Annotated in this window: 52 protein-coding genes (2 of these 52 running past the window's edge); 20 read left to right on the top strand and 32 right to left on the bottom strand. The window is 47.0% G+C overall.

Annotation, left to right across the window (positions count from 1 at the left end; all coding sequences use genetic code 11):
• Both CLV42_RS01215 and CLV42_RS01210 read right to left on the bottom strand, forming a co-directional pair.
• A protein-coding gene (locus tag CLV42_RS01215; RefSeq protein WP_106600080.1) for an aspartyl protease family protein crosses the window boundary here: on the bottom strand, positions 1-297 show its 5' portion. It extends 636 nt beyond the left edge of the window; 297 of the gene's 933 nt are visible here — the first part of the coding sequence; its start codon is at positions 295-297; the stop codon falls past the left edge of the window.
• A gap of 83 nt (positions 298-380) precedes the next feature.
• Complete coding sequence (locus CLV42_RS01210; RefSeq protein ID WP_245901396.1) at positions 381-1,595, bottom strand: aspartyl protease family protein; 1,215 nt, start codon at positions 1,593-1,595, stop codon at positions 381-383.
• A gap of 79 nt (positions 1,596-1,674) precedes the next feature.
• Here CLV42_RS01210 and mqnC point away from each other — a divergent pair, with 79 nt between their 5' ends.
• The 3 genes from mqnC to CLV42_RS01195 all read left to right on the top strand — a co-directional run bounded on the left by mqnC (position 1,675) and on the right by CLV42_RS01195 (position 4,263).
• Positions 1,675-2,799 carry a cyclic dehypoxanthinyl futalosine synthase gene (gene mqnC / locus CLV42_RS01205; protein ID WP_106600079.1) on the top strand — a complete coding sequence of 375 codons (1,125 nt, stop codon included), beginning with the start codon at positions 1,675-1,677 and terminating at the stop codon, positions 2,797-2,799.
• Between the two features lie 234 nt (positions 2,800-3,033).
• Complete coding sequence (locus CLV42_RS01200) at positions 3,034-3,672, top strand: hypothetical protein (protein WP_106600078.1); 639 nt, start codon at positions 3,034-3,036, stop codon at positions 3,670-3,672.
• Between the two features lie 48 nt (positions 3,673-3,720).
• Positions 3,721-4,263, top strand: a complete 543-nt coding sequence (locus CLV42_RS01195; RefSeq protein ID WP_106600077.1) for a GNAT family N-acetyltransferase — start codon at positions 3,721-3,723, stop codon at positions 4,261-4,263.
• Here the strand turns inward: CLV42_RS01195 and CLV42_RS01190 are convergent.
• Positions 4,260-5,153 (bottom strand): hydroxypyruvate isomerase family protein, encoded by an 894-nt coding sequence (locus tag CLV42_RS01190; RefSeq protein ID WP_106600076.1) that lies wholly within the window; start codon positions 5,151-5,153, stop codon positions 4,260-4,262. The genes CLV42_RS01195 and CLV42_RS01190 overlap by 4 nt on opposite strands.
• Positions 5,154-5,461: 308 nt before the next feature.
• On the opposite strand from CLV42_RS01190, the gene CLV42_RS01185 reads away from it, so the two are divergent.
• Positions 5,462-5,779: a hypothetical protein gene (locus CLV42_RS01185; RefSeq protein ID WP_106600075.1), complete on the top strand. Its 318-nt coding sequence runs from the start codon at positions 5,462-5,464 to the stop codon at positions 5,777-5,779.
• Between the two features lie 192 nt (positions 5,780-5,971).
• Here the strand turns inward: CLV42_RS01185 and CLV42_RS01180 are convergent, their stop codons facing one another.
• Together CLV42_RS01180 and CLV42_RS33785 are read right to left on the bottom strand one after the other, a co-directional pair.
• On the bottom strand, positions 5,972-8,845 hold the full coding sequence (locus CLV42_RS01180; protein ID WP_106600074.1) for a TonB-dependent receptor: 2,874 nt from the start codon (positions 8,843-8,845) through the stop codon (positions 5,972-5,974).
• A gap of 46 nt (positions 8,846-8,891) precedes the next feature.
• Positions 8,892-9,665 (bottom strand): GLPGLI family protein, encoded by a 774-nt coding sequence (locus CLV42_RS33785; protein WP_170117353.1) that lies wholly within the window; start codon positions 9,663-9,665, stop codon positions 8,892-8,894.
• A 174-nt stretch (positions 9,666-9,839) separates the two neighbouring features.
• Here CLV42_RS33785 and CLV42_RS01170 point away from each other — a divergent pair, with 174 nt between their 5' ends.
• The 5 genes from CLV42_RS01170 to CLV42_RS01150 all read left to right on the top strand — a co-directional run bounded on the left by CLV42_RS01170 (position 9,840) and on the right by CLV42_RS01150 (position 14,963).
• Positions 9,840-11,261 (top strand): sensor histidine kinase, encoded by a 1,422-nt coding sequence (locus tag CLV42_RS01170; RefSeq protein ID WP_106600073.1) that lies wholly within the window; start codon positions 9,840-9,842, stop codon positions 11,259-11,261.
• 11 nt (positions 11,262-11,272) lie between these two features.
• Positions 11,273-11,962, top strand: a complete 690-nt coding sequence (locus CLV42_RS01165; protein WP_106600072.1) for a response regulator transcription factor — start codon at positions 11,273-11,275, stop codon at positions 11,960-11,962.
• A 15-nt stretch (positions 11,963-11,977) separates the two neighbouring features.
• The gene (pheS, locus tag CLV42_RS01160) at positions 11,978-13,006 is read left to right on the top strand and encodes a phenylalanine--tRNA ligase subunit alpha (RefSeq protein WP_106600071.1); all 1,029 of its coding nucleotides are present in this window, start codon (positions 11,978-11,980) and stop codon (positions 13,004-13,006) included.
• A 90-nt stretch (positions 13,007-13,096) separates the two neighbouring features.
• A complete protein-coding gene (locus tag CLV42_RS01155; RefSeq protein ID WP_106600070.1) occupies positions 13,097-13,957 on the top strand; it encodes a 3-hydroxyacyl-CoA dehydrogenase NAD-binding domain-containing protein in 861 nt (286 codons plus the stop codon).
• A 19-nt stretch (positions 13,958-13,976) separates the two neighbouring features.
• On the top strand, positions 13,977-14,963 hold the full coding sequence (locus CLV42_RS01150) for an NAD-dependent epimerase/dehydratase family protein (protein WP_106600069.1): 987 nt from the start codon (positions 13,977-13,979) through the stop codon (positions 14,961-14,963).
• Between the two features lie 3 nt (positions 14,964-14,966).
• Here the strand turns inward: CLV42_RS01150 and CLV42_RS01145 are convergent, their stop codons facing one another.
• From CLV42_RS01145 to CLV42_RS01090, 12 genes are all read right to left on the bottom strand, one after another.
• Positions 14,967-15,641 (bottom strand): hypothetical protein, encoded by a 675-nt coding sequence (locus CLV42_RS01145; protein ID WP_106600068.1) that lies wholly within the window; start codon positions 15,639-15,641, stop codon positions 14,967-14,969.
• A gap of 59 nt (positions 15,642-15,700) precedes the next feature.
• Positions 15,701-16,645 (bottom strand): UDP-3-O-(3-hydroxymyristoyl)glucosamine N-acyltransferase, encoded by a 945-nt coding sequence (locus tag CLV42_RS01140; protein WP_106600067.1) that lies wholly within the window; start codon positions 16,643-16,645, stop codon positions 15,701-15,703.
• Between the two features lie 483 nt (positions 16,646-17,128).
• A complete protein-coding gene (hemN, locus tag CLV42_RS01135; protein ID WP_106600066.1) occupies positions 17,129-18,487 on the bottom strand; it encodes an oxygen-independent coproporphyrinogen III oxidase in 1,359 nt (452 codons plus the stop codon).
• Position 18,488: 1 nt separating this feature from the next.
• Positions 18,489-19,205, bottom strand: coding sequence for a sulfite exporter TauE/SafE family protein (locus CLV42_RS01130; protein ID WP_106600065.1), 717 nt, complete (start codon positions 19,203-19,205; stop codon positions 18,489-18,491).
• An 8-nt stretch (positions 19,206-19,213) separates the two neighbouring features.
• Positions 19,214-19,651: a FixH family protein gene (locus CLV42_RS01125; protein WP_170117352.1), complete on the bottom strand. Its 438-nt coding sequence runs from the start codon at positions 19,649-19,651 to the stop codon at positions 19,214-19,216.
• Positions 19,652-19,681: 30 nt separating this feature from the next.
• Entirely contained in the window at positions 19,682-21,067 is a 1,386-nt protein-coding gene (gene ccoG, locus CLV42_RS01120; RefSeq protein ID WP_106600063.1) for a cytochrome c oxidase accessory protein CcoG, read from the bottom strand.
• Positions 21,068-21,095: 28 nt separating this feature from the next.
• The gene (locus CLV42_RS01115; RefSeq protein WP_170117351.1) at positions 21,096-22,199 is read right to left on the bottom strand and encodes a cbb3-type cytochrome c oxidase N-terminal domain-containing protein; all 1,104 of its coding nucleotides are present in this window, start codon (positions 22,197-22,199) and stop codon (positions 21,096-21,098) included.
• 40 nt (positions 22,200-22,239) lie between these two features.
• A complete protein-coding gene (locus CLV42_RS01110; RefSeq protein ID WP_106600061.1) occupies positions 22,240-22,404 on the bottom strand; it encodes a CcoQ/FixQ family Cbb3-type cytochrome c oxidase assembly chaperone in 165 nt (54 codons plus the stop codon).
• 28 nt (positions 22,405-22,432) lie between these two features.
• Positions 22,433-24,559, bottom strand: a complete 2,127-nt coding sequence (ccoN, locus tag CLV42_RS01105; protein ID WP_106600060.1) for a cytochrome-c oxidase, cbb3-type subunit I — start codon at positions 24,557-24,559, stop codon at positions 22,433-22,435.
• A 53-nt stretch (positions 24,560-24,612) separates the two neighbouring features.
• A complete protein-coding gene (gene ccoS, locus CLV42_RS01100; RefSeq protein ID WP_106600059.1) occupies positions 24,613-24,828 on the bottom strand; it encodes a cbb3-type cytochrome oxidase assembly protein CcoS in 216 nt (71 codons plus the stop codon).
• Between the two features lie 87 nt (positions 24,829-24,915).
• The gene (locus CLV42_RS01095; protein WP_106600058.1) at positions 24,916-27,309 is read right to left on the bottom strand and encodes a heavy metal translocating P-type ATPase; all 2,394 of its coding nucleotides are present in this window, start codon (positions 27,307-27,309) and stop codon (positions 24,916-24,918) included.
• Between the two features lie 527 nt (positions 27,310-27,836).
• Positions 27,837-28,547 carry a Crp/Fnr family transcriptional regulator gene (locus tag CLV42_RS01090; RefSeq protein WP_106600057.1) on the bottom strand — a complete coding sequence of 237 codons (711 nt, stop codon included), beginning with the start codon at positions 28,545-28,547 and terminating at the stop codon, positions 27,837-27,839.
• 65 nt (positions 28,548-28,612) lie between these two features.
• Here CLV42_RS01090 and CLV42_RS01085 point away from each other — a divergent pair, with 65 nt between their 5' ends.
• From CLV42_RS01085 to CLV42_RS01055, 7 genes are all read left to right on the top strand, one after another.
• On the top strand, positions 28,613-29,200 hold the full coding sequence (locus CLV42_RS01085; protein WP_106600056.1) for a pseudouridine synthase: 588 nt from the start codon (positions 28,613-28,615) through the stop codon (positions 29,198-29,200).
• 125 nt (positions 29,201-29,325) lie between these two features.
• On the top strand, positions 29,326-30,201 hold the full coding sequence (locus CLV42_RS01080) for a YicC/YloC family endoribonuclease (protein WP_106600055.1): 876 nt from the start codon (positions 29,326-29,328) through the stop codon (positions 30,199-30,201).
• Positions 30,202-30,250: 49 nt separating this feature from the next.
• Positions 30,251-30,760: a gliding motility lipoprotein GldH gene (locus tag CLV42_RS01075; RefSeq protein ID WP_106600054.1), complete on the top strand. Its 510-nt coding sequence runs from the start codon at positions 30,251-30,253 to the stop codon at positions 30,758-30,760.
• Positions 30,741-31,760, top strand: coding sequence for a sensor histidine kinase (locus CLV42_RS01070; RefSeq protein WP_106600053.1), 1,020 nt, complete (start codon positions 30,741-30,743; stop codon positions 31,758-31,760). The genes CLV42_RS01075 and CLV42_RS01070 overlap by 20 nt, the downstream gene beginning before the upstream one ends.
• Before the next feature lie 23 nt (positions 31,761-31,783).
• Positions 31,784-32,491, top strand: coding sequence for a response regulator transcription factor (locus CLV42_RS01065; RefSeq protein WP_106600052.1), 708 nt, complete (start codon positions 31,784-31,786; stop codon positions 32,489-32,491).
• 279 nt (positions 32,492-32,770) lie between these two features.
• Positions 32,771-33,484, top strand: a complete 714-nt coding sequence (locus CLV42_RS01060) for a sensor histidine kinase (protein WP_170117350.1) — start codon at positions 32,771-32,773, stop codon at positions 33,482-33,484.
• 135 nt (positions 33,485-33,619) lie between these two features.
• On the top strand, positions 33,620-34,363 hold the full coding sequence (locus tag CLV42_RS01055; RefSeq protein ID WP_106600050.1) for a LytR/AlgR family response regulator transcription factor: 744 nt from the start codon (positions 33,620-33,622) through the stop codon (positions 34,361-34,363).
• Between the two features lie 70 nt (positions 34,364-34,433).
• On the opposite strand, the gene CLV42_RS01050 is transcribed toward CLV42_RS01055, so the two are convergent.
• The 3 genes from CLV42_RS01050 to CLV42_RS01040 form a co-directional block, all read right to left on the bottom strand.
• Positions 34,434-35,195: an SH3 domain-containing protein gene (locus CLV42_RS01050; RefSeq protein WP_106600049.1), complete on the bottom strand. Its 762-nt coding sequence runs from the start codon at positions 35,193-35,195 to the stop codon at positions 34,434-34,436.
• Positions 35,196-35,207: 12 nt separating this feature from the next.
• Positions 35,208-37,190, bottom strand: coding sequence for a BatD family protein (locus tag CLV42_RS01045; protein ID WP_106600048.1), 1,983 nt, complete (start codon positions 37,188-37,190; stop codon positions 35,208-35,210).
• Positions 37,191-37,300: 110 nt separating this feature from the next.
• Entirely contained in the window at positions 37,301-38,005 is a 705-nt protein-coding gene (locus CLV42_RS01040; protein WP_106600047.1) for an SDR family oxidoreductase, read from the bottom strand.
• Between the two features lie 91 nt (positions 38,006-38,096).
• On the opposite strand from CLV42_RS01040, the gene CLV42_RS01035 reads away from it, so the two are divergent.
• Positions 38,097-38,795 carry a YjjG family noncanonical pyrimidine nucleotidase gene (locus tag CLV42_RS01035; protein ID WP_106600046.1) on the top strand — a complete coding sequence of 233 codons (699 nt, stop codon included), beginning with the start codon at positions 38,097-38,099 and terminating at the stop codon, positions 38,793-38,795.
• 84 nt (positions 38,796-38,879) lie between these two features.
• On the opposite strand, the gene CLV42_RS01030 is transcribed toward CLV42_RS01035, so the two are convergent.
• From CLV42_RS01030 to CLV42_RS01010, 5 genes are read right to left on the bottom strand one after another with little or no spacing between them, the layout of a single operon-like run.
• The gene (locus CLV42_RS01030) at positions 38,880-39,107 is read right to left on the bottom strand and encodes a hypothetical protein (protein WP_106600045.1); all 228 of its coding nucleotides are present in this window, start codon (positions 39,105-39,107) and stop codon (positions 38,880-38,882) included.
• Positions 39,108-39,141: 34 nt separating this feature from the next.
• Positions 39,142-39,795 (bottom strand): phosphatidylserine decarboxylase family protein, encoded by a 654-nt coding sequence (locus CLV42_RS01025; RefSeq protein ID WP_106600044.1) that lies wholly within the window; start codon positions 39,793-39,795, stop codon positions 39,142-39,144.
• A gap of 25 nt (positions 39,796-39,820) precedes the next feature.
• Entirely contained in the window at positions 39,821-40,708 is an 888-nt protein-coding gene (locus CLV42_RS01020; protein WP_106600043.1) for a phosphatidate cytidylyltransferase, read from the bottom strand.
• Positions 40,709-40,766: 58 nt separating this feature from the next.
• Positions 40,767-40,988, bottom strand: a complete 222-nt coding sequence (locus CLV42_RS01015) for a putative signal transducing protein (RefSeq protein ID WP_106600042.1) — start codon at positions 40,986-40,988, stop codon at positions 40,767-40,769.
• Positions 40,989-41,018: 30 nt separating this feature from the next.
• Positions 41,019-41,714: a CPBP family intramembrane glutamic endopeptidase gene (locus tag CLV42_RS01010; RefSeq protein ID WP_170117349.1), complete on the bottom strand. Its 696-nt coding sequence runs from the start codon at positions 41,712-41,714 to the stop codon at positions 41,019-41,021.
• A gap of 364 nt (positions 41,715-42,078) precedes the next feature.
• Between CLV42_RS01010 and dusB the strand changes: the two genes are divergently transcribed.
• Positions 42,079-43,143 carry a tRNA dihydrouridine synthase DusB gene (gene dusB / locus CLV42_RS01005; protein ID WP_106600690.1) on the top strand — a complete coding sequence of 355 codons (1,065 nt, stop codon included), beginning with the start codon at positions 42,079-42,081 and terminating at the stop codon, positions 43,141-43,143.
• Between the two features lie 31 nt (positions 43,144-43,174).
• Entirely contained in the window at positions 43,175-43,744 is a 570-nt protein-coding gene (locus CLV42_RS01000) for a helix-turn-helix domain-containing protein (protein WP_106600040.1), read from the top strand.
• Between the two features lie 75 nt (positions 43,745-43,819).
• Here CLV42_RS01000 and CLV42_RS00995 read toward each other — a convergent pair whose 3' ends face one another.
• Both CLV42_RS00995 and CLV42_RS00990 read right to left on the bottom strand, forming a co-directional pair.
• Positions 43,820-47,131, bottom strand: coding sequence for a DEAD/DEAH box helicase (locus CLV42_RS00995; RefSeq protein WP_106600039.1), 3,312 nt, complete (start codon positions 47,129-47,131; stop codon positions 43,820-43,822).
• Between the two features lie 70 nt (positions 47,132-47,201).
• Entirely contained in the window at positions 47,202-47,720 is a 519-nt protein-coding gene (locus tag CLV42_RS00990; RefSeq protein WP_106600038.1) for a thermonuclease family protein, read from the bottom strand.
• Positions 47,721-47,796: 76 nt separating this feature from the next.
• Here CLV42_RS00990 and proC point away from each other — a divergent pair, with 76 nt between their 5' ends.
• Positions 47,797-48,597: a pyrroline-5-carboxylate reductase gene (gene proC / locus CLV42_RS00985; protein ID WP_106600037.1), complete on the top strand. Its 801-nt coding sequence runs from the start codon at positions 47,797-47,799 to the stop codon at positions 48,595-48,597.
• Positions 48,598-48,599: 2 nt separating this feature from the next.
• Here proC and CLV42_RS00980 read toward each other — a convergent pair whose 3' ends face one another.
• The 5 genes from CLV42_RS00980 to nusA form a co-directional block, all read right to left on the bottom strand.
• A complete protein-coding gene (locus CLV42_RS00980; RefSeq protein WP_106600036.1) occupies positions 48,600-49,100 on the bottom strand; it encodes a SixA phosphatase family protein in 501 nt (166 codons plus the stop codon).
• Positions 49,101-49,307: 207 nt separating this feature from the next.
• Positions 49,308-51,155: an amidophosphoribosyltransferase gene (locus CLV42_RS00975; RefSeq protein ID WP_106600035.1), complete on the bottom strand. Its 1,848-nt coding sequence runs from the start codon at positions 51,153-51,155 to the stop codon at positions 49,308-49,310.
• 135 nt (positions 51,156-51,290) lie between these two features.
• Positions 51,291-52,676: a peptidylprolyl isomerase gene (locus CLV42_RS00970; protein ID WP_106600034.1), complete on the bottom strand. Its 1,386-nt coding sequence runs from the start codon at positions 52,674-52,676 to the stop codon at positions 51,291-51,293.
• Positions 52,677-52,766: 90 nt separating this feature from the next.
• Positions 52,767-56,351 (bottom strand): translation initiation factor IF-2, encoded by a 3,585-nt coding sequence (infB, locus tag CLV42_RS00965; protein WP_106600033.1) that lies wholly within the window; start codon positions 56,349-56,351, stop codon positions 52,767-52,769.
• A 124-nt stretch (positions 56,352-56,475) separates the two neighbouring features.
• Positions 56,476-57,671: the 3' portion of a transcription termination factor NusA gene (gene nusA / locus CLV42_RS00960; RefSeq protein ID WP_106600032.1), read on the bottom strand. The gene runs 52 nt beyond the window's last position; only the last 1,196 of its 1,248 coding nucleotides appear in the window; its start codon lies beyond the right edge, outside the window; the stop codon is at positions 56,476-56,478.

Here is a 57,671-nt window from a genome sequence, read left to right as displayed (position 1 = left end):
CACCACCGCATCTGTGCCACTTAAGCCGCCGTTATCTTTGGTTTCTAATCCCAGGTGGTCGGCAGTGTGTTGACTCAGGGTGGTGACTTCTGCCCCGGTATCAAAGATGAAATGGAGGCTGTCTGGCGGCAGGCCGGATGGCGTTGTACCGGAAAGGGTGGTACTGATGACCATATACCTGTCATACAGGCGATAGGGCAGCGTGGCAACCGCCTTCTGGCTGGCGGCATCCTGCGCGCGAAGAAAAGCCGGCAGGCAAATAAGTATGGCAAAAAGATACTGTCTCACGATAAACATTGTCTCCTTATAAAGTCTCGCTGAATGGAGGTACCCCCGTTCTGACTCTAACGGAGGATTATGCAATGTATTATTTCAGACAGTTATAATATGCTTTTGATCTGGATTTTTTTTACCATCAGTTCTTTATTACGCATTATCAGCAATGATGGGCGCGTCCCCACATTTTTGAGCATCTCGCGATACAGCTGAATATTGCCGGAGAAGGTATTGTTGACAGCAATGATGACATCTCCTTTTTGCAGACCCGCTTTTTCAGCGGGAGAACCTTTGATGATATCAGTGATCTCAATCCTGCCATCTATCAGGTAAATGATCAAGCCTGTGTAGGAATAGTCAAAGGGATCTTTATAATGGGAGTTAGGGATCATATAGATCTCCTTTTTACCATAATTCAGTATGAGGTTGAACCTGCGTAACAGATCGTTGCCCACCATGCCGCCGAGAAATGGGTAAGCCGTGACATTGGTAACATCGTCAAAGAGGTAGACAGGCACGTTTCTGAATGCGTAGTTGCCCAGCTTAAACTCCTGTATGGTCGTGATGTCCATCGTCATTTTTCCGCCCAGTCCCTGCGCTTCCGTCTGTATCACTTTGCGTTGCCTTTTCCGGGAAGAGAGGATGGCGCTGTCTTTTACAAACTGCTGGGAGAGCAGGAGGCACATGCCGGCACCGGTATCAAAATAATAACGGTTGTAATGCTGCGCTTTCCCGTTCTTGAGAAAGGCATTGATAATAGGGATCAGGGTCAGTGAAGGGCGCATCAGGTGACCTCCTTTCGGGTAGGTAAACGGTCCTTTTTCATAAATGGAGATTGTTTCTTCGTCGTAATCCACCGTTACGATGAACTTACTCAACAGGCTAAAGCCGATAATGCCGTCTACCTGCAATCCATACACCTGGCTGATCAACTCGTAGTCGTTGACATGGAAGTCGAGGCTATCTACCTGTAAACCAGGTAATAACAGCGTTCTGTGCATGGCAAAAGCGACTGTTTTGGACCCTCCTACCCCCCGTACGATCCTGTCGGTCGGTGTAAGTGGAATGCCCAGCTGCACACAGGTATTCGTATCAAGCGAAATGCCGGCGCTGCCGGTATCCAGGATGAACTGCAGGGTATCAGGAATGCCCGCCAGGCAGGCGCGTATCACAACGACGCCTCCATAGAACTGTTTGAACGGGAAACGGGTGATCAGCTCCCCTGGTTTCCGGGGACTGGCAGTGATAGGTAGCGTTTGCGCAGAGGCAACGTGGAATGAACAAGTAATGGCAATTAATACGAGCCAACAGTGCTTCAACAGCGTAGATTTTTGCATACAGTTATCATAACAGAATAACGATGCTATAAATTTAACATTATTCCTACCTTTGTCCATCATGGAACTGAAAGATCTATACAGGAAAGCATTAAACTTCGAGTGGCTTACACCGGAAGAAGGGATTTATCTATTTGAGAAGGCTCCACTTGCAGAACTGATGGACATTGCGAACGAGCTGCGTAAGCAACAGGTGCCACATGGAAAGGTGACCTGGCAGATAGACCGTAACGTGAACACAACCAACGTGTGTACGGCTAACTGTAAGTTCTGCAATTTCTACAGGATACCCGGTCACGCGGAAGCCTACATCACCACCATCGACGAATACAAAAAGAAAATAGAAGAAACGCTGAAGTTCGGTGGAGACCAGCTGCTCCTGCAGGGAGGTCACCATCCGGAACTGGGGCTGAAATTCTATGTAGATACCTTTAAACAGCTGAAACAGTTATACCCTACCGTTAAGCTGCATGCACTCGGGCCCCCCGAAGTAGCACATATCACCAAACTGGAAAAGAGTACGCACATTGAAGTGCTGACAGCCCTGAAGGAAGCTGGTATGGCCAGTTTGCCTGGCGCAGGTGCGGAAATACTGAATGACCGTGTGCGCAGGCTGATCTCCAAAGGTAAATGTGGTGCGCAGGAATGGCTGGATGTAATGAGAGCTGCCCATAAGCTGAATATTCCATCCTCAGCTACCATGATGTTTGGTCACGTTGAAACATTGATGGAACGTTTCCAGCACTTTGCCGATATCCGCCAGGTACAGAGTGAAAAACCTGAAGGTCACTACGGGTTCACTGCGTTCATTCCATGGACCTTCCAGGATGTAGATACCCTGTTATCCCGCATTCGTGGCGTTCACAATATGACCACTTCAGAAGAGTATATCCGTATGATTGCGATGAGCCGCATCATGCTGCCAAATATCAAGAACATCCAGGCTTCCTGGCTGACTGTAGGTAAACAGGTGGCACAAATCTGTCTGCATGCTGGGGCAAATGATTTTGGCTCTATCATGATCGAGGAAAACGTGGTAAGTGCTGCCGGTGCTCCCCACCGCTTTACCTACCGCTCCATGCAGGAGGCAATCAAAGAAGCAGGATTTGAACCACAGCTGCGTACCCAGCTATATGAGTTCCGCGAGATTCCGGCAGGAATCCAGGAACAGGTCATCAATTACTAATCTGACAGAACGATATAAATAAGGCCCGGAGATCTCATGATTTCCGGGCCTTATTTTTTATTCAGACAGTTCCGTAATCCGGGATGAAGAGGTGGAAAAATTCCAGAATCCGGAGAAAAATTCCAGCTACTGGAATTTTTCTACTTACCTGAGAATCAAAGAAATGTTAATTTATTCCTATCATGTAACTCTTCCCTCCTGTTGCCGTCTAACAGGTAGTTAAAAGGAGGAAATATGAAAAAGTTAGGATTATTTTTATTGGCCGTTGGGCTGTTGTCGGTGACAGCCTGTACCAGCACTAAACTGACTTCGTCCTGGAAAACGCCGGAAGCCCGGTTACAGCAGGAAAATAAGATCATGGTGATAGCGCTGGTGCCTGCGAAAGAACGTAATCTGCGTATACTGATGGAAAATAACCTGGTTTCCGAACTGAAGAAAGAAGGCTACAACGCGATCTCTGCTTATGCTACCTACGGCCCGGATGATGAATTGGCTAAGGGGGATGAAAAGGCTGCATTAAAGAAATTCCGGAACAGCGATGTAGACCAGGTGATGACAGTCGCTATGGTAGATAAGTCCCGCGAAAGATCATATGTACCTAACTATGGTCCATATGGATACGGGTATCCTTACTACGGCGGTTTCTGGCCTTATTACAGAGGATGGTATGGAAGTATGTACAATCCGGGTTATTACCAGGTGAAAACGAAATATCAGTGGGAAACCAACCTGTATGATCTGAAGGAAAAGAAACTGATCTATAATGCGCAGACAGATTCTGTAGATCCCCCAACGGCATATAGGCAAGCCTATCTGTTTGCAAAGCAGATCGTCAGGGATATGCAGAAGCAGCAGCTGATAGCAAAGAACTAAGATTTTGTTATTTTTGAGGTTTGGCAATTCGCCAAACCTCTTCTTTTTATGCTGGAATTACCTGTTAATGAAATGATTACCCTCAGGCAATTACAGCCTGAGAATGCGCCGACCCTCTTTAACCAACTGGATACTTCCCGCAGGAGCCTGCGCCGGTTCCTACCCTGGGTAGATTACAACACCAATGAGGAACATACACTACGTTTTATAGAAATGATGCTGAGGAAGGCAGAAGACCAGGAAGCTATTGCATTTGGCATCTGGTACGAGCAGCAGCTGTGTGGGGTAATAGACCTGCATTGCTGGGACCATCAACTGGATTGCGCGGAGATTGGGTACTGGTTGGGGGAACAATTCCGCGGTAAAGGTATTGCCGTAAATGCCTGTAAGGCATTGATCACCTTTGCGTTTCAGACGTTGAAACTGAATAAGTTAGAAGTGCGTTTTGCGCTGCAGAACGTGGAAAGTGCCCAGATCCCCATCCGCCTGGGCTTTGCCAAAGAGGGTATTCTCCGCCACAGCGCCAAACTACATGGTCAGTATGCAGACACAGTAGTGATGGGGATCCTGCGGCAGGATTGGAAACATTAAATATCGCAGATCTCCACGCCCTGTTTCAGAGACGCCAGCTTATCAGCACGTTTGGGCACAAATTCCTGCGCCACAAATCCTTTGAAACCTGTTTCGTGAATAGCCTTCATAATAGCGGGATAATACAGCTCCTGCGTCTCATCAATCTCATTTCTGCCCGGCACACCACCTGTGTGATAATGCGCGAAATATGGATGATTTTTACGAATGGTCGCGATTACGTCCCCTTCCATGATCTGCATATGGTAAATATCGTAGAGGAGTTTAAAACGCTCTGAGCCAATGGCTTTACATAGTTCTACCCCCCAGTTTGTATGATCGCACTGGTAATCTGGATGGTTCACTTTACTATTCAGCAATTCCATCACGATGGTCACTTTCTTCTTTTCTGCGTAGCTCATAATACGCTTCAGTCCTTTGGCGCAGTTCTCAATACCAGCTTGGTCGTCCAGTCCTTCCCTGTTGCCGGAAAAGCAGATCAGGTTTGTGAAACCGGCTTTTGATGTCTCATCTATCAGGTGCTCGTAGTAGGTAACGAGCTGATCGTGATGGGCTTCCCTGTTCCAGCCGCGGCCGATATTCCAGTCTTTATTGATAGATGCCACCATGGCGCAGGTAAGGTCATATTTTTTGGCAGTCGCAAAATCCTTCGGATCCAGGAGGTCTATCGACTGCAGGCCGATCCTGTTGGCAGCCTTGCAAAGCTCTTCCAGTGGAATGTCATTGTAGCACCAGGCGCAAACGGAGTGATTGATCTGCCCCTTCAGTTTTTCATCCATGGTCCCCTCGTGCGCCATCACACGGGTGGAAAGTGAGGCCAGTGAAGTAGACGCAAATGCCATAGCAGCGGCTTTCTTGATCATATCGCGGCGGGAATTTTGGTTAAGCATGTTGGTATGTGTTTACTGTTGACCGTGAAACTACGCAATTTAAAATTTGCGTACAGCTGTTACCTTAAATAGTTCGTAACTTTATGTAGCGCCAAAACGTTCTAATATTTAGATGCCAATTATGTTTTGATTGATAGAATTACGACTATTCAGACCAGTAAATCAGCATTTTTTAAGAGACTGTATTACAGACATTTATTTGAAAGAAACGCCACAGCACCGCATCGTAATTCCCATACCGCTCAACCGTAATTGAAATTGGTAAGCTATTTGATTATACATAGATAACATTTAAAGCGGAGGTCTGCATGGAAAGAAGATTTACCCCTGCATTATGGACTTGTATTTTGATGGACCTGATTGGATGTGCAAGTTATGCCGTGCCGGTTTTAGGAGAAGTAAGTGATGTGATCTGGGCCCCCATTTCTGCTATTATATTCTACAGGATGTTTGGCAGTAGTCTGGGCGCTTTCGGAAGTGTTTTCAACTTCATGGAAGAACTATTTCCTGGTCTGGATTTTATCCCAACATTTACACTGAGCTGGGTAGTGAGACGAGTGACACAGAGTATCAGGGAACGTAAGACGGCTCAGAAAGTACGCAGTTACAAAGTAGCCGGGCTATAGTGCCATAAGCAACAGCAAAAAATACTAAGGTTGTAAGGTTTCAAAGCTGGAGGCATGAAGGAGGAAGTACGTCTCCACCTTTGTTATCCTTTCAACCTTTCAAGGATTTATCAACTTAGGAGTCATTTTACATTTACCAAATAAAAAAGGTCTCACATATCGTGAGACCTTTTTGCATTATCAACTATCATATCAACCACCTCTTGGAAATCCTCCCATCCGCATGCCCGGAGGGCCCATCCTGCGACGATCTCCATTATTGTTGTTACTACCCGCAAATTTGTTGATGAAATAAGTGAAGCTGATCATAAAATACCGTTGCAATACCATGTTCGTCACGTCTTCAATATAGTTCTCTCCGGTATTACGCCCCACGCTTACATTCTGATGCAACAGATCATAGCCAGACAGCTTTATCAATCCTTTTTTATTTTTGAACAAACTCTTCGAAATAAACGCATTCAGCATCGTTACATCAACGTTGTAACCTTCTGCCCTGCCCGCATTCAGCGTATAGGTAATATCACTTCCGATGATAAAACCAACAGGCAGGTTGACATTATAATCAAATGAAAACGCGTAGTTGAAATAGTCTGTGTTATTGCTTGGCTGGATATCATACCGTGCACCACTGTAGTTTACACTGGCGTTGGCAGAAAAATCAAACAGCTCCTTGTAAGTGTAGTTGAAGCCAAGCCCCTGTGTGATACCAAAGTTCCTGGTATAGTTTTTCAGGATCTTTGAAAAGTCTTTTTGTGTGCCTGTAAAACTTACATCCCGGCTGTAGTTCAGATTGGTATTGATATTTATCGAAGTCTTCAACTTTTTGAGGGGAATGGTATTAACTGCAAACGCATTAAGATTGTATGCACCATTGGAGTTGAACGGTTTTGTAAACTGCTTGCCTGAAGTATCTACACGGTTTGCATTCACAATTTTATTGGTGGTAAAATTGGCATTCACATTAGTAAAGAAACCACGGAACGTACTGTTGTTAAATACGTTGTAGCCCATGTTGATGCTATGTGAAAAGGATGGTTTCAAATCAGGATTACCCTGTTGCACATACAATGAACTGGTCAGGTCTGGTAGTGGTTGTAACTGTGTAACTGTTGGTTGTGAAGTACTACCGTTGTAACGAAAACGGAGCCTTTTTCCTCTCTGGAAATTATAGTTGAATGACGCAGAAGGATAGAAATTGACGGTGTGCTGGTCAATTTGTGTTTTCCTGCTCACGTTGTCATTCAGCAGACTGCTGAACTGTACATTCAATCCAAACGTATAGTCATACTTTAATTTCTGCGTACGGATGTCCAGGCCTGCTTGTTGTGTTGTAAATGTATTCTCGAATATGTTACTCAGACTGTCATTCAGTTTATCATACTTGCCACTTGCACCGTCGATGTCGTAAGTAAGGTTCCTGGAATCGCTATAGTTATTATTCCATGCATAAGATAATTCCAGGAAGCGGTCTTTCATGAGCGGCTCGGTATAAGTCAGTCTTACACCCATATTGCGGCCCATATTATTCGCATTGGTCATCCTGTCATACCCGGTGCTGAAAGAATCGGTCGCCGCTGTTTCCAGGTGCGTGTCTGCTGTTTTGAAGAAATTCTGTCTGTCGGTCGTATTATAGCCAAAGCTGAAATTGGCGCTGAGGCTACGGCCGATCTTATGGAATTTCTTTCTGAACAACGCAGTAGTGGAGAAGTTGGGAGAAGTAGCATGACTGCTGTTCCGCGATTCCCCATCTATCGTTTGTACTTTGTGCTCATCCAGGGATTGATATGTATTCAGGGTGTTGGTAGTGCCATCAGAATAACTGAAACTGGGAGTAACAATCAATGAATGCATAGAATCTATCTGGTATTCAACCCGCATGTTCAGCCGGTGATTATCATTGTTGGTAAGGGAACCAGACTGCTGATTGTAATAGTAAGTGGTGTCGGTCAGAAAGGTTTGCTTATTACTACGCCTGTTTGTTTCTGTCCGCGTATCGTTGATAAAATAGCTGCCGTTGATTTTAAGCTTTGAGCCGAAGTCCTGGTTGTAGTTAAACCCCGCGTTCCAGTTACGGGTGATGCCCGTGGTATTGTTCCCGCCAAGACTACTGATGGTGGATTGTGCCGCACCGCGGCCGCCTCCGCCGGCGCGGCCACCACCACCTCCTCCCCCGCCGCCACCGGTATTACCGTTGAAGTTGAAGACGTCGTTGAAGGTATAACCAAGATTATTCACATTATTGCCACTTCCCAGGAAGGATAACTGCTTGGTGTCGCGGAAGCTGTTCAGGCTTGCATTGACAGCGAAGCGGTCATTATCCCCATAACCTGCAGAAGCTCTTCCGAAGAAGCCTTTTTTCTTATCTTTTTTAATCGTGATGTTGATCGCCTTTTCTGTATTGCCATCGTCTATGCCGGTGAACTGTGCCTGGTCAGATTTACGGTCTATCAGCTGGATCTTATCGATGATATCTGCCGGCAGGTTCTTGGTGGCCAGTTTAGGATCATCACTGAAGAAAGGTTTACCATCTACCAATACCCTTTTTACGGTTTCCCCTTGTGCCGTGATCACGCCGTCTTTATCAACTGATACTCCCGGTAGCTTTTTCAGCAGATCTTCCACTACGGCATTTTCCCTTGTCTTAAAGGAACCCGCGTTGAATTCCAGCGTATCCGTTTTTACCACGATGGGTGGTACTTCCTGGATGATCTCCACCTCATTCAACAAGAGGCCTTTACCTTTGAGGTGTATGGTGCCCATATCCAATACTGGCTGGGCGGCGGAGATCGTGACGCTTTTAAAAACCGGCTGGTACCCCAGGAAAGTGATGTACACTCTGTAGTTGCCCAAGGCTATACCAGTGAAAGAGAAGGACCCTTTTTTATCAGTAAAGGCGGTAGCCGCCAGGGAAGAATCCCTGCCATTCAGCAGGGCAACGGTTGCATCCGGTAAAGGATGTGTAGCAGATGAGTCGGTCAATGATCCTTTTATCTGCCCCTGCTGCGCTTGTGTGGAAAGCGCAAACAGGAACAGTATTGTAGCAACAAGGGTAAATCTTTTCATGAAAAGGGAATTGGTAAGGAGGAAACGATGCAAATTAGTATCTTATTTAATTCCCGTTTTGCCGCTCACGGAATTTCTGCATCGCTTCACGGCGCATGTCGCGCAACTGATCATCAGTTACTTTTTCCGCATTGGCCGGTAATGAAACATTTGTTGTCACTGGTTTGAAGTCTACTTTAGTTGCTGTAAAGGAACGTCTGCTCCCTTCTGCAGAGAGTACCACGCCATTACCATCAGGCAGCAGGCCATTGATAGGACTGTAGCTGAAAGGCAGGTCCTGGGTGTACCATACCGTATACTCTTCGTTACGTACGGTGACAGTTGCTTTTTTACAGTTGTAACCGGCGATCTTCTTCGTCTTATCGCTCAGTTTAGCATCTTTGGCAGGCGTATAGTCCTCTTCTGCGTAGTAAGTCTTCGTGCTGTCTTCCGGCTTTGAGAATGTCTGCAGGTATTTCTTTCCGGAAAGGTCTACATACCCCCCGCCAAAGGCGCCACGCATCCCACCGAAACGGCCGCCACGTCCACCACCACCGCCATTGCCACCTGGTGCGCCGCCATCAGGACGTCCACCGCCAAAGCCACGACCACCGAAATCAGGACGGTCTGTCTCCAGCTTGCCTTTACCGCCCGTAAAGTAGAAATGCTGATTGAAGGTAATAACCTGCTCTTCCCCATCTCCTTCTGCACCGCCACGTTGAGGCATCTTTGCATTTATTTCATAGTCGATCACACCGGTATTCTTATCCTGCGCCATGGCCGTCATGCCAGTGAAGGTAACCAATGCGACGCCAAGAAGTGTTTTTGATAAGTTCTTCATATGCTCTGATTTTTTTCTGATACAAAAGTCATTATTCGCCTTTCATTTGTTGGTTAAATAGCTTTATTTACTGTTAATTACTGTTAAGGGCATGGAGCGGGTATGTAAGGAACCAATAGCTTTGCAACATACCCCCTTAACGGGAGCGTACTTAACAGCGAAAACTTGGCAATTATGCGTCAGCGGATCCGGAATATTCTGATACTAATGTGTGTGTGTATACTTGGCATTTATCTCTTCCAGGGATACTGGCTGTATAACTCCTATCACATACAGGTGGATCAGTTTAATAAAGACATCAACGAGTCTTTACGGACGGCTGTTTTTAACAAGCAGTTTGCTGATGTGCGCCGCTACTTCCGCAACTTCGGAAGAGACAGGGATTCATTCAGAATATACAGGGATATTCCCCCTCCGGGAGATATGCCAGGTGGCCGTCATGGGCACGACCGTATGCATGAGGAGATGTTAACAGATACGATTAAACGTAGAAGAGAGCTTCGCGCCGGCAACGAGTTTGCAGATACATTAGCAAGACAGATCTCTGATCTTATTCTCCTGAATAACCTCACAAGCGACAGCGTGAAACTGATCAAACTGGATTCTGTATTTACTGCTGAACTACATGCCCGTCAGATCATGACGCCATATGAGCTGGATACTTTTCATATGAGTTTTAATGGATACAACCGGGAAGGATTCAGAGATAGCCTGAGAAAACGGCCACCATTGCAAACGTCTAAGATACCTTTCAACCCCGCCAGCAATCTCTTTGTACAGGCTAAGTTTGAGTCGCCGCTGCAATACATCCTGGCAAAAATGATGTGGACACTGGTGGGCTCATTGTTGCTGCTGGTACTCACCACCATCTGTTTTGTGTATATGCTGCGGACGATCCTGAAACAGAAACGGCTTTCTGAAGTCAAGAATGACTTTATCAATAACATGACGCATGAGCTGAAAACACCTATTGCCACAGTATCTGCGGCAGTAGAAGCCATGCAGAACTTCAATGCCCTGAATGATCAGCGGAAAACGCAGACCTATCTCGATATTTCCAAGCAGGAGCTGCAAAGGCTGTCTGACCTGGTGGAAAAGGTGTTGCACATAGCTGCTGAGGAAAGAGAAGAGATCGAACTGTTCAGGGAAGAAACAGATATTGGCGAAGTGATGGACAGTATTATCACCAATCATCAGCTGAAAGCGGGGCGCCCGGTACAGTTCCGCTACGATAACCTGCTGGGAGAGCAGACGGTGGAGGTGGATAAAACCCATCTGACCAATGCCATCAGCAACCTGGTAGATAATGCCATCAAGTATTCAGGAGACCAGCCGGCTGTATATATCAAAAGCATGCTGGAAGGCGGAAAGCTGGTTATCAAAGTAAAAGACAATGGGATCGGGATACCGAAAATATACCAGGAAAACATCTTCGATACCTTTTTCAGGGTCCCCACAGGCAACCTGCATAATGTGAAGGGATTCGGACTGGGACTCAGCTATGTAAAAAAGGTCGTGGATCTGCACGGCGGCACGATTAAAGTACAGAGCGAACCGGAAAAGGGAAGTGAATTTATCATACAAATACCAGTTTAACACCTGCAACTATGTCAAAAGTATTACTGATAGAGGATGAATGGCAGCTGGGTCAGATCGTGAAAGATAGCCTGGAAATGAGAGGCTTTGAAATGCTGTATGCCGCCGATGGCAAAGAAGGGCTTCGTTTATACCAGGAGCATAAGCCGGACGTGGTGGTGCTGGATATCATGATGCCCAATATGGACGGATTTACGGTCACAACAGAGATCAGGCGCTTGGATAAGACTACGCCTATCATCTTCCTGACAGCAAAATCCCAGACTACCGATGTGGTAAAAGGCTTTGAACTGGGGGGAAACGACTACCTGAAAAAGCCCTTCAGTATGGACGAGCTGATCGTGCGCATAAAGGCCCTGTTGCAACGGTTTAAAGAAACGCCCGCAGTCAGCCCCAGTGCCGGCGCTGATGTAATACAGATCGGACAGTATGTCTTCAATTATACGAAACAGACCCTCACCCGGAATAATAACACCGAGTTCCTTTCCCACCGCGAAGCAGAAATACTGCGGCGCCTGTCAGAAAACCTGAACCAGGTAATGGAGAGAAAGACAGTATTGCTCGACCTCTGGGGAGACGACAGCTTCTTCAATGCCCGCAGTATGGATGTGTTTATCACCAAGCTGAGAAGGTATCTGAAGGACGATCCACGGGTACAGATCGTCAATATAAGGGGGGTAGGGTATAAACTGATCTTTTAATTATCTTTGCTGACTATGGACCAGATAGAACAGCAAATCGCTGACTACAAACAGGAAATATTAGCATTCGAACCAGCTACGGCTGCGGATCTTGAACAATACCGTATTAAATTCCTTGGAACAAAAGGGATCGTAAAAGCTATGTTTGGCGAAATGAAACAGGTGCCAAACGAGCGTAAAAAGGAATTTGGACAAGTACTGAATGGCTTTAAGCAGCTGGCAGAAGAAAGGTATACGCAGTTTGAGCACCTGAAAGACGGCGCCACTGCAGCTGCTACCGATGCAGACCTGACACTGCCGGCAGAACCTCACCGGTTAGGCACCCGCCATCCTATCAGCGTTGTAAGAAATAAGATCATCAGCATATTTGAGCGCCTGGGTTTTGCTATTGCAGAGGGACCGGAGATAGAAGACGACTGGCATAACTTTACCGCGCTGAACCTGCCGGAAAACCACCCTGCGCGTGATATGCAGGATACTTTCTACATCAGCAAAAATCCGGACTGGCTGCTGCGTACCCATACTTCTTCCGTACAGGTAAGAGCCATGGAGACCGGTAAACTGCCTATCCGTATCATCTGCCCGGGCCGTGTGTATCGTAACGAAACGATCTCCGCCAGGGCGCACTGCTTTTTCCACCAGGTGGAAGGGCTGTACATTGATGAGAATGTGTCATTTGCCGACCTGAAACAGACATTGTACCACTTCGTGAAGGAGCTGTTCGGAGACAATACCCGTATCCGTTTCCGTCCTTCCTACTTCCCTTTCACTGAGCCAAGTGCAGAAATGGATATATCCTGCCAGATCTGTGGTGGTACAGGATGTAACGTATGTAAACATACCGGCTGGGTAGAGATCCTGGGTTGCGGAATGGTGCATCCGAAAGTGCTGGAGAATTGTGGTATCGATCCTGAAAAATATACCGGTTTCGCTTTCGGGATGGGTATAGAACGTATTACTATGCTGAACTACCAGATCAAAGACCTTAGACTGTTTTCCGAGAACGATACCCGGTTCCTGGAGCAGTTTGAAGGAGCGCTTTGACGACAGAAATAAGATTGTTACAAAGGAGAAAACGTGCGTTTGTAGATCAGCCGTTTTCTCCTTTGTTTTTTACCCCGATAAATTCCCCTTATGATCACAGTTGACCAGATTAGAACGATTGCTGTATGCGGTGCCGGCACCATGGGCGCAGGTATTGCACAAGTGGCAGCAGCAGGCGGTTACCGTACTATATTGTTTGATGTGCAGGCAGCCATGCTTGAAAAGGCACAGCAACAAATCACACAACAGCTGGACAATGCCGTAAAGAAAGGTAAGTTGACGGCTGAAGAGAAAGACGCGATCCTTGAGCGACTCGTTTTTACCGCTCAGGTGGAAGATTGCCGGGCTGAGTTGGTAATAGAAGCCATCGTTGAGAAACTGGAGATAAAAACCACCTTATTCAATCAGCTGGCCGCCATCAATACACCAGCTACCATACTTGCGAGTAATACTTCTTCGCTGCCTATAAGCGGTATTGCTGCCGGAATAGATCATCCGGAGCGGGTAGCGGGTATGCATTTCTTTAATCCTGCACCTGTAATGAAGTTGGTGGAGATCGTTAAAGGAAAAGATACAGCGACGGAAGTTACTGCGCTCTTATACGCGCTGTCGCAACGCCTGGGAAAGACGCCGGTAATGGTACAGGACACGCCGGGATTTATCGTAAACAGGGTGGCCAGGCATTACTACCTTGAAGCGATGCAGATAGCTGCAGAAGGTGTAGCACCATACAAAAGTATTGACCGCCTGCTGGAAAGTGCGGGATTCCGTATGGGGCCTTTTGCCCTGATGGATCTGATTGGCAATGATGTAAACCTGGCGGTGACGCGTTCTCTTTATGAGGCTTATAACGGGGCGCCCCGTTTTACTCCCAGTCCGCTGCAAATAGCAAAGGTGGAAGAAGGCGCATTAGGGAAGAAAAGCGGGAAGGGATTTTATAATTATCTTTGACGCAAACGGGACTTATTTCATGAATTTAGTTACGGGTGGCACAGGTTTTTTAGGCAGTTATTTATTACGTAAACTGGTGAATGTCGGGCAGCCGGTACGGGCATTGTACCGTACAGCAATTCCTTCGCAGGTAGCAGATATACAGGACAAAATAGAATGGGTACAAGGCGATGTATTGGATGTCGTTGCTTTGGAAGAAGCCATGCAGGGTGTAGACAAGGTCTATCACTGTGCAGGAGTCGTATCTTTTCGTCCCGGTGAGCAGGAACGGATGATGAAAGTGAATGTGGAAGGAACAGCCAATGTGGTTAACCTGGCTATCGATACCGGCGTCAGAAAGCTGGTGCACGTCAGCTCTACTGCAGCATTGGGCAGGGCCAGAATAGATGGCGTGCTGGATGAATCCAGTGAATGGAAGGAAGGCAAGAATAATTCCAAATACAGCGTGAGCAAATACCTGGGAGAGATGGAAGTCTGGAGAGGAATGGCGGAAGGGCTGGATGTTGCTATTGTTAACCCGGGTATTATACTGGGTGCAGGATATTGGGATGATGGTTCCGGTATGCTGATAAAAAACGCATGGAAAGAGTTCCCGTATTATACGGAGGGTGTCAATGGTTTTACCGATGTACGGGATGTGGCAGAAGTCATGTTCAGGTTGATGGAAAGCGATATAGAAGGGGAACGTTTTGTAATCACAACAGATAACTGGAAGTACTACGACCTGTTTAAGGAAATGGCACAGCAGCTGGGGAAGAAGCCACCTCATAAAGCTGTAAAACCCTGGATGGCGGAAATAGTGTGGAGAATAGAGGCAATAAAAAGCAAGCTATCCGGTAAAAAAGCACTGCTTACCAAAGAAACAGCCCGCACCGCACAAATGAAAGTCTACTATAGCAATGAAAAGATCCTGAAGGCACTACCGGGATTCTCTTTTACACCATTACAAACAACAATTGCTGATATGTGCCAGGTATTCCTGGAGCAAAAGCAACAACAGGGATAACCTTTATCTGACGAGGAGCGCGCCTATTGCAGCAACCAATACCGGTTGGAGAGGCTTCCCTTCCATCTCCGCGCTCATCCATACACGGGGATGCGCCCCGGTAACAACAGCCGCCACTACCTGCCGGCGGATATGAAATTCATAACAGATATTTTCATAAGAGTTTTTAGTACCGAACCGGTTATGGGCAGTAAGACGTACCTCATCATCTGCTGAGCGCAGGATGCCTGCCGGTTTATTCTCATTCAGTTCCAGGTAATTCACATCTTTCAGGATCATCTCCCATCGCTTTAGAGGCTCATTTTTCGTCCCGTTGATCAGTATGTAGGAGAAGAGTGCAGTAGCCGGCATATTGTCCAGAAATGAGGGCAGGGAATGGCCGGAAAAAGCAATGTGAGCTGCCTGTATAACTTGTATCAGTATGTTTTCATCCTTACCACTTACCCTGCAATTGAAGGGGTTCAAAGGGTCTTTGATGAAGCTGACGATTTCTTTGTCAGCTATCCCGTTTTTCCTGGAAGAGGTAGCATACTGACCAAAGGAGATCGTTCTGGCGGTAAACCAACCGTCACTAATCTTTACGGGCCACTCCTGTGCGGAGGTATAAAGTCCTTCCTGGGCAAATACATTGGTATAAGCGGCCACCAGGAATATCAGGGCGAACATATTACGGAACATAGAAAAGTGCTTAAACTAAAAGGCTTCATGCAACCACATGAAGCCTTTGAAATAGTATATCAATTGCCATACAGCTTTTGCCAGATCTCAGGGATACGTTTGATCCAGTTTATTTCCTTCATTTTAACTTTGGCATCTTCTACAGGAGAACCAAAGTATACCTTACCTCCCTCCAGTGAAGCAGGTACACCACTCTGCGCCAGCACAACAGCACCCTTTCCGATAGTAAGGTCTTTAGAAACACCTACCTGTCCCCAAAGGATCACATTGTCTTCTATATGCGCTTTACCGCCTACACCTACCTGACCGGCAAAGAGACAGTTGCGGCCAATAACGGTACCATGTCCTATATGGATCATGTTATCGAATTTCGTGCCACGGCCGATAATGGTATCACCACTTACACCTTTGTCAATGGTACAGCCGGCGCCTATTTCAACATCATCTTCAATGATCACCCTTCCGCAGCTTTCCATTTTATCATACATCACCTCCCTGTCGGCCCGTTTTTTAAAGTAAAAGGCATCAGCACCGATCACAGTACCTGCATGAATGATCACATTGTTTCCGATAATGGAATTGTCGTAAATAGTTACGTTGGGATGAATGATACAATTGGTACCGATAGTAACATGATTACCAACGAATACATTCGGCTGTATAATAGTCCCCTCGCCTATTACAGCAGACGCGCTGATGGGGTTGGTGGCTGGTTCAAAAGGACGGAAGCGTTTTACCAGTTTTACATAAGCACTGAACGGATCGTCCAGCACGAGTAATACTTTACCCGGAGGGCAAGTCACTTTTTTATTAATGATGATAATCGTAGCTGCCGATTTCAGGCAGGCATCATAGTACTTCGCAAAGTCCACAAAAGAAATATCACCTGGTTCTACCTTATGGATCTCATTGATGCCGGTGGCCATCAATGTATCGTCGCCTTCCAGCTCTGCGCCTATGAATGCTGCTATTTCCGTTACCGCGATCGGTTCATTAAACTTCATGTTTTCGGTTGTTTAGTGGAGCAAAGGTAGTAGAGAATACAATACGATTATTCACCCGTTTTTGTTTCATCAAGAAGAGAAATGAAGTTTTAACGCTTCTTTGTAACTGTTGTTATCCACATTTTTTTTAGTGTGTGAATAAAAAAGTTTGCATTTTTTTTCTTTTGTCATGAAATTCTTTTTAATATTGTGTAGGGAATTTTTGTTCCCTGTACTTACTAACCCATTCACATAACAAGAAAGTCTGATTGTAAACACGGTCAGACTTTTTTAATGCCCTCTGAAATCCTTTCCCTGCAAGTGTTTCCGCTGATTCAGCAACCTCATTTTTATCTCTTCAGATAAGAAGAGATAAGCTCTTTTTATCACCTTATGCAGGAGATGTTTATAAATTCCATTTTTTGGAAAAGCACAGCAACTTTCAGTAACTGAATGTAAACGGGTGTAAAGTGATAAGAATGAAGTGAATAAGCTTGGAAAACCTCAGATAGCAGTACTGAACAGTTGAGATTGTGGCAGCTTTCTCCATAAGCGGGCATCAAAAGCCATACAGATATTGCGGATAAATGGCCGGCCTTTTACAGTAACAGATACTGCATCTTCCGTGATATGTACCAGCCCGTCTTTCTCAAGCTCCTCAAGCCTTTGCAGGCATTCTGCTATAACATTGTTTTCCCTGTCTGCCTGGCTCAGAGATGTCTTAAAGCTACACATGAGGGCATGAATATGGCGGCGCAATAACAGATCTTCGGTATCCAGGATATGACCACGCACTACAGGGAACTGTCCGCTGTTCACCAACTGTTGCCATATAGCGATCCGCTTTTCATTTTGTGTATATGCATACCAGCTGTCTCCTATGGAGGAAGCGCCCAACCCGATCATCAATGAAGTATGTTGATCGGTATATCCCATAAAGTTCCGGTGTAGTGATCCCTGATTCCAGGCCTGGTACAAACTGTCGTGCGGTAAAGCAAAGTGGTCCATCCCGATCTCTGTATAGCCGTTCTCTGCGAACAGTGTTTTACCCAGCTCATAGAGCGCTCTCTTTTCTTCGTCTTTAGGAAGGTCTGCTTCAGAATAACGCCGCTGTCCTACTCCCTTTACCCAGGGAACATGTGCATAACTGTAAAAAGAGATCCTGTCTGGCCTCAGCTGCATGACTTTATTGATCGTATCTCCTACACTCGCCATGGTTTGTAAGGGTAAACCATACACCAGATCATAGTTGATAGAAGTATAACCGATGGCTCTTGCAATGGCGGTAACTTCTTCCACCGTCTCATAGGGCTGTATCCGGTTAATGATGTCCTGCACCCGCGGATCAAAGTCCTGGATGCCCAGACTCATACGGCGGAAGCCCAGGTTATAAAGCGTCAGCATATGCGCTTTGGTGGTATTGTTAGGATGCCCTTCAAAGCTGAGTGTTGCATCAGGCAGCAGGTCGGCATGGAGATAAATACGGGAAAGTAAGTTGTGAAGATTTTGCGGACTAAAGAAAGTCGGTGTTCCTCCTCCCAGATGAATCTCCCTGATGCGGGGACGTTCCTTGAAAAGCTGCAGGTAGAGCTCCCACTCATTGAGGATCGATTGTATATAAGGGGCTTCAACACCGTGATTGACGGTGATGTGTTTGTTGCAGCCGCAGTATGTACACAGTTGTTCACAGTAAGGCAGATGTATGTAGATGCTGATCCCTTCAGTGTGGTTGGTGGCGCGGAATGATTGTAGTAAAGTCTGCTTCCAGGTATCGATATCAAAGGTCTGCTCGTCCCAGTAAGGAACCGTGGGATAACTTGTATAGCGCGGAGCAGCAGTATTATATTTTCTGATGAGTTGCATATCAGGATGGTTTAAAGCAGTGTTCTGTGACTTTTTCGCCGGGTGCAGCCAATGCGGGGCTGACATATGGAATGTTCAGATTAAGCCCGCGCATAATGAGCAAAACGGCCATTATAGTGATGACGTATGGAATACAGCGACGTAAACGGTTACGGAGGCGTATACTGATAAGATCGTTGCACCAGCTAAGCGCAATCATAGCAGGCAGCGTACCCGTACCAAAAGCAGCCATAAAAAGGGCGCCCTGCAGAGAACTGCCGGTAGCTACTGCGCCGGTAATAGCAAACCATACCAGGCCACAGGGCAATAAGCCATTCAGGAAGCCGATAGCATACAAGGTATGTTGCTGCTGCCGGCGAAGCAGATTGCCCAGCATTGTTTTGATATGACGGGTATAAAAGCCTGTACTGAGCGAAAAGCGGGTACGACGGAAGCCATATTGCAACACGATCAGCAGCAACATGCCAGCCCCCAGCAGAATAGATAACCATTGCTGTAGCCCTCCCAGGAAAAATTGCCTGCCCAGCCATCCGGAAACAATACCCAGCCCGGCATAGGCAGTCACCCTTCCTGCATTATACAGCAGGATGCCCACCTGCTTACGCACACCGTCCAGGTGTTGCACCGGCAGCGTGAGCGCAATAGGCCCACACATACCGATACAGTGGAAGCTACCAATAAAGCCCAATGACAGGGCATACAGGAACGTCAGAAGCATGGTCTGTCTCAGTTAACGGTTACAAAACTTTCCTGGTAATATTGCGTTCCCTTTGCCTCCCATTGCAATTGCACCCGGTAATTGCCTTTCTGAAATCTTTTCTTACTGACCAGCAACAGCCCGTTCTCATCTGGCTGTAAAGGCAGGGAAACGTCCTGACGGGAGTCTGATGCCCGGTAGAACAACACATTGCCCTTTAAAGGAATACCCTGCATTTCAGCAGGGAAAAGAATGCCTACTGAGTTAGCTGACTGGTTGATGCTGACAGGGGAAGAAAGGGTAAGCGCGGCTTTCCTGCCATCGATCACCTGCTGATATTTCAGCTCTTCTGCATAATAATTGGGCGTAACCATGTCTATGCGGGTACGCATGCTTTTGGTGACCAGTGTGAGGATGCCCACTGCAAAAAGAATGAATACGATGATGATTTTATGACCCCAGTTCATGATTTGAATGTTTTGATGAAGGATATACATTTACTGCGCTGGCCCCAGAAACGTGGTGCTGAGGGTGCCAGTCTTTTTATCGCCTGCATACAGTGTGATATGTAAAGCAGTTTTACGTTTTTTAATAGCTGTGCGGGGTAATACAACGAAGAAGATCCCTTCGCCCTGTTGTTCCCCTTTTACCTGTATCTGCTGATGCCCAAGCAGTTCTATTTTGCCGGCTGCATCTTCCAGCTGTAAACGGAGAGGAATATCGCTGGTTGTTTTGTTCACCAGTTTGATCCGGTAAAGATTGGAGATACTGTCTGCACCCCTTTCCTGGTACAACATCCCTGCTGTACGGATAATAGTGCCGCTTACAGGCTTCCGGCTTGCCAGCATCCAGGTAATGGCTGTAAGCAGTATCACCAGGATGGAACTGTATACTTTAAGTCTTGTAGTAAAGTGTAATGGTTGTTTGTTGGCGATCCCATTCTCCGACGCATAGCGGATGAGATGAAGAGGACGTCCTGTTTTTTCCATCATAAAGTTGCAGGCATCAATACAGGCCGTACAGTTTACACATTCCAGCTGTGTACCATTGCGGATATCTATACCCGTCGGACAAACCTTCACACATTGATGGCAATCAATACAATCACCCAGGTTGTTATCTGCATTCTTCTTAAAATGCCCACGGGGTTCCCCTCTTGTATAATCGTATGCAACCACTACAGAATCCCTGTCCAGCAGCACCCCCTGAAGACGGCCATAAGGACATACTACTGTACAAACCTGTTCCCTGAAAAAGGCAAACACACCATAGAACACGCCTGCAAAAACGATCATACTGGCAAGGCCGCCGGTGTGTTCTGTAACAGGACCTGTTATGATGCCCAGTAAACTGTCTATACCGATGATATAGGCCAGGAATGTATTGGCGATCAGGAAAGACAGCAGATAGAAGAGTATATGTTTACTGGTCTTCCGCACGATCTTATCCGTATTCCAGGGCGCTTTGTTTAAAAGTTTCTGGGCAGAGGCGTCGCCTTCTATCCAGTATTCTATTTTGCGGAACAGCATTTCCATGAAGATGGTCTGTGGACATGCCCATCCGCAGAACAGGCGACCGAATGCCATAGTGAAGACGACGATGAAAAGAATAAATGCCACCATGGCCAGCCCGAATATGAAGAAATCCTGTGGCCAGAATATAGCGCCAAACAATATAAATCTGCCGTCAATAACGTTGAACAAAAACAAGGGCCGGCCATTCATTTTAATGAATGGGCCGGCAAAAAACGCAAGGAAATAAAGGAAGCTTAGCACACTCCTCGCGTTATAGAGTTTGCCTTTCGGCTTCTGGCTATATATCCAGCTACGTTTTCCTTGTTTATCAACAGTCGCCAGGCTGTCTCTGAACGATTCTTCTTCCATCACGAAATATGTTTAACTTAAATCAGGTCTATTCTTTTTCTAATGCGCCCTGCGGCTCCTTCGGATTAGGTGGATTAGATCCACGGATACTCTTGATATAGCTGGCTAACTGGGCCAGTTGTTTTGGAGAGAAATCGTCTTTCCATGATTTCATACCTTTCTCTGGTACACCATACTTGATAGTGGTGAACACGGCTTTTATCTTTCCACCATGTAACCAGTAATCATCCGTCAGATTGGGCCCTACAACGCCCTGGGCCTGAGGACCATGGCATGGAGCACAACTGGTGGAGAATATTTTCTGTCCGCTGGCAATATCATCAGCACCGGTCAGTAGTGTTACACTATTTTCGTCGATGTTGTTAGCGGCATTTTTCAGATATTCTTCTTTCGCGGCGGCGGCATCTGCTTCTGCAATGGCCAGTTCTTCCAGCTGTGATGGTGCGGAGTGTGCTATCTGGAAGCGCCAGAGATACACAACGGCAAACACCATACTGCAGTAGAAGGCCCATCTCCACCAGGGAGGAGTAGGGTTGTTCAGCTCACGGATGCCGTCGTAATCATGCCCCATATCTTCTTCCATCTCTGACGCAGCATCCAGTGTTTTGGTCTGGTTGAGTTTTTCGAGCCAGTGTATTCTTGGTTTGCCAGCAACCGCGGTCTTCTTTTTCCTTTCTATACCTAACAGTACGCGCAGTGTATACAGGAGGGTGATAATGATGAAGATCTCCAGTGAAATGACGGAGGTCAGCACGTAAAAAGAGGTGTTGGAAAGGCCGCTGATGATAGTGGTAACAGCAGGTTTGGCCGTTTCCGCCGCTGCTGTTGCTTCCTGTGCCAGCAGGCTGTTGGAAGTGAGCATACCTGCTATCAGGAGGGCTATGGAAACGATCGCTTTGCTTTTTTCACTTTTTACCCGTTCCCTGTATACGTCCATGGCGCTGAGTACAGCACTACCCAGTATGGCAATGACGATCAGCAGGCCTATGATAACCGTTAACAGCACGATGGCCACCGGATGCCCCAGTTCTGATGGTGGGGTGGGCTTGTATTGTGCTGCTGCCGGCAGGCTATTCAGCAGGCATAGGGTAAAGAGGAATAAGCCTGTTATAGTGATTGATTTCTTGTTCATAATGTTGCGATTAGGAAATGATAAAATATGCATGCTGCGATCAGCGGTCATCCAGCGGGATGTTCCGTATATGGTCTATCATGCTTTTATCAGCCTTGAGTGCCCAGAAAGCTGCCCCTATGAAGAATATGGTGAATATGCACAGGGAGGCCAGCGGGTATATACTTACACCTGTAATGGATTGCAGGTAATTGATGAATTTCATTGCTATTGAGATTTTACAATTGATCAGATTATTTTTTCTCTGCTACCACAGGGTTTTTGATATCAGCACCCAGCCGCTGCAGGTAAGCAATCAGCGCTACGATCTCTTTATCCGGCGCTACTTCCAGCTTGTCTTTCTTCAATGTAGCCGCTATTCCTTCCGCCTGTTTGTTCATGTCTGCATTGGCCTGTGCCTCATATCCTGCGGGATATGGTACACCCAGTTTACGCATGGCATTGATCATAGCAGGTGTTTTTGCTTTATCTACTTTATCATCAAACAACCAGGGATACTGTGGCATAATGGAACCCGGAGACATAGACGTTGGGTCCAGCATGTGATTGTAGTGCCATGAGTGAGGATACTTCCCTCCTATCCTGGCCAGATCTGGTCCTGTTCTCTTAGAGCCCCACTGGAAAGGGTGATCGTAAATAAACTCACCGGCTTTGGAGTATTCACCATAACGTGCTACTTCATCGCGGAAAGGACGGATCATCTGTGAGTGACAGGTATAACAACCCTCGCGGATATACACATCGCGGCCGTGTAACTCAAGCGGTGTATATGGTTTTACGCTGGAGATAGTAGGAATATTACTTCTTATCAGGAAGGTAGGGACCATTTCCAGGATACCTCCGATAGCTACTGCTACCAGGCTGAAAACGGCCAGCTGTATAGGTCTGCGTTCAATCCAGTTATGCCAGTGTGATTTGCCATGTGTCTGTATCACCTTTGGCAATGGCGCTGCTTCAGCAGCTTCATTTGCTACAAATGAGCCACGACGTACTGTTTTAGCCAGGTTGACGATCATCAGCACCACACCGCTGATATATAACACACCACCTACTGCACGCAGCGCATACATAGGAACGATGGTACTTACTGTTTCGAGGAACTGGAATTTTAACTGTCCTTCTTCTGTAAACTGTTTCCACATCATACTCTGTGTGAAGGCTGCCCAGTATAATGGGATCACATAGAAGATGATACCCAGTGTGCCCAGCCAGAAGTGTGTATTCGCCCATTTACGGGAATATAGTTCAGTAGTGAAAAGACGTGGTAATAACCAATACAGGATACCGAATGTGAGGAATCCGTTCCAGCCTAATGCTCCCACGTGTACGTGTGCGATGGTCCAGTCGGTATAGTGACTGATAGCATTCACATTTTTCAGGGATAACATAGGTCCTTCAAAGGTGGCCATACCATAACAGGTCAGCGCCACTACAAAGAATTTCAGGATAGCATCTTCTCTTACACGATCCCATGCACCGCGCAGCGTGAGCAAGCCATTCAGCATACCGCCCCAGGAAGGTGCGATCAGCATAATGGAGAACACCGTGCCGAGGGATTGCGCCCATTCAGGTAACGCCGTATATAAGAGGTGGTGTGGGCCAGCCCAGATATAAATAAAGATCAGCGCCCAGAAGTGGATGATGGACCAGCGATAGGAATATACAGGTCTGTTGGCCGCCTTCGGAACGAAATAGTACATGAGACCTAAGTATGGGGTGGTCAGGAAGAAGGCCACGGCATTATGTCCATACCACCATTGAACCAGGGCATCCTGCACACCCGCATACCAGGAATAACTTTTAAGGAAAGAGACCGGCATCTCGAATGAGTTCACAATATGCAGCATGGCGATAGCCACCCACGTGCCTACAAAGAACCAGATAGCCACATACAGATGCGCTTCACGACGACGGATGATAGTACCCAGCATATTCGCACCGAATACAACCCAGATCAGCGTAATGGCAATATCAAAAGGCCATTCCAGTTCTGCGTATTCTTTACCTGTAGTGCAGCCCGCCAGTAAGGTGATAGCACCGCCGGCAATGATGGCCTGCCATCCCCAGAAATGTATTTTACTCAATACATCACTGAACATGCGTGCTTTACACAGGCGTTGTAATGAGTAATACACACCCATGAAGATGCCATTGCCTACAAAGGCAAAGATGACAGCATTGGTGTGTACTGGTCTTAAACGACCAAATGTTGTAGGTGCGTAACCCAGGTTAAGGTCGGGCAACACCAGCGCCAGTGCAGCCCACAACCCGGCCAGCATACCGATCAGCCCCCAGCCGATACAGGCGTATGCAAACCATTTCACGGTACGGTTATCGTACGAAAACTTTTCGAGAGACATGTTTGTTCAATTACGAATGATAAGAGATGAGTTGATAGTATAGAAAGGAAAAATCAATGCTGGTTGCAGATGCGTGATTTGCAATTTGTGTTACTGCATGCATTCCCTGATTTGCAGCCCGTTTCCGTTGGTTTTATTTCAAATAGGATACGGTGTGCGGGGGAGAAATCATCTTCAAATTGTCCGTTCCTGACTGACCATATAAAAGCAGCGAGGAAGAAGATAGCCACTAGCAGGCTGGCTCCGAGAAGTATGATGATCACGCTCATAGTATTTGGTTTTAAATTCCATGAACAAAGCTAGCCTGTCGTGCATGCGGATACGATGATGCCGCTCAATGAAAATGCTGATTGATATCAGGCCCTGTCCATCCATTCACTCAACCCATAGGTAAGCAGCACAATGCTGATAGAACTGGCAGGCATCAGTATAGCAGCGGTTAACGGAGATAGGATGCCCTGTACGGCGAAGAATAATCCGATGATATTATACAGAAGAGAGATGATGAAAGTAAGGATGATAATACGTTTGTTATTCCTGCAGATCCTGATGAAACGGGGCAGTTGTATCATCTGATCAGCTTCGAGAATGCCATCACTGGCAGGTGTGAAATTATTACTGTTTTCCGTCAGAGAAATACCTACATCACTTTGCTTTAATGCACCGGCATCGTTCAGGCCGTCTCCGATCATGAGCACACGCCGTCCCTGTTTTTGCAGAGAGAGTACATAACCCAATTTGTCCACAGGCTGTTGCGCAAAATGCAAGCTGGCAGAGGGTCCCATTATTTCCTGCAAATAAGCTGCTTCCGCATCGTTATCACCGGATAGCAGGGATAATGCATACTTCTTCCGCAGGTGTCCCAGCAATGCCGCAATACCTTCCCTGTAGTGATGACGGACGATAAAACAACCGGTCTGCTGACCGTCAATAGTCACATAAACAGTACTTCCATCCGTATGTACTTTGCTGCTGGTGCCTGTGAATGCAGCATTCCCCAGCTGAATGAAATTATATTGTACCCAGCCACTGATGCCATTGGCCGCTATAGATCTGAAGTTCCTGATGGGCAGGCTTTCATCTTTGCCACAGAAAGACGCGATCATCTTACTGAGCGGATGTGTGGATTGTGCCGCCAGGGAACCGATAGCCCATAGTTTTTCCTTTGTAAGCGGCATGCCCTGATAAGATATACTGGCGGTAGCCTTGCCTGTTAATGTACCCGTTTTATCAAATACGATATGATCTACATCCGCCAGTCTTTCTATCGCATCTGCATTCCGCAGGTATAGGTGATGCCGGCTTAATATACGAAGGATATGTCCGTTTGTGAAAGAGGCTGCCAGCAGCAGTGCACAAGGGCAGGCCACGATCAGTACTGCTGTTACAGCCGGCCATATACGGGATGGGTCATGTGCCCACCAGTAGGTGGCAGTAATAACAGCGATTGACAGTACCACCCAGGTAAAATAGCGGCTCAGCAGGTGGATAAAAGAAGGTTGTTTTTCCTTCGGCGTTTTTAGTTCTTCCCTGTTCCACAGGCTGGTAAGGTAACTTTGTGCCACTTCCTTGATGGTCAGGATCTCTATATTCCCCTCCAGTTGTTTGCCGCCTGCATATACGATCTCCCCGGCGTTTTTCTGCACAGGGACTGCTTCTCCGGTTACAAAGCTATAATCAATGATGGCGTTCCCTTTTACAAGAATGCCATCTGCAGGGATCAGTTCCTGGTTGTGGATCAGTAAGGTATCGTTGGTTTTGATATCAGGCAGTGCGGTAGGCACCTGCTGACCGTCTTTCAGTACAGTAATGGCAATGGGGAAATAAGCGGTATAATCACGGTCAAAAGAGAGTCCCTGATAAGTTTTATCCTGCAGGATGCGACCTACCAGCATGAAGAAAACGATACCGGTCATCGAGTCAAAATATCCGCCGCCAGTGTCTGTAAGAACGTCTGTCAGACTGCGGATGAAGGTAACAATGATAGCCAGTACAATAGGCAGGTCAATGTTCAGAAACCCACTTTTAAGGCCTCCCCAGGCCGAACGGTAAAATACCTGTGCGCTGTAAAAGAACACGGGAAGAGATAATGTCAGGTTGAGCCAGCGGAATATGTGGTTCATTTTCTCGTCAGCATATCCATAATGGGAGAAATATTCCGGGAAACTAAGCAGCATGATATTGGCGAAACAGAATCCGGCCACCCCCAGTCTGTAGATCAATCCTTTTTGTATACGCGGTTTTTGCTGCCTGAGGTCCTGAAGACTGATATAAGGTTCATACCCTATACTGGTCAGGGTTTCGGCAATATGCCTGAGCGAGGTTTCCTGCTGCCGGAATATGATCAGCGCTTCTTTCTTTGCAAAATTGACCGTCACCCGTTGTACCCCACCATCAAGCCGATGTAGGTTTTCGAGTAGCCACAAACAGGAGCTACAGTGGATATGCGGAATATAGAAAGTCAGGTGTGTTTGTGTATCGTCCTGGAACTGAATCAGCTGCTGTTGTATTTTTTTGTCGTCCAGGAAGGCGAATTTATCTTTCCTCACAGGTATCCGCTGCGCCTGACCGGGATTGGCGTTCAGTGTGTAATAGTCACAGAGGTCGTTCTCATTCAAGATCTCATACACCAGTTTACATCCTTCACAGCAAAAGTTTTTATCTCCGAGGCTTATTTTCTTGTCCGGGCAGTCTTCCCCACAGTGGGCACATTGCAGTTTTGTATCGGGAGCGGCAGAGATCGTAGCCATGATAAAGGATTTTGGCAAAACTACCGGCAAGGCCACGGGCAGACAATGATGGGTATCAAAAGGGGCGCTGATCGTTATCAGCGGTAGAGTGGGCATTCGGGGGAATAATTAGCGTACTACTAGTGGAAATTCGAAGGAATCGCTTTTGCAACTCATATAAAACCCTTTATAAACCCATAGATAATCCATATATAACCCATATCTCTTTAAATATGGGTTATATATGGGTTGTATATGGCTTATATATGGGTTATATATGGGTTATCTCAGGGAATACAGTATAGTAGCGCCCTCACAAGGAGTGTATAAAATAGATATTTTGTAAAGAGTTGATATTAAGTAGTGTTCCGCATATGTTTTGGGTCTTATATGAGGAGGGCTTAACTTAAATACGGCAGAAAAAGCTCATCCAGGAATGGACGAAGAATGGACGAAAAAGGGACGAACAAGCGACGGCGAAGTGACGAAGAAAGGGTGGACTTAAAGGTAAGTTGAGGGGTACTTGAGTTAGACCGGAGACGGGGATATTAATCCTGCAGGTTGGCGGTACGGGTCAGTTCTTCCTGGTTCAGCAGGCGGATCTTTTTGCCCTGTAGTTCGATAAGACCATCTTTTTTGAACTCAGAGAGCAGACGGATGGCCGATTCTGTGGCGGTGCCTACCAGGTTGGCTATTTCCTCGCGGGAGAGGCGGACATTGAGGGTAAAGCCGTCCTGTTCCACGCCATAGGTTTCTTTGAGGAAGAGCAGGGTTTCCGCGAGGCGTTCACGTACTGGCTTCTGGGCCAGGTGGGTGATCTTCATCTCGGCTTTTCTGAGCTCACTTGCCAGGATGCGCATCATTTCCAGGGAAAGGCTGGCATCTTTCTGCAATACGCTCATGAAAAGGTCCTTTGGAATAAAACAGACGGAGGAGTCGTCCAGGGCAATGGCAGATGCGGTGTAACGTTCTGCGCTGAGGAGTGCCTTATAACCTATAATGTCGCCTGGTTTACATAGACGGACGATCTGTTCCCGGCCATCATCGCCACAGTGTGACAGTTTGATCTTGCCGGTATTCACGCAGTAAATGCCGAAAGGATAAGCGCCTTCCTGAAATACGATCTGGCCTTTTTTGTATGTGGTACATACCTTGGCCGATTCGATTTCTTCCAGATTGCACTTCTCCGCTTTGAACAAAATTGATCCAAAGCGGTCCTGACAATTCCTGCATGAGGCATTATGGTATGGCGTACACATAGTTTTCAGTGTGCAAAATTACTAATTTACGGCCAAATAAGCGTACGTTTCCTTACTACTTGAGCATGTCACTTAAATATTATATTATATATAAACCTTTCCAGGTGCTGACCCGTTTCGGAAAAGAGGAGGGCAAGGAGAGCCTGGCAGATTACTTTAAAGTTCCTGCTGATGTTTATCCGGTGGGTAGGCTGGACTATGATAGCGAAGGCCTGCTCATTCTTACAAACGATAAATCGCTGACCCACAGGCTGCTGGACCCTAAATTCGCCCATGAGCGGGAATATTGGGTCCAGGTAGACGGCGCGGTGACAGCAGCAGCCGTTGAGCAACTGAAACGGGGTGTCAGTATTGCGGTAGACGGGAAGCAATATCAGACCCGGCGTTGCCAGGCAGCGTTATTTGAAACGGACCCGGTGGTACCTGAACGTAATCCCCCTATCCGTTTCCGTAAGCTGATTCCGGCGCCCTGGATCAGATTAGTGCTTAGTGAGGGTAAAAACCGGCAGGTAAGGAAGATGACCGCAGCCGTGGGTTTTCCTACGTTGAGACTTATCCGTTACCGGATAGGCCGCATTACCATAGATGGGCTGGAACCAGGACAGATGCGGGAAATGGGGCAAAAGGAAGTATATGATATGTTGTTTAAGTAGTGGCTGCGTGGATGCCCTGACGTAGGCTTCCTGGCAGCTTATATGATGTGCTGCTGTCGTTTACCTGCACTATTCTTTGTGTTTTGGCCTAATTTAGGTAGGTTTGTTGCCTACAAATCTCTATTATGCTGAAATCAATGACCGGCTTTGGAAGGGCGGAAACCACCAAGGGCGAGACTACGGTTGTAGTTGAAGTAAAATCGCTCAATGGTAAGCAGTTTGAGGTAAACCTGAAGATTTCCCCGCTGTTGAAGCCTTATGAGTTTGATATCCGCAATAAGCTGCAACAGACCCTTCTGCGTGGTACCCTGGATGCGACAGTTAATATAAGGCAAAACGGGGCAACCCGTCCGGTGGTCATTAATACGGATCTGGCTAAATATTACCATAGCTCTATCACATCTCTGGCTACAGAACTGAACCTGCCACAGGAAGACATGCTGAATGTGCTGATGAAGCTGCCAGAGGTGGTAACACCGGCTACAGAGCAGATCTCTGAAGAAGAGTGGCTCGAAGTGGAAAAGGTAATACAGCTGGCGGTAGCCGATCTGGATGCGCATCGCCTGGACGAAGGACAGATGCTGGCTGCAGACCTGTTGCTGCGCATAGAGAACATAGGAACCTATTGCATAAAGGTACGTGAACTGGACCCTCAGCGTAAAGAAAGGGTGCGTCAGCGACTGGAAGGCTTACTGGCAGAGCATGTAGGGAAAGAAAATGTGGATGAGAACCGCCTGGAACAGGAATTGATCTTTTACCTGGAAAAGCTGGATATTTCCGAAGAACTGGTTAGGCTGGAAAATCACTGCCGTTATTTCAAAGAGATCCTTGCTGAAGCAGATCCTGCAAAAGGCAAGAAACTGGGCTTCGTACTGCAGGAAATTGGCCGTGAGATTAATACGACCGGTTCCAAAGCCAATGATGCCAATATCCAGCAATGGGTGGTACTCATGAAAGATGAACTGGAAAAGGCGAAAGAACAGGTGCTGAACGTACTGTAATGAGATGACCGATATCGTTCCTCAGGTATAAAACGTATTGTGATAAAATATGAATAAACTCTGCCGGATTGTCGTGGTCGCGGGCATGCTGTTATCTGCAGCAGCCTGTCAGCCACTGAAGATGGACACCTATGAAAAGAACCTGGATATTCCGGGACATGAATGGTCCTATGCTTTCAAACCTGTTTTTGAGGTGACCGTGCAGCCTCAGGATACAGCATACGTTTACAATATCTATGTAAACGTAAGGCATAAAGACTCCTACCCTTTCAGCAATATATGGTTACAGGTACATACGCAGTTTCCGGGAGAAAAACCGGTAACACAACGGGTAGAGTTGCCGTTGGCGGATAATACCGGCAAATGGCTGGGCAGCGGGCTGGATGACATTTATGAACACAAGATCCCCATCCAGCAGAAGGCCATCCTGAATAAGCCGGGTACATACAAATTTACTTTTGAACAAAACATGCGGCAAAATCCGTTGCCGGATATCATGAATGTAGGCCTGCGGATTGAGAAAGCCGGATTGCGAACTAATGAAAAAGCTATTCCGTAAAATGGAGGGAAGAAGTGGTATCCACTTCGTATACCTTTTTGTACTGGCATACACGATTCTTGCATTGGTATGGTGGGGCGTATTGCTGTTCAACCAAAGTGAACAGATCACCGGTTTCGAGATCAGGAACCTGGAACTCCGGATTGACAATGTTGCACATCCTACAGAATTTCACCGGGAACTTGAACGTATACATAGCACAGAACTGAGACGTTTTGTCATGTATCTGAGTGAAGGATTAATTTTTCTGGCCATTATATTATTGGGAGGATTCTTCGTTTACAGGTCTATCTGGAAGCAAATGCGCTTATCCCAACAGCAGCAGAATTTCATGATGGCAGTCACACATGAATTAAAATCACCTATTGCGGCTGCAAAACTGAACCTCGAAACTCTCCGGAAACACAAGCTGGATGAGGAAAAGCGACTAAAACTACTGGATAACACCATTCGGGAAACCAACCGGTTGGACCAGCTCTGTAACAACATTCTCCTGGCCTCCCAGATGGAGGCGCAACGATACCAGCTATTCCGGGAGGACATAGATTTCTCTGCCCTGCTGGAAACAGGGATCAGGGAAATGCAGTCACGCATTTCGACACATACGATACAGGCACATATTTTGCCAGATGTGTGGGTCAATGGGGATAAATTCATGTTGCAGATCCTGCTGAGCAACCTGGTGGAAAATGCGGTTAAGTATGCACCTAAACAAACGGTGATCGATATAACGCTGGAAGAATGCAGCGGCAGCATGTTGAAACTGAAGGTAACAGACGAGGGACCTGGCATCCCGGTAGACGAGCGGGATCGGATCTTCCTGAAGTTTTATCGTATAGGCAATGAAAATACGCGTAAAGCAAAAGGCTCCGGGCTTGGATTGTTCCTCAGCAGAAAGATCGTACAGCAGCATGGAGGTTCGATTGTCGTAAAAGATAACGTACCTGCGGGTGCCAGTTTTGAGATAACCTGGCCCGTATATTCCATTCAAAGAGTGTAAATTAGCGATAGCAACTATTAACTATGAAGGAAGCTACTAAAGCATCCATACTACTGGTAGAGGACGAAGAAAACCTCCAGGAAGCCCTGAAACTGAACCTGGAGCTGGAGGGATATGAAGTAACAGCTGTAGATAATGGCACCGCCGCTTTAAAGGCGGTAAAGAACGAATATTTTGACCTGATCATCCTGGATATCATGCTGCCGGAAATGGACGGTATTGCCGTTTGTGAGAACATCCGTATCCAGAATAATGAAGTGCCGATCCTGTTCCTCAGTGCGAAGAACAGCAGTGCAGACCGTGTATTGGGCCTGAAGAAAGGCGGGGACGATTATATGACTAAGCCCTTCAACCTGGAAGAACTGTTGTTGCGGGTAGAAAAACTGATCGTTAAAAACAAACGCATACAGGATAAGGACAGTGTATCTTCTGTATACCGTTTCGGTAGCAATGAGATCGACTTTGCCGCGCAGGAATGCATCGGTAAAGACGGAAAACACTATGAACTGAGCAAGAAAGAAACGATGTTGCTGAAACTGCTCATCGAAAATAAGGGGGAGGTAGTGACCCGTGAAAAGATCCTGCAGGTAGTATGGGGGTATAATGTGTACCCTACCACCCGTACGATTGACAACTTTATTCTCAATTTCCGTAAATATTTTGAAGAGGACAGCCGGAATTCCAGGTATTTTCACTCAGTAAGAGGAGTGGGATACAAGTTTACCGAATAGCCATTGGCCGCCGTTTACCCTTTGTTTTCCCCCGGTTGTTCTGCAAATGCTGCCTTGTATTAATTGCCCCTTTCCCGGGAACCAGATTTGACGGATATTTAGCACCGGTCTTAACTCCGTTTGTATCGTGCTATCAGGATTGTGCGACTTTGTGAGGTGCTTATAATTTGTATCCTTTCGTAAACCTTTTCAATTTTGGTTCTTTGCTCTAACATACTCAATGCAGTAGGTTGGCCGTACTGGGTGTTTTTTCTGTTGAGTTTGATTATGATCTGCTGTGTGTTCTATTTACGTGAAAGGCATATAAGGCAGACTTCAACGAAAGAGATAAGCAGGCAACAGCAGCTGGTATACCTGGAAATGCATGCATTCCAGGCACAGATGGATCCTCATTTTATCTTTAATAGCCTCAACGCTATTCATCATTACATCCTTACCACCAGTACCGATCTGGCTTCCCTCTATCTGACGCGTTTTGCACGTCTGATGCGCCTTATTATCCGGAACTGTAACCGCGAATGGGTCAACCTGGAAGAGGATATAGAGGCGCTGGAGCTGTATTTGCAGCTGGAACAGCTCCGCTTCGGCACCCAGTTTGACTATGAGCTGGAAGTTACCCCCGATGTATTTCAGCAACTCACCTTTGTACCCCCTCTTATTATTCAACCCTATATCCAGGAGGCCATCTGGCGCAGATTGCTGTTACGTCCTACCAAGACAGGAGGTTGCCTGCGGATCAGGATCAGCCGGGAGGATGAAATGATTTCCGTCCGGATCGAGGACAATGGCATCAACCAGGGGCCACCGGCAGAAGATACCCATCTCTCCCAGGGCATTACTATTGCTACCGCCAGGCTGGAAGCCATTAATGAGCAGTATAATATGCGTTCAGGTATTACAGAGCGGGAACTTTATAATGAAATGCAACAACCAAGCGGTCATCTTGTTATAATTAGTATGCAGCAGATGGCCTCCAGAGAAGCCGTAATGTAATATATAAAAACAGCATCTGCCTAAAATAAACTTTCACATCTTTACATAGAATATTTGTATATTATATCAGACTCTCGCCTATGCTTTCTTATGCTGACTGAGGGAGAGTCTTTTGGGGACAAGAATTAGAAAAACATGCGCACCATTATCGTGGATGATGAAAAACTCAGCCGAAGCGTCTTAAAGCTTTTGCTTGAGAAGCATTGCCCTGCAGTTAACATAGTGGCCGTTTGCGCTGATGGGATCTCTGCATTGGAGGCAATCGAAAAATATCAACCTGATCTTCTATTCCTGGATGTGGAAATGCCGGGATTGAATGGATTTGAGGTCCTGCAGGCCTGCAGGGATGCCTCCTTTTCTGTTATTGTAACTACTTCATACGATCATTATGCGCTGGAAGCTATCCGCCATAATGCACTGGATTATCTGCTTAAGCCAATTGTCCGGGAAGACCTGGTAGATGCTGTTGACAAAGCCATGATGCGGCAACGGCAGAAGGAGGACAAAACAGATGCCCTGATGGAATTTCTGCACCAACATCTGTACCCGGGAGAAAGACTGGCGCTTCCCTGTCCGGAAGGCCTGAGAATGTTGCTGGTAAAGGATATTCTTTATTGTGTGGCTGAAGGGGAAAGCACCTGCATCCATCTGGTCAATGGCGCGGAACCGGCATCGGTATGTCGTTCATTAAAAGAAGTGGAAAGCTTACTGAAGAATAAAGGGTTTTTCAGGGTACATCACAGTTATCTGGTTAATCTGAATTATATGGACAGGTATATCAAAGGCGATGGTGGAGATATCATTATGACTGACGGCAGTTGTATACCCGTTTCCCGTCAACGTAAGCAGGAGTTTATGGACAGGATCGAAAAGCTTTAAACCGCAAACTACAGGCTTCAGGAGATGAGGGCGTACCCTATACGCCTGTAGCCTGTAGTTTGCAGCTTGCCTACAACCTCCTGATCTCTGCACAAGCGAGCCAACCGGTCTTGCCATCCGGTAGCAATATTTTACAATATTCCTGTGTTGCGTCAGTTACCTGCACTTTTACGCCTTCGTGCAGTTCGAACATATCTTTACTTTCCTGGTCTGGCGCTGCTTTTACCTTCACTGCACTACCCATGATGATACCCTCGTGGTGCCCATTGGCAATAACGTAAGTACTGATGCCGATGGTCAGGTAGAAGAAGAACAGCACTGTGGCCACTCCTGTGACCCACCGTAACAATGCAGGTTTAAAAGCGGGTATGAGCAGCAGGGCAATGACGCCAGCTATCAGCAGCCAGAAGAAAATAACCGCGCCCATAGCCCAGCCATTGGGACTGTGGAAATGTTGTATGTGTAGCCACCATTGTTGGAAAAACAGCAAGGGGAGGTCATTTACATATCCTTCGACCCTTTGATTGGCAACAGACAGATTGTGTATGACGGATTTATTAAAGGGATCCTTCTCAAGGGCTTTTTCATAATTATAGATGGCAAGGCCGGTCCTGTTGGCCTTATAATAAGCATTGCCGGCGTTCATGAACAACTGTGGCTGGTAATAGCCTTCGTCGATGAGCTGCTGATAAATACCGGCGGCTTCCGTGTATTGCTTCTCTTTGTAAAGCTGATTGGCCTTGTCAAACTGTTGCTGCTGTACCGGACCTGCAGCTGAAACGTTGTATACCAGCAGAAAGAGGGCACAGAGCGCTGTTAATATTTTTTTCATAGTTAGCTGGGTTTACACGACACTTTTTGCACGTTGCAGTTCATCTTCCAGACGGCTGATCACTGTTACGGCCTGCTGATAAGTACCCTGCATTTTATCGTTGTTATGCATAGGTGTATACAGCGCCATTTCACAATCATCCAGCAGATCGAACAACTGAGCGGTGTATTGTACACTCACCTGTTGCTGGGTAAGTTTATCCTGTATCAGCTGTTTACTGAGGTCTGCAAAAGGAACATGCAATTTATTACTGAGATACCCCCATATAGCGCGGGAAGTCTCTTCATAGAAAGCCTTGTCTTTTCCTTCCTTCAGGTAACGGGCCGCCAGTTCCAGCCTTTTCAGGGCTACCTTGTTGGCATAACGATGTTTGAGGAACGCTGCGTTATTCTGCTGATAATTCAGCCTGCGGCGATATACCATGGCTGCCACCAGTAATAAAACAGGAATCAGCAGCAATATGTAAAACAATGGGTTGACGAGCAGGAATCTGCCTTGTTTCACCCAATTGAGTACGCCATTGTAGTTAGACGTAATGGTATTCCTGTTCGCGCTGAAGTCTTCTTTATCCCGTTTGGTCTGTTTTCCGGGAGTGACGTGTACGGAAAACGGTTCCGAACGGACGGATTTGTAACTATTGGAAGCTACATCGAAGTAGGAAAATTCTACCGCAGGAATGGTCTGGTCGCCAGCTTCAAGGGGCATCAGCACATATTCAAACTGACGGGAGCCGGACAGCGGATTGCTGTTCTTCTCAATATTGTCGCTTACTTTAGGATCATATTTTTCAAAGGCAGCTGGTATCTCCACTTTTGGACCATTCAGCAGGTTTACATTTCCCTGTCCGGATACCACAACTTTCAGTGTGAGCGCATCGTCTGTGGTAAGGTTCCGCTTGTCGATGGCCGCAGTCATGTTGAATTTACCCACAGCGCCTGTAAAACTAGCCGGACGGTTATCTACAGGAAGCGGCTTAACGGTTACCCTCAACGGTGCTGTCTGGACTTTATAAGGAACATCTTCGTAGGTTACTTCCGGACGGTTGAAAAAGTCGTCAAAGAAAGGATCATCGAAGGGATCTTTAGCATTGGGATCATTGAAAAGGTCTGCAAAAGGATCACGGGACTTCTTGTTACCATTTTTGACAAGTTTAACCAGTTTTACGTGGTTGTCCACTTCCACAGGATCCAGTTCCAGGGTGCCTGACTGTAAAGGGAACAGCAGTGTTTTACGGATGGTGAACACCTTAAAACGCATACCGTTCACTATTTCTTCAGACGCCTGTGGGGGATTGGGCAGTTCAATATCTTTTGCGGAAAATCCTTTAAACGCCGGAACCTTGGTAACGCTGGAGTTTGTGGGGAGGCGGGTGTACAGCTTATAGGTCGCTGTCAGCTGCTCTCCTTCGTATAAAGAGGTCTTATCTACATCAACTTTTACAAAGATATTTTTACGCAGTTTCGCATTGACGTCTTCTCCATTCCTCAGCACCCCTTCCATTTCGTCCTGCTGCTGTTGCTGGCGCTGTGACCTGGAGGGAGGGAATCCACTTTGTGGCGCTGATTGCTGGGGGCCCTGCTGATAAGCACCCCGGCTGCCTTTTACCACTTCTATCGTAACAGGGTTGGAACGTACTACATTCCCGTTTGAACGGGCAGTAGCACCAGGAAGGGTGAAATTACCCACCTTTTTAGCCTGTATTACATAGATAAGTGCGATGTATTCCGAGCGCCGGCCGTTCATGATAGATTGACCCTGCATCTGGGATGGGCCTTGCAGTATTTCAAAATCATTGAAAGCCGGAGGCGTGAAACTGGTAACATTGGGTGCATTTTCCAGCATGAACTGTATCTGGAACGGTTCATCCAGTGCTACCCTGTTATTACTGACAGAGGTAGTGAACCTGAATTCCTGTGCCTGCAGGCAAGAGATTACGCCCAGGCAAAGTAGCAGGGATAATACAAACTTCTTTATACTAACAGTAGTGACATTCATAATGCAGAACAAATTTAGCCAAAGCCAGCCCTGTTGGTGCTGAATACCCAGTTAAAAGTTAGTTAAAAAAATAAACAATATAATGGTGGAAGTGCTTGCTGGTAAAGGGTTTATGCAATGTCGCCCAGCATTGGCCGCATGATAACTTCCTCTACAACGGCCTGTTTTGACAGTGTATAAGCGCCCCATAAGAGGTCTGCTACATCTTCAGGCTCCATCATTCTGCCGGGAGGGGCATCGAAGCCTTCCCAGGAAGCAGTTAAAGTAGGTCCGGGGCTCAGGGAGGTCACTTTTATGTTATGAGGTTTCAGTTCCTCCCGCAGGTTCCGGGAAAAGCCAAGTAAAGCAAATTTTGTGATACTATAAGCCCCTCCATTGGGGTATGACGTATAACTGGCCGTAGAGCACATATTAAAGATATGCCCCTTCCTGGCCGCTTTCATGCCTGGTAATAACTGTCGGGTAAGGTGATAAGCACTGTAAACATTCACAGACATCATACTTTCCAGTAATCCGTCCTCCTGATCTCCCATACCTCCCGGAATAAATATGCCGGCATTGTTGACCAGTATGTCAACGGTATTAAAAGTATTCCTGATCTCTTCTGCGAATGCCAGTACTGCTGCTTTCTGACCCATATCTACAGAGCGGGCAAGTACTTTGATGGAGGCGTTAGCCGCCTGGATATCTGTTGCTGCCTTTTCCAGGTGGCCTGCGTTCCGGGCGCAGATGGCTACGTTAAATCCTTCTCTGGCCAGCTTTTCCGCAATTGCTTTTCCTATTCCTTTGCTGGCGCCAGTAATTACTGCGTTCATATTTTATGATTAAGGGAGACGGAAAATAGTAAAAAATGTGCTTCGCCACGTAATGAGTATCTTTGTAGTTGATTAAGGACGTGCTAGCAAAATGAAATACAAGCATATATTTTTCGATCTGGACCACACCCTATGGGATTTTGAGACCAATGCCTACCTGGTACTAGAGCAGCTGTATCACGCGCATAACCTGGAGGGGCGCGGAGTACCATCCTTTAAGGAATTTCATAAAGTGTATATGGTGCATAACGATAAGCTCTGGGATCGTTTCCGCAAGGGGTTTATCACACGGAATGATCTCCGCAGTAAACGTTTCCGTCTCACCTTACTGGATTTTAAGATCGGGGATGAGAAATTGTGCGAAGCACTGGGCACCCAGTTCCTGGAAGAATTGCCTACCCAGACAGCTCTTTTTCCACATGCGAAAGAAGTATTGGAATACCTGGCAGCAAAGAATTATCCCATACATATGATCACCAATGGCTTTGAAGAAACCCAGCTGCGTAAGATGAAGAGTTCAGGGATCGATCATTTTTTCACACATGTGATCACTTCTGAGTCCGCAGGCAGTCTGAAACCATACCGGGAGATCTTTGATTATGCCATCACGAAGGCAGACGCTACGGCCGATAGCAGTATTATGATCGGGGACGCCCTGGATATTGACATTATAGGGGCATTTAATGCGGGAATAGATCAGGTATATTTCAATCCGCTGGTACCAGCTACTGGAGAGCTGAAGCCGACATATGTGATCAATAGTCTGCATGAGCTGACGACCATCCTGTAAAATAGTAACTGTTCTAAATAAGAAAGTCCCATCTTCTGCTGCGATCTGCTGATGAAGATGGGACTTTCTGTTATTGTTGATGATCTATTTTCCAGATGGTTTAGCTGCAGTAGCCGCGGTAGCTGGTTGTGCAGGTTTTGCCTGTTTTACAGCAGCCGTGCGCAGTGCCGCAGTTTTGCTGGGCTGCTTACAGCAGGCGGCGCCTTTTGCTTTGTCTTTTTTACAGCAGGAAGCCTCTTTGGTCTTGTCCTGGGCGAATACTGCACCAGAGAAGAATAATACGACGCTCGCTCCTAAGATCAGTTTTTTCATGACTAGTCTGTTTTATGCTGATAAAAATAAGCAATTAGATGGTAGCAATCACGGTTTGACCTCCACGTACCACCTGTTCCAGTTGTACATTCACCTGGGTGCCTACCGGCAGGTAGATATCCACCCTGGAACCGAACTTAATGAAACCCAGCTCCTCGTTTTGTGTTACCTGCATACCGGGTTTCAGGTAATTCACGATACGGCGGGCTAATGCACCGGCAATCTGCCTTACCAGGATATCGGCTTTTCCATTACCAATCACTACGGTATGGCGTTCATTTTCCGTAGAGGATTTTGGATGCCATGCTACCAGGTATTTACCCGCATGATACTGGGACAATTTTACCTGTCCGCTGATGGGGTTCCTGTTCACGTGTACGTTGGCAGGGCTCATAAAGATGGAAACCTGCAGACGTTTGTCTTTAAAGTACTCAGGCTCATAGGTTTCTTCAATCACGACTACCTTACCGTCGCAGGGAGCAATTACCAGGGATTCATCCAGTTTCATTTCCCGGCTCGGAATACGGAAGAAGGAAATGATAAACAGGAACAGTACCAGGGAAAAGGCAGCCACGATCCTGCAGAGCAGCGGCATCTGTCCTAAAAAGTAGAATACGGCGCCGTTAATCAGGGCAAGAACAGCAAAGGTCAGTAAAATGGTAGCTAATCCTTCTCGATGGATCTTCATTGTTGTTATGTTATTTAATGCGAAGTTAAATCATTGCAAAGAAATGTACATATAGCCAGGCAAATGGAGCTGCCAGCAACAGGGAATCAAAGCGGTCCATAAATCCTCCATGACCCGGCATGATGCTGCCGGAGTCTTTCACACCCGCCATACGCTTCAGTTTTGACTCGATGAGATCGCCAGCTGTACCGAAAATAGCAGCAATAGCAGCCAGTGCCAGCCAGTGCTGCAGGGACAGGTACTCTCTTCCCCAGAAATAGCCATACACGCCTGCGGCGGCAACCGCCAGGATCATACCTCCTACTGTACCTTCTATAGTCTTTTTAGGTGAAATGGTGGGGGCAAAAGGGGTGCGTCCTATCAGGGAACCGACGATGTAAGCCATCGTATCGTTGATCCAGATAAAGGCAATCAGCAGTAAAGGGATCAGCCAGCCGGGACCCGTACCTGTGGCGGTATCAGTGAAGCGAATGGTATCATAATTCAGGCAAAGATGTACCAGCAGCCCCAGTGAAAGGGTGATATATGCCAGGCCCAGCGCGGAATAGCCCATATTTTTCAGGGAAAAGTCCTTGCTGAGCAGGATTTCTCCGATAGGCATGATCAGCAGGAATATGATAGCGATCCACCAGCCCAGGAATCCCAGGGAAAGGTTGGCAGAAGAGGAAAAATGCTCTCCTGTAAAGGCCATGATCAGGGCACAGCTGGCTACCAGCAGTCCGGTCTTGTGCCAGCCGGAGATATTATTATAATCAGGATCAATATGGCGGATGAGCTTAAAATACTCCTGCAGCGCAAAGAAATTGATCAGGAAAAAGAGCAAAAAGAATGTAAAAGGGCTATAAAGGATCCCGCCAAGCATCACGGCTACAAAGACCAATGCTGATGCTGTACGGGTAAAGAATGTTTTCATGCTGAAATCGCGATTGTTTTACAATAGTTTGTTGTTAAAGCGGAACCGGCCGGTCATATCAGGCCAGGCCATTGTTAATCTCCGCCAGCAGTTGCCTGGCATCTGCTTCCTGGGAGGTGTGTACAAACAGCTCTGCCATGCCCGGCAGGGCAGTCAGGTAAGTGGAGTCCTGCCTGTTGATCAATACAACATTGATCCCATTTTCTTCCAGCATGCCCCGGACAATTTCCGCACGGAACACTTGATTGGTATAATAAATTTTCACCCAGTCTTTTTCCATAATAATCTGTTTGTTAGGACTAAAGTACGATTACTTCCCGATTGATTCAATATTGTCGTTAAAGTCATCCCTGTGATTATGTTCCCGTTCTCCGGGCATAGTGCGCTTATCAAACAACCAGATAGCCCCGATGGTAAATGCCAGGCTGAGTGCGGCGATGTACCATTCGGTTGGCGTGGAAGTCATCGGGTCTGTCTTTATCATTTTCGCCTGGTAAAGATAAACCATCACCACCTGCAGGCCATTATTCAGGAAATGGCCCAGCATAGACAGCCACAGATTACCGCTGAGGTAATAGATAGCGCCCAGGAGGAAGCCCAGTAAGAGGCGGGGAATGAAGTCCATCCACTGCATGTGAATGGAGCTGAAGCAGAGTGCAGCGATAAATACTGCCAGCCAGGGCATCTGTGGCATCATTTTGATGAACAGGCGCTGTACGACACCCCTGAAGAAGAATTCTTCCGCTATGGCCGGAATAACAGCAATGATGACCAGGTTGATGAGTAAGCTGGAGATGTCGGGCATCGTCAGCAGTACCCGGGTCAGCACTTCCGTCTGTTCCTCCATTTTCCTGAGCTCGGGCGAAAAGGGCCAGGTATGGTTCCAATCGCCGGTATAACTCACAAAGGGAAGGGCCACCAGCATAATCAAAAATGCTAATATAATAGGAAGAAAACGTGGTTTCCGGTCTATTCTCAGCCAGTTAGCAGGGCGGTTGTCCACCATGAAGGCAAAAAATATGGGTGGCAATAAATAAACTACCAAAGTGTATAGAAATTGCGTTAATTTCAGATAGCCGAGAACTTTAGGGGATACAGGGTGCAAGGCCTCTTCGGCACTGGATAGTTCACTTTGGAGTGTCGTCAACGAGTAACCGCTTATTGCCGGGAATACAAAAGCGAGGAAAAATATATATAAGACTAAAAACAGCAGAAATAAGCCAACAAATGCTGCGAACTGTAGTGATGGCGGATATTGCTTCAAACGGCCTGTCATAGATTAAATTTGCGTAAATTTACAGTGCGAAATCGAGTTGACAATTGGTTTCCGGATTTCCCCGGAAGAAGGAGGTCAGCCTACAAATGACAAAATGGTAAAGATTGGAAATATAACATTAGGCAATTTTCCGCTATTGCTTGCTCCAATGGAGGATGTTAGTGACCCGCCTTTTCGTGCGGTGTGTAAAGAAAACGGTGCGGACCTGATGTATACAGAGTTCATTTCTTCGGAGGGACTTATACGTGATGCGATCAAGAGCCGGCAGAAGCTGGACATATTTGATTACGAGCGCCCTGTGGGCATCCAGATATTCGGAGGCGACGAGGAACCAATGGCAATGGCCGCCCAGATCGTGGAGGCTACAAATCCTGATCTGCTGGACATCAACTACGGTTGCCCGGTGAAAAAGGTGGTTTGTAAAGGCGCTGGTTCGGGTATCCTGAAAGATATTCCCAAAATGGTGAAGCTGACAGCCGCCGTGGTAAAAGCGACCCGTTTGCCGGTAACCGTGAAAACCCGACTGGGTTGGGACGATGATACAAAAAACATTGAAGAAGTGGCGGAACGCCTACAGGATGTTGGTATCCAGGCACTCACCATCCATGGCCGTACCCGCACACAGATGTACAAAGGAAATGCCGACTGGACATTGATCGGAAAGGTCAAGAACAATCCACGTATTCATATCCCTATATTCGGTAACGGGGACATATGTACCCCCGAGCAGGCTATTGCAGCCCGCCAGAAATACGGAGTAGATGGTATCATGATAGGACGTGCCGCAATCGGATATCCGTGGATCTTCAATGAAATAAAACATTTTATGCAAACGGGTGAACATTTGCCTCCGCCATCTGTTTCAAAACGGGTAGAAGTATGTAAAAAACACCTGAGGCATTCAGTAGAATGGAAAGGAAATGTGGTAGGAATACTTGAAATGAGACGACACTATACCAATTACCTGAAAGGGTTACCTCATATAAAAGAATTCAGGCAGCAATTAGTAACTTGCAGTACATTGGCAGCTGTAGAAGAAGTGTTAGATACGATAGCATTGCATTACAAAGATCATATAATTGAAAGGACATCCCCCCTTACTGACCAAAGCCTACTGCCAGCAAAGAATGAAGTAGAAGATTGTAACGTTTACGGATAAACCCCAGGTTCAACTATTAAATTTCTTTCACATGGCCACGATTAAAAATCTGAAAAATGAAGTCTGGAAAGACTTGCAGATTAAGAATAAATCTGCCCTGCGTAAAAGGTATGCAGTATCTAACATGGGAAGAGTGATCAGCTATTACGAAGATATTTCAGACGGGAAATTGTTGTCCGGGTCCACGGTAGAGGGCTATACCGTATTAAATGTAAAGCCTGCGGATAGTTACCAATCTCTTTACCTGCACCGGGAAGTCGCAAAGTTGTTTAATAAGAAGCCGGGACGTACCTATAAGTACGTTATCCACATGGATTACGATAAGAAAAATAATAAAGCCACCAACCTGCAATGGGCTACCAAAGAAGAAATGGAAGCTCACCAGCAGTTCAGTCCCGCTAAACTTGCCTATAAGGAAAAACAGCGGAACCGCGTAAAGGGGCTGAAGCTGAACATTACCAAAGTAAAAAGTATTAAACGTCTGCTGGCAAAGCCCGGCAGAAAAACAATGAAGCAGATCGCTGAGCAGTTCGATATCAGCGAAATGCAACTCTACCGCATCAAAAGCGGCGAGAATTGGAGCCATGTAACACTGGATTAAAGCCTGGTTTTCCAGGAATGATCATATGATGTTGTCTGACATACAAGCCATCTGTTTCATGACAGATGGCTTTTTTTATGAACACCTGGTGATACTGTCCAGCAATTCAGTATAATGCCTGCTGGCCCTTAATACCGGTTCATGCCCCATGATGATCACCTGATGCCTGGCCCTGGAAAGCGTTACCAGCAATTTCCTGTCCACCTCTACCCTGCTGTCTTCCCAGTGAAATGCCCCCAGGTTTTGTAACTGCCCTAACTGTATAGGGTGATATACTGCCAGCGATACGATAATGATATCATTTTCTGCTCCCTGAAACCTTTCTGCCGTGTCAATATTGATGGCCTGCAGGGCATCATCATTTCCTATCAGTTCCCTGATAAGGCTTATCTGCGTGCGCCAGGGAGTGACTACGCCCACGGTCTCACTATTGAAACGATGGCCGTACTGCTGCCTCAGATAGCGCAACAAGGACACGACCTGTTGTGCTTCCGTACGGTGCATTTTGGAGGTAGGCTCATGTGGACTGGGGATGAACAAAGTACGCCCCCGGGAAAGTACATAAGACCAGTTATCAGTGCCGGTATGCTCCTCCGGCTTGTATGGGAGTGATTGTAATGGATTACCCGCTGAGAGTTGCCCGGCATAGTAGTGGTTGATCAGGGACGCGATATCGTTGTGCATCCTGAAATGTGTATTCAGCATGCCCCAGGCATGGCGCCACTGCATTGCCTTACAACGCTGTATCAGCCGTTCGAACAAGGTACAGCGGAGGTCTGTAATGCCCTGTGCAGTCAATAAGGGCTGCGTGGTCCGACAGAACTGATCGGCCTGTGCCACAACCGGAGGTAATTGGTTCTGGTCTCCTATCAGAATGAACTTCCGGAAAGGCATCAATAGTCCTAATAACTGTGGCTCCGTCAGCTGAGAGGCTTCATCCGCGATCAGGGTATCCATCTTTACACCCAGTAACTGCAACAGATGGAGGCGGGTGGCCATAGTCGCCACCGTTCCTACAAATACGCGCTGATTCATGATAAACTTTCCGGCGCCCTCAATATCTCCGTTCAGGCAAAACTGGCGAAGCTGGTGTTCCGCAGCAGAACGGCGGCTACCCATGCGAAGATGAGGGATACCTTTGCCCTCCAGCTTCCTGCAAATCTCCTCCACCGCGCGATTGGTAAAAGCGACGATCACCGTTTGGCTACCCGTATTTACGAGAGAAGATACCAGTGCTGTTAGTAGTGCAGAGGTCTTGCCGGTGCCCGGTGGTCCCTGTATGAGATAGTAGTCTTTTGCTTCCAGTGCTGCCTGCAAAATAGCCTGCTGGTTGCTGTTAAACATCTCCGGGCAGGACATGTCCAGTGGTCCTGTGAGAGGCGCCCGCTGGCCCAGCAGCAGTTCCATCCGCTGTGCAAACCGGGGCTCCAGCACATGAAACAGGGACGTGGCCGCTACCCAGTAGTTGGATTCATAGATATCATGTTCTATGACCCACAATTGCTGCTGACCAAAGAAGTCGTGGGTGATCTGCCGGTTATTCAATGAAAAGGTAAGACTGGCCTTTCCCAGGGCGTCTATCCTCCCCTTCAGTACCTGGTGCCGTAAAGGGAACAGTCCCTCCGGAGACCGGGGGTAAATGATGGCAGTATCGCCAACACGGAAATTATGATTGACGGGTATATGAATATTGAAAACGACCGTACTGCTTTCCGCATCGAAATGCCGGAACTGCAATCCGGGGATGATGTTAAAACGCTCCAGCTTTTCGGCTTCAGACAACTGCCAGAGGGCGGCAAAGCCTTCCGAATCGTCTTCCCGCTCTGGCGCTGAATACATACCACATTTTGCCAGCAGGTATTCCCGTAGCAGGAAGGACAAGAATTGCTGGTAGTAGGTGCGCAACAAAGGAGATGCGGTGGTATATACTTCTTCGAATGCTGTGAAATGCATTGCGCTGAAGGAAGGCAACCCCTCGGCCGCGGCTGTGGTGATTTGATCGAGGATCCCGTATTCACCCGCTGCCAACCGTAATAACTGGGAGACGACTTCATTACGCAGCGCCAGCAGTTCATTTTCTGCCGGCCGGTTGCTGCTTACATTCCGGAGTGGGGCATCGTTGGCGGCCGAATACAAAATAGCAGAACTGCCACGCCTTTCATCGCCAAAAGCAGATTGTAGCAGCAGATTATATCCCACTACCTGCATCTCATGGTTCTTCCAGGCGCCATGATCCGGAGAACGGCCGCTTTTTAACTCAAAGATCTCCTTACGCAGCGGGTCATGATCATCTTCTGCCAGGATATCCAGTCGTCCCTGTAGTCCGTATAAGGCAGAGAAAAACGTAGGTTCTATCCTGACAGGGCGGTTATGTAGTTCTCCCGCCGCCTGCAACAGGTTAGGCCAGTGTTTTGTCCGGATGTCGGTAAACATGTTGTTGAGCTCTACCCGGCCATAGGCCGCCGCTTGTAACACATTTTCTGATACCGCCTCCACAAAGGATTGCCGCAGGTCCATTTCGGGATTGCGTAGCACATTGTCGAGTAGGGCGTTTACCACGTTTCCTTTAAAAGCGGCAACGCCAGGCGTTTGTGGCACCAGCTTCTTTACCAGGTAAAGCAGTTTGCCGGCTCCCTGCCTGCCAAAGCATTCCGCCAGATCACTGATATCTACCAACAGGTCCGGTTCCAGGATGATCCTGGTAGTATGAACAGCTTCATATAAATCCGGCGCCTCGGTTTTACTACAGTGTAGTATATGCACGGTGTCATAAGCGCGCAACTGGGCATGTAGCAGTGTAGTATGCACCTGTACGCTTTCGGAGATCATTAGCTGGAATGTTCCCAGATCATCGTTGCGACAGCCGAGGATGAAATAGGGTGCCTGATCGGCTCTTTTCTGTAAAGGGCCAACAGCTGTAACGAGACATTTCAGTTGTGGTACCAATGCCGCTGAAAGCTGCCGCGTATAGGTCAGGGTACTACCCTGTACGGGAAGACAATGTTGCGTCAGTTTGTCCGGGACAGGTACTTCGCAGAAGTGCTGTATGGCATTTGCCATCGTCTGTACGCAGATAAGGGATAACGCTGTATCCGCTATCAGTGTTCCAATAACGGCTTTGTGCGTATGAATGCGCAGGGCAGTGAGTTGCTCCTGCAAAGCAGCAGGAACGGGATATTTATCAAAAAAGAACTGCATACGGGCAAACAGGTTGCCGAAACTGCGTGTTTCTTCTTTTGTAAGATAGCGGAAAAGCTGTTCAAGCAACTGCCGGAGCTGTCGCAATGTTTCAGTTGGAGATGGCCTGCTGGCTGCTTCCTGCAGACGCATATAAAAAGCCTGGCCGCTAAGTTGGTGTGTTGGAACATTGAGCTTATTCACTGACATATTCAACCGACAGGTCAACAATCATTAACAATTGTAAACGATGAAGTAATCAGCAATATAAGTAAAAAGCCTAAGCGGCTTTACGATGTGATTTGTCTTTTCTTTTTTCTGCCCTGAATAACCATGGCGCTGTTGGTTTAGCAAGTGACCACAGTCCGATCTTCTGTCTCTTCGCTGTTGCCTGTGCAGCCGCCAGCGGTGCGCTTTTCGAATATTCAGTGTAATGCCATGCATATCCGTCAGAGATCATCCGGCCATTGATATACTGGCCATCTGCATTGTATGCATCGCCTATCCAGCGTTGATACTTGTCTGTACGCAACAGTTCCACCGTAACGGTTTTATTGAAGCATATATCTGCCAGGGCCTGTTTACTTCTCTGGTAGAAGTCCTGGCCCTTTTCCGGCGCATCAATAGCGCTTAACCGGATCTTGTAAGTAGTTTTATTTACCAGCAATTCAAATGTATCGCCGTCTATCACCCGCACTACTTTCCCTTTCACTTTCTTTGGCGGTTTCGCCGCATGGGTTATTTGAGTAAACAGGCATAGGATAAGACATGAGACCACACAATAAAATACTTTCGGCATTGTCACGCTGGATTTAGGGATGCGAAGTAACAAATTTTTGTTCTACCTTCCGAAGGATTTAAAGTAATAAGTGAACATGTCTAACAAGAAAATAGCCATCATCGGTGGTGGTAACCTGGGGAAAGCGATAGCACAGGGGCTGCTAAAGAGCGGGTTTTCAACGCCTGCAGACCTGACTGTGACCAAGCGTCATCTTGCTTCATTAAGCGATCTGCAATCATTAGGAGTACAAACAATTTCTGATAACGAAGCGGCAATACGGGGCGCTGAGGTCATTGTAGTGGCATTGAAACCGTACAACGTGAAAGAAGTATTGACACAGGTAAAAGCTGCCTTCGATCCTTCCCGTCATATTCTGATCAGTGTAATAACCGGTGTTACTATCGATGACCTGGAGCAGATAGCAGGAGCCGGTATGCCGGTGGTGCGTGCCATGCCCAATACAGCTATTGCCATACAGGAGTCTATGACGTGTATCTGTCATAAGAATGTGTCTCAACAACAGGAGGCTTATGTAACAGAAATGTTCAATCAGCTGGGTGTAGCAGTAAGTATCGATGAAAAACTGATGGAAGCAGCAACTGTGCTGGGCGCCTGTGGTATTGCGTATGCATTACGCTTTATCAGGGCCAGCATACAGGGTGGTATTGAGATCGGGTTTGATGCCCGTACAGCCAACCTGATCGCAGCACAAACGGTAAAAGGCGCTGCACAGCTGTTGATCAAAGAGAATCGTCATCCGGAAGAGGAAATAGACAAGGTGACAACGCCTAAGGGCTGTACCATTGCCGGCCTTAACGAGATGGAACATCAGGGTTTCAGCTCCTCATTGATAAAAGGAATTACTGTCTCTTACAATAAGATAGCCAAGGATTAACTTCAGACAACTTCCTGTTTGGGATAATCAAAGAAAAGGAAGGACTTCCTGGCGCGGTCAAAGTCTTTCCATGACTGAATGTTTGCCTGAACAGCAAATACGCCGGAGGTGGGAATATTATCAATCCTGATTTCCTGGGTTACATAATTGGCAAAGTCGGTAATACCTGGATTGTGTGCAAACAGGGCGACTGTATCTATGTCATCGTCAATCTTCGTGATCACTTTCAGAAAGGTAGAGGCATAACACAGGTATAGCTCCTCCTCCAGCAGGATAGCATCTTTGTCGTAGTGCCACTCCTTGGCCATGAGCCTTGCTGTGCTTTTAGTACGTTTGGCCGGACTGGCAATAAGCAGCTCAGGCGTGATGCCCCGGTTTGCGAGACGATGAGCCATTTCAGGGGCGTTCAGTTTGCCACGTTTATTGAGAGGCCTGTCAAAATCGTCTACGTCGGGGTCATTCCAGCTTGATTTGGCATGACGGATAAGTAATAATGTTTTCATAACAACAATGTTATTATGTAGCAACAAGAGATTGCCGTTCGCGGTTTGAGTTAGTTCCTATTTAATACTAACTAATTTACGGATTTTACTGAAAGTAAGTGTTATACAGGAGCCTCTGCCGGCCGGGGAATGGTGGATTTAAAGGAAATTTAATAATGGAGATCTCCAAAAAAAAAGGGCCCGTTTTACACGAGCCCTTTTATATTCTTAGTATCCTCTTTCGTTTTTGCCTTCCATGTAATTCATAAATGCTTTATTCACTACACGATTACCACCAGGTGTCGGGAAGTTGCCGGTGAAGTACCAGTCTCCCAGGTTATTCGGGCAGGCTTGGTGCAGGCTTTCGATGGACTGGTAAATGACATCTACTTTAGCATTGATGTCGGAAGGTGTAATGATCTCGGCGATCTTGGCGGAAATCTCGGCTGTTGTGAAAGGTTTATAAATATTTCTCACAACGTTCTGGGCATGCAGGGTATTGGTGCGCTGCAGTTCCATACAGAGACCATAGGCTTCCTGAAGGATGTGTTCCTTGCCATGATCTTTTAACAGCTCAATAGCCGCCTTAAAGGCCACAAAATCCCCTATTTTACTCATGTCAATACCGTAACAATCCGGATAACGGATCTGTGGAGCAGATGATACCACAATGATACGTTTTGGTCCCAGACGATCCAGCATCCTGATGATGCTTTCGCGGAGGGTGGTACCACGTACAATGGAGTCATCTATAACTACCAGGGTATCTATACCCGGACGTACTGTACCATAAGTGATATCGTATACGTGCTGTACCATCTCATTACGGCTGGTATCAGCAGTAATGAAGGTGCGCATTTTCACGTCCTTAATGGCAATTTTATCTATACGGATACGGCGGTTCACCATTTCCGTCAGTTTCTCTTCGTCGAAGTCTTTACCCCATGACACGATACGTTCTACCTTTATCTTGTTCAGATAATCTTCCAGCCCTTTCAGCATACCGTAGAAGGCAATTTCCGCTGTATTGGGAATGAAGGAGAAGATGGTATTACGCAGGTCATTGTCTATGCTTTTCAGCACAGTTTCAGACAGGTTGTATCCTAAAGCGGTACGTTCTTTATAGATCTTTTCATCATTTCCGCGGGAGAAATAGATACGTTCGAAGCTGCAGGCACGACGCTCTTTCGGTGCGAGGATCTGCTCTATGCTGTATTCCCCGTTTTCTTTTACGATCAGGGCATTACCTGGCATGAGTTCCAGTACTTCATTCTCTCCCACATTGAACGCTGTGCGGATGGCAGCACGTTCAGAAGCGGCAACAATGACATCTTCATTGACATAATAATAAGACGGGCGGATACCGTGGGCGTCACGCATAACGAAGGCATCTCCGCTACCGATCAATCCACATACATGATAACCTCCGTCAAACATAGAAAATGCCTGCTGGAGGATATTTTTCACATCCAGTCCGTTACGTCTTTCTTCATCTTCCCTGCTGAGGAAGTGGTGCAATACTTCCAGCATGGCAGCCAGGTCACTGTTGCGGTGTGTTTCTCCCGGTTCAACGTTCACGAACTTGAACAGTTCATCCACGTTCACCAGGTTAAAGTTACCGGCAAGGGCGAGGTTGCGTGCAGGAATGGTATTGTGACGTACGAAAGGGTGGCAGAGTTCTACGTTGTTCTTGCCTTGAGTGGCGTAGCGGAGGTGTCCCATCATCAGCTCTCCGAGAAAACGCATGTGGCCTTTCATGAGGCCCGGGTATTTGGTGATTTCCGGCTGGTATTTTTCTATTTCGTCTATTTCGTCTCTGACCTTGGCAAAGATATCTCCGATGGCTTGCGGTGCGCTGCTTCGCAGGCGATGCATAAATGGTACTCCCGGTTCCGTGTTCAACTTTACTGTGGCTATACCTGCTCCGTCCTGTCCGCGGTTATGTTGTTTCTCCATCAGGAGGTACAACTTGTTGAGGCCGTAGAAAACAGTTCCGTATTTCTGTTGGTAATATGAGAACGGCTTTCTAAGTCTGATAAACGCTAGTCCGCATTCATGTTTTATGGCATCACTCATCCCTATTAGAATTGAAGGCGCAAAGTTACGGGTAAAAAGCCGAACGCCCAACGCTGAATGATAAATGCGAGGCTACCCCTAAAACAACAATCCCCGGCATATATTATGCCGGGGATTGCTATTGAATTATATGTGTTATTGTTTTGCTATACTTCCCATCCACTTGGCGATGTGGTTACATTGTTTGAACTCGTCTTCCACATGGATATAATATGTCGGGATCTTTTCTCTCAGCCATTTATCGCGGGCGTCCTGCTGCTTCAGCTGAAGGGTGCGCTGCTGGATACGGGCATAATCGTCGGTCATATTTTCCCGGTGAGGATTTGTACGTGTTTTCAGATAAATAATGCGGATACCACCGCGGCCGCCTGGCTGATCATCGACATAAGGTATTGGTTTAGAGATGCCTCCTGGTTTCAGGGTGTCGAGTAACAGTACTATATCTCTTTCAGAAGGCTGGTCCAGCTGGTCAATGGTGATCAGGGTGCTACCGTTCATTCTGTTCTGCAGCATACCACCATCGAATTTCGACATCTGAAGGTCACTGAACTTCGCTACTGCTTCTCCGAAAGTCATTTTTCCATCCAGAATAAGCAGGCGCACGCTGTCCAGTTTCTTAGTCGCTTCTGTCAGGTCACTACGTGTCACATTCGGTTTCAGCAGGATATGCTGTACGGTGATGTTGTCTCCCTGACGTTTGATACATTGGATCAGGTGGTAACCGAACTGGCTTTTTATCGGTGAGGAGATCTCGTTTTCTTTCAGACGGAAAGAAGCTGCGAGGAAGTCAGGGTCCCACTGCTTGTCATTACGGTTCAGGATGTATACCCCTTTATTTTCCTTGGCGCCGGGATCTTCTGAATAGAGTATCGCCAAACGTCCGAAATCACTGGTTTTATCCTGCACCTGTTTCTTGAACTCCTGCAAGCGGTCTATCGCATACTGGTCCATTTCCTTGGTAGCTTTTGGCAATATTACGATCTGACCGATTTCCAGTTCAGATTCGTAAAATTGGAGACTATCTTTAGGGATAGCGTCGAAATATTTCTTTACTTCGGAGGGTGTCACCTTCACTGAACCAGTGATCTTGTCCTGCATTGCTTTTGCCAGCAGCCCTTCTTTAATAGGCTGGCGGAAACGCTCACGTAGTTGGTAAATAGAGTACCCGGTCACCTCTTTCATTTTCTCACGGCTGCCGTAGAGATCTTCGAAATAACGGATACGGTTGTCAATCTGACCATCCACATCTTGTTCACTCACGGGCAAGCTATCTCTTTCCGCCTGCATCACCATTACTTTTTGAGCAATGATTTGTTCCATGATCATACAGGGAGCATTAGGAGGTATAGTACCATCTGGAGTAGAACGCTGCAGATTGACCATTTCCCCCTCGATATCCGATCTGAGAATGATTTTATCCCCCACAATAGCTGCGATTTTATCAGCTACCATTTTCTGCTGGGCTGCGGCTACCTGACAAAAGAGTAAAGTACCCGCAGAAAGTGCAAAAATTTTATTCATGTTAACAAGTGCAGTGAAATTCAAAAATAGCCAATAAAAAATAAGCCGCTATTGGGCGGCTTATCTTTTTAACAAAAGTTTATGCTGATATTATAAAGTCCTCTTAACTTCTACTTCTTCAAAGCCTTCCACTATATCGCCCACTTTAAGGTCGCTATAGTTTCTGATACTCAGACCACATTCCATGTTGGAGGCAACTTCTTTCACATCATCCTTGTAGCGTTTCAGAGAGGCCAGTTCGCCGGTGTAGATTACGATACCTTCGCGCACCAGGTTTACACGGGTGTTGCGGGTAATCTTTCCGTCCAGTACAAAACAACCTGCTACGGTTACCTTGTCGAAACGGTAAGTTTCGCGGATCTCTACGTTGGCTACTACTTTCTTCTCGATCTTCGGCTCCAGCATACCTTCCATCGCGCTCTTCAGCTCGTCGATAGCGTCATAGATGATGGAGTAAGTGCGGATCTCGATGTTCTCTTTTTCTGCCAGTCTGGATGCCTGAGAAGAAGGACGTACCTGGAAACCTACGATGATCGCGTCGGATGCAGTTGCCAGCAATACGTCGGATTCTGTGATCTGACCTACTGCTTTGTGCACCACGCTTACTACGATCTCTTCGGTAGACAGTTTCTGCAGGGAGTCGCTCAGCGCTTCTACAGAACCATCAAAGTCACCCTTGATAATGAGGTTGAGCTGTTTGAAGTTACCCAGTGCAAGACGGCGTCCGATCTCATCCAGTGTGATGTGTTTCTTGGTACGGATACCTTGCTCACGGATGATCTGTGCACGGCGGTTAGCCACTTCTTTCGCTTCGGATTCATCTTCAAACATGCGGAACTTCTCACCTGCCTGCGGCGCACCGTTCAGACCCAGCACCTGTACAGGTGAAGATGGTCCTACGGAGTCAACACGCTGGCCGCGTTCGTTGAACATCGCCTTGATCTTACCGAAGTGAGAGCCGGAAGCGATGGTATCTCCCTGATGCAGGGTACCGCTTTGTACCAGCACGGTGGCTACGTAACCACGGCCTTTATCGAGGGATGCTTCAATTACGCTACCGGAAGCTTCCCTGTTCGGGTTCGCTTTCAGTTCGAGTAATTCAGCTTCCAGGAGTATTTTTTCCAGCAGGACGTCTATGTTCAGACCGCTCTTGGCAGAAATTTCCTGGCTTTGGTATTTACCGCCCCAGTCTTCCACCAACAGGTTCATACCTGCCAGCTGTTCTTTGATTTTTTCAGGATTAGCGCCGTCTTTATCCACCTTATTGATAGCGAATACCATTGGCAGGCCTGCAGCCTGTGAGTGGGAGATCGCTTCCCGTGTCTGTGGCATGATGGCGTCATCTGCAGCAATCACGATGATGGCGATATCGGCTACTTTGGCACCACGGGCACGCATCGCGGTGAACGCTTCGTGACCCGGAGTATCCAGGAAGGTGAGCTTTTTACCGGACGACGTAACTACCTGGTAGGCACCGATGTGCTGGGTGATACCCCCTGCCTCGCCGGATACTACGTTTGCATTACGGATATAGTCGAGCAAGGATGTCTTACCATGATCTACGTGACCCATGATGGTCACAATAGGTGCTCTTGGGATCAGATCTTCCTCATTATCAGTGATTTCTTCTTCCTCCATTTCATCCGCATCATCTACACCGATGAATTCCACTTCATAACCGAACTCTCCTGCTACCAGTTCTATCACCTCTGCGTCCAGACGCTGGTTGATAGACACCATGATACCGAGGCCCATACATTTTGAGATCACCTCAGCAAAGCTTACATCCATCAGGTTAGCGAGTTCACTTACAGATACGAACTCTGTTACCTGGAGTTTGTTGTTTTCAGCTCCCTGGTTGGCCATTTGCTCTGCGAGTTCGTGGCGTTTCTCACGGCGCTGTTTAGCTTTAGTATTCTTACCACGGTTACCACCGCCAGTCATTTTGGCCATGGTTTCCTTGATCTTATTCTGGATTTCGTTCTTATCGATTTCTTTGTCTTCAGGTTTCCTGTCGCGATCACGGTTGAAGTTACCCTGACCACCCGGACGGTTACCAAAGTTGCCACCTGGACGGTTTCCGCCACCATGCTGGCCGCCAGGTCTGTTACCACCTGGTCCGCCGCCTGGACGGTTACCACCACCGTGTGGTCCGCCACCTGGTCTGTTACCTCCAGGTCCACCTGGACGACCATCGCGGTTAGGCGCAGCGTGCGGTCTGCTAGGACCACCACCTGGTCTGTTGGTATTGTCACGGTTACCGCCACCTGGACGGTTATCCCTGTTATCTCTATTATCTCTGTTGAAATCTCCACGGTTACCTGGACCGCGGTTTTCGGTGTTACCACCTTTTGAAAGATCGCCTGGCTGGATAGGTTCAGGTTTCTTTTCAACGATAATGCGTTTCCGCTTACGGTTGTTGTCGGCATTGTTGTTGCCGCCACCACCACGGTTGAAATTACTGTTACCCTTGTTGTCGCGTCTTTCTGAATGTACAGGCAACTCAATTTTTCCGATCACTTTAGGACCGGTGAGTTTTTCGGCCTGTATATTTTCAATAACGGCAGTGCCTCCGTTATCCTCCTGGTCTGATGCAATGTCTGCTGCAACTTCGTCCATATGCTGTGCGGCCGGTTTCTGTGCGGGTTGTTGTTCTTTCGCTTCTGCCGGTTCTTTAGTTTTTTCCTGAGCAGCTGCCGATTTTTCGGCTGCCGGCGCTTGTTTCTCTTCCACAGCGGGGACAGCAGGTTTTTCAGCAGCAGGTGCTGTTGTTTTTTCTTCTTGTACCGGTGGTACGTTTTGTACTGGCTGCACGGGTTGCTGCGGTTTGGCTTCAGGTTGTGCTGGTTTGGTTGCTTCTACCGGAGGCTGTTGCTGTGCAACGGGTTGCGGTTGTGCCGGCGTTTGCGGAGCAGGTTCTTTTACCTTTTCTTTCTCGCTGGCGGTAGGTTCCGGTTGTTTTGCAACAACTGGTTTCTCCTCCTGTTCCGGCTTCCTGAAGGATGTCGGTGGTGCAGGAGGTCGTTTTGGTTTATTCAGTGCATCCAGATCAATAGTGGCGATGACTTTCGGGCCATTGATCCTGGGCGTATCTGTTTTTGTAACTTCCGGTGTTTCCGGTTGTGTCTGTACAGGAGGCGTTTTCTCCGCAACAGGCTGTTGAGGGGCTACGACTGGCTCTTTAGGAGCTTCTTCTGCTTTGACAACAGGCTTTTCTTCCGCCACCGGTACCGGTTTTGGCTCGGGTTTAGGTTCAGGCTTAGGCTCCGGTTTAGGTTCGGGCTTGGGCTCTGCTTTAGGCTCCGGCCTTGGTTCTGGTTTTGGTTCAGGCTTAGGCGCTTCAACTGCGGCCGCGGGTGTGGGTTCCTCTTTAGGAGCTGCTTCTTTCTTCTTGGCTGCTGCCTCTGCTTCTTCCTTCTCTTTCTTCTTCATTGCATCTAACACACTTCCTTTAGGCAGGGCTATCTGATCGCTTTTGCGCTTGTTAGCCTTGTCCTGCTGGAACTCGGACTGCAAAGCTGCATACATCTGGGACGTAAGGCGGGCATTGGGTGAGCCAAAGCCCCCCATATCATAGCCCTTATTAGCAAGGAAATCGATCAGCGTTTCCTTACCAATATTGAACTCCTTGGCTGCAGCCAGCAATCGTGGCGTGTTGTTTGTTACTTCAGGCATATTGTAATCTCGGGCCTCCCCTTTTTTCCCGTTAGCTAACGGGACTCCTTTTTAACAATTAACAATAACTAAAAAATACTTTCTGTCAAGTAAGCCCACATCCCGGGGAAGTTGTGGTATGGACCTACTCTTTATCAAATTCTTCCTGTAGTATTCTTCTTACCTCTTTTACTGTTTCCTCTTCAAGGTCTGAGCGGCGTACCAGTTCCTCTACTGTCAGGTCAAGTACACTGCGGGCAGTGTCACAACCAATACGTTTGAGTTCATCCAATACCCATTCTTCGATTTCATCGGAGAATTCTCCCAGATCAATGTCATATTCGGCCTGTTCCTGCTCTTCATCACGGAAAACATCAATCTCATAACCCGTCAATTCGCAGGCCAGTTTAATATTGACACCTTTTTTTCCGATTGCTAGAGACACCTGGTCTGCCTTGAGGAAAACAGAAGCATATTTATTTTCATTATCCACTTCCATACGGCTGATCCTCGCGGGCGTCAATGCACGCTGGATCAACAACTGTATATTGGAGGTATAGTTAATGATATCTATGTTTTCGTTACGCAGTTCACGTACAATCCCATGTATACGACTACCCTTCATACCTACGCAGGCACCAACAGGGTCAATACGATCGTCATAGGATTCCACTGCCACTTTAGCTCTTTCTCCTGGTTCGCGTACGATTTTCTTGATTACGATAAGGCCGTCAAAGATCTCGGGAACTTCAATTTCCAGCAATTTAGCCAGGAAGGTCGGATGGGTGCGGGAAAGAATGATAAGCGGAGCGTTATTCTTCATCTCCACTTTTTTCACTACTGCCCTTACATTTTCCCCTTTCTTGAAATAATCGGTAGGAATTTGTTCAGATTTAGGTAAAATTAACTCATTCCTTTCATCATCAAGCAATAAAACTTCTTTTTTCCATACCTGGTACACTTCACCTGTTACAATCTCCCCTACACGGTCAGCATATTTCTTTACAAGAATATTCTTTTTCAGGTCACCGATACGGGCAGAAAGCGTCTGCTTTGCAGCAAGGATGGCCCTGCGGCCAAAATCCATGATCTCTACTTCCTCATAAAGGTCTTCGCCTACCTGATAATCTGGTTCAACTAAAATGGCTTCAGAATAAGCAATCTGGGCATTATCGTCTTCCACTTCACCATCTGTTACAATGGTACGGCGGCGTAAAATTTCCAGGTCACCTTTCTCAGTATTTACAATCACGTCAAAATTCTCATCAGAGCCATACTTTTTACGGAGAAGAGTTTTGAATACATCTTCCAACACTTTCATTAACGTCGGACGGTCAATGT

Source organism: Chitinophaga ginsengisoli (assembly GCF_003014595.1).
GTDB lineage: Bacteria > Bacteroidota > Bacteroidia > Chitinophagales > Chitinophagaceae > Chitinophaga > Chitinophaga ginsengisoli.
This window is presented reverse-complemented; position numbering and strand designations above follow the sequence as displayed.

Coding starts and splice junctions, on each gene's coding strand:
- mqnC (WP_106600079.1), top strand. CDS start 1,675: ATGGAACTGAAAGATCTATACAGGAAAGCATTAAACTTCGAGTGGCTT.
- CLV42_RS01200 (WP_106600078.1), top strand. CDS start 3,034: ATGAAAAAGTTAGGATTATTTTTATTGGCCGTTGGGCTGTTGTCGGTG.
- CLV42_RS01195 (WP_106600077.1), top strand. CDS start 3,721: ATGCTGGAATTACCTGTTAATGAAATGATTACCCTCAGGCAATTACAG.
- CLV42_RS01190 (WP_106600076.1), bottom strand. CDS start 5,153: ATGCTTAACCAAAATTCCCGCCGCGATATGATCAAGAAAGCCGCTGCT.
- CLV42_RS01185 (WP_106600075.1), top strand. CDS start 5,462: ATGGAAAGAAGATTTACCCCTGCATTATGGACTTGTATTTTGATGGAC.
- CLV42_RS01180 (WP_106600074.1), bottom strand. CDS start 8,845: ATGAAAAGATTTACCCTTGTTGCTACAATACTGTTCCTGTTTGCGCTT.
- CLV42_RS33785 (WP_170117353.1), bottom strand. CDS start 9,665: ATGAAGAACTTATCAAAAACACTTCTTGGCGTCGCATTGGTTACCTTC.
- CLV42_RS01170 (WP_106600073.1), top strand. CDS start 9,840: ATGCGTCAGCGGATCCGGAATATTCTGATACTAATGTGTGTGTGTATA.
- CLV42_RS01165 (WP_106600072.1), top strand. CDS start 11,273: ATGTCAAAAGTATTACTGATAGAGGATGAATGGCAGCTGGGTCAGATC.
- pheS (WP_106600071.1), top strand. CDS start 11,978: ATGGACCAGATAGAACAGCAAATCGCTGACTACAAACAGGAAATATTA.
- CLV42_RS01155 (WP_106600070.1), top strand. CDS start 13,097: ATGATCACAGTTGACCAGATTAGAACGATTGCTGTATGCGGTGCCGGC.
- CLV42_RS01150 (WP_106600069.1), top strand. CDS start 13,977: ATGAATTTAGTTACGGGTGGCACAGGTTTTTTAGGCAGTTATTTATTA.
- CLV42_RS01145 (WP_106600068.1), bottom strand. CDS start 15,641: ATGTTCCGTAATATGTTCGCCCTGATATTCCTGGTGGCCGCTTATACC.
- CLV42_RS01140 (WP_106600067.1), bottom strand. CDS start 16,645: ATGAAGTTTAATGAACCGATCGCGGTAACGGAAATAGCAGCATTCATA.
- hemN (WP_106600066.1), bottom strand. CDS start 18,487: ATGCAACTCATCAGAAAATATAATACTGCTGCTCCGCGCTATACAAGT.
- CLV42_RS01130 (WP_106600065.1), bottom strand. CDS start 19,205: ATGCTTCTGACGTTCCTGTATGCCCTGTCATTGGGCTTTATTGGTAGC.
- CLV42_RS01125 (WP_170117352.1), bottom strand. CDS start 19,651: ATGAACTGGGGTCATAAAATCATCATCGTATTCATTCTTTTTGCAGTG.
- ccoG (WP_106600063.1), bottom strand. CDS start 21,067: ATGGAAGAAGAATCGTTCAGAGACAGCCTGGCGACTGTTGATAAACAA.
- CLV42_RS01115 (WP_170117351.1), bottom strand. CDS start 22,199: ATGAACAAGAAATCAATCACTATAACAGGCTTATTCCTCTTTACCCTA.
- CLV42_RS01110 (WP_106600061.1), bottom strand. CDS start 22,404: ATGAAATTCATCAATTACCTGCAATCCATTACAGGTGTAAGTATATAC.
- ccoN (WP_106600060.1), bottom strand. CDS start 24,559: ATGTCTCTCGAAAAGTTTTCGTACGATAACCGTACCGTGAAATGGTTT.
- ccoS (WP_106600059.1), bottom strand. CDS start 24,828: ATGAGCGTGATCATCATACTTCTCGGAGCCAGCCTGCTAGTGGCTATC.
- CLV42_RS01095 (WP_106600058.1), bottom strand. CDS start 27,309: ATGGCTACGATCTCTGCCGCTCCCGATACAAAACTGCAATGTGCCCAC.
- CLV42_RS01090 (WP_106600057.1), bottom strand. CDS start 28,547: ATGTGTACGCCATACCATAATGCCTCATGCAGGAATTGTCAGGACCGC.
- CLV42_RS01085 (WP_106600056.1), top strand. CDS start 28,613: ATGTCACTTAAATATTATATTATATATAAACCTTTCCAGGTGCTGACC.
- CLV42_RS01080 (WP_106600055.1), top strand. CDS start 29,326: ATGCTGAAATCAATGACCGGCTTTGGAAGGGCGGAAACCACCAAGGGC.
- CLV42_RS01075 (WP_106600054.1), top strand. CDS start 30,251: ATGAATAAACTCTGCCGGATTGTCGTGGTCGCGGGCATGCTGTTATCT.
- CLV42_RS01070 (WP_106600053.1), top strand. CDS start 30,741: ATGAAAAAGCTATTCCGTAAAATGGAGGGAAGAAGTGGTATCCACTTC.
- CLV42_RS01065 (WP_106600052.1), top strand. CDS start 31,784: ATGAAGGAAGCTACTAAAGCATCCATACTACTGGTAGAGGACGAAGAA.
- CLV42_RS01055 (WP_106600050.1), top strand. CDS start 33,620: ATGCGCACCATTATCGTGGATGATGAAAAACTCAGCCGAAGCGTCTTA.
- CLV42_RS01050 (WP_106600049.1), bottom strand. CDS start 35,195: ATGAAAAAAATATTAACAGCGCTCTGTGCCCTCTTTCTGCTGGTATAC.
- CLV42_RS01045 (WP_106600048.1), bottom strand. CDS start 37,190: ATGAATGTCACTACTGTTAGTATAAAGAAGTTTGTATTATCCCTGCTA.
- CLV42_RS01040 (WP_106600047.1), bottom strand. CDS start 38,005: ATGAACGCAGTAATTACTGGCGCCAGCAAAGGAATAGGAAAAGCAATT.
- CLV42_RS01035 (WP_106600046.1), top strand. CDS start 38,097: ATGAAATACAAGCATATATTTTTCGATCTGGACCACACCCTATGGGAT.
- CLV42_RS01030 (WP_106600045.1), bottom strand. CDS start 39,107: ATGAAAAAACTGATCTTAGGAGCGAGCGTCGTATTATTCTTCTCTGGT.
- CLV42_RS01025 (WP_106600044.1), bottom strand. CDS start 39,795: ATGAAGATCCATCGAGAAGGATTAGCTACCATTTTACTGACCTTTGCT.
- CLV42_RS01020 (WP_106600043.1), bottom strand. CDS start 40,708: ATGAAAACATTCTTTACCCGTACAGCATCAGCATTGGTCTTTGTAGCC.
- CLV42_RS01015 (WP_106600042.1), bottom strand. CDS start 40,988: ATGGAAAAAGACTGGGTGAAAATTTATTATACCAATCAAGTGTTCCGT.
- CLV42_RS01010 (WP_170117349.1), bottom strand. CDS start 41,714: ATGGTGGACAACCGCCCTGCTAACTGGCTGAGAATAGACCGGAAACCA.
- dusB (WP_106600690.1), top strand. CDS start 42,079: ATGGTAAAGATTGGAAATATAACATTAGGCAATTTTCCGCTATTGCTT.
- CLV42_RS01000 (WP_106600040.1), top strand. CDS start 43,175: ATGGCCACGATTAAAAATCTGAAAAATGAAGTCTGGAAAGACTTGCAG.
- CLV42_RS00995 (WP_106600039.1), bottom strand. CDS start 47,131: ATGTCAGTGAATAAGCTCAATGTTCCAACACACCAACTTAGCGGCCAG.
- CLV42_RS00990 (WP_106600038.1), bottom strand. CDS start 47,720: ATGCCGAAAGTATTTTATTGTGTGGTCTCATGTCTTATCCTATGCCTG.
- proC (WP_106600037.1), top strand. CDS start 47,797: ATGTCTAACAAGAAAATAGCCATCATCGGTGGTGGTAACCTGGGGAAA.
- CLV42_RS00980 (WP_106600036.1), bottom strand. CDS start 49,100: ATGAAAACATTATTACTTATCCGTCATGCCAAATCAAGCTGGAATGAC.
- CLV42_RS00975 (WP_106600035.1), bottom strand. CDS start 51,155: ATGAGTGATGCCATAAAACATGAATGCGGACTAGCGTTTATCAGACTT.
- CLV42_RS00970 (WP_106600034.1), bottom strand. CDS start 52,676: ATGAATAAAATTTTTGCACTTTCTGCGGGTACTTTACTCTTTTGTCAG.
- infB (WP_106600033.1), bottom strand. CDS start 56,351: ATGCCTGAAGTAACAAACAACACGCCACGATTGCTGGCTGCAGCCAAG.